At 73.3% G+C, this 56,595-nt stretch carries 49 protein-coding genes and 1 pseudogene (1 of these 50 only partly in view); 30 read left to right on the top strand and 20 right to left on the bottom strand.

Annotated elements, in window-relative coordinates; all coding sequences use genetic code 11:
* The 5 genes from ACFYSC_RS19680 to ACFYSC_RS19660 all read right to left on the bottom strand — a co-directional run.
* Positions 1–1,120, bottom strand: the 5' portion of a protein-coding gene (locus ACFYSC_RS19680) for an acyltransferase family protein (RefSeq protein WP_389963286.1). It extends 146 nt beyond the left edge of the window; 1,120 of the gene's 1,266 nt are visible here — the first part of the coding sequence; it begins with the start codon at positions 1,118–1,120; the stop codon falls past the left edge of the window.
* Between the two features lie 104 nt (positions 1,121–1,224).
* On the bottom strand, positions 1,225–2,301 hold the full coding sequence (locus ACFYSC_RS19675; RefSeq protein ID WP_389963283.1) for a thioesterase II family protein: 1,077 nt from the start codon (positions 2,299–2,301) through the stop codon (positions 1,225–1,227).
* 107 nt (positions 2,302–2,408) lie between these two features.
* A complete protein-coding gene (locus ACFYSC_RS19670) occupies positions 2,409–3,548 on the bottom strand; it encodes an acyl-CoA dehydrogenase family protein (RefSeq protein ID WP_389963279.1) in 1,140 nt (379 codons plus the stop codon).
* Positions 3,538–5,547, bottom strand: a complete 2,010-nt coding sequence (locus ACFYSC_RS19665) for a B12-binding domain-containing radical SAM protein (RefSeq protein WP_389963275.1) — start codon at positions 5,545–5,547, stop codon at positions 3,538–3,540. Before ACFYSC_RS19665 ends, ACFYSC_RS19670 begins: the two co-directional genes overlap by 11 nt.
* A complete protein-coding gene (locus ACFYSC_RS19660) occupies positions 5,544–7,334 on the bottom strand; it encodes an amino acid adenylation domain-containing protein (protein WP_389963273.1) in 1,791 nt (596 codons plus the stop codon). Before ACFYSC_RS19660 ends, ACFYSC_RS19665 begins: the two co-directional genes overlap by 4 nt.
* Before the next feature lie 311 nt (positions 7,335–7,645).
* On the opposite strand from ACFYSC_RS19660, the gene ACFYSC_RS19655 reads away from it, so the two are divergent.
* Positions 7,646–8,596 carry an arylamine N-acetyltransferase gene (locus ACFYSC_RS19655; protein ID WP_389963270.1) on the top strand — a complete coding sequence of 317 codons (951 nt, stop codon included), beginning with the start codon at positions 7,646–7,648 and terminating at the stop codon, positions 8,594–8,596.
* 13 nt (positions 8,597–8,609) lie between these two features.
* Here the strand turns inward: ACFYSC_RS19655 and ACFYSC_RS19650 are convergent, their stop codons facing one another.
* A complete protein-coding gene (locus ACFYSC_RS19650; protein ID WP_389963267.1) occupies positions 8,610–10,202 on the bottom strand; it encodes a benzoate-CoA ligase family protein in 1,593 nt (530 codons plus the stop codon).
* 376 nt (positions 10,203–10,578) lie between these two features.
* On the opposite strand from ACFYSC_RS19650, the gene ACFYSC_RS19645 reads away from it, so the two are divergent.
* The 7 genes and pseudogenes from ACFYSC_RS19645 (at position 10,579) to ACFYSC_RS19615 (ending at position 18,341) form a co-directional block, all read left to right on the top strand.
* Positions 10,579–11,373, top strand: a complete 795-nt coding sequence (locus ACFYSC_RS19645; protein ID WP_389963264.1) for a tryptophan 2,3-dioxygenase — start codon at positions 10,579–10,581, stop codon at positions 11,371–11,373.
* 420 nt (positions 11,374–11,793) lie between these two features.
* Positions 11,794–12,699, top strand: a pseudogene (paaA, locus tag ACFYSC_RS19640) (1,2-phenylacetyl-CoA epoxidase subunit PaaA); the annotation flags it as partial.
* A gap of 219 nt (positions 12,700–12,918) precedes the next feature.
* Positions 12,919–13,230 carry a 1,2-phenylacetyl-CoA epoxidase subunit PaaB gene (paaB, locus tag ACFYSC_RS19635; RefSeq protein WP_389963583.1) on the top strand — a complete coding sequence of 104 codons (312 nt, stop codon included), beginning with the start codon at positions 12,919–12,921 and terminating at the stop codon, positions 13,228–13,230.
* A complete protein-coding gene (gene paaC / locus ACFYSC_RS19630) occupies positions 13,227–14,048 on the top strand; it encodes a 1,2-phenylacetyl-CoA epoxidase subunit PaaC (protein ID WP_389963261.1) in 822 nt (273 codons plus the stop codon). The genes paaB and paaC overlap by 4 nt, the downstream gene beginning before the upstream one ends.
* Positions 14,045–14,743, top strand: a complete 699-nt coding sequence (gene paaD, locus ACFYSC_RS19625) for a 1,2-phenylacetyl-CoA epoxidase subunit PaaD (RefSeq protein ID WP_389963258.1) — start codon at positions 14,045–14,047, stop codon at positions 14,741–14,743. Before paaC ends, paaD begins: the two co-directional genes overlap by 4 nt.
* Entirely contained in the window at positions 14,743–15,987 is a 1,245-nt protein-coding gene (locus tag ACFYSC_RS19620) for a 2Fe-2S iron-sulfur cluster-binding protein (protein WP_389963255.1), read from the top strand. The genes paaD and ACFYSC_RS19620 overlap by 1 nt, the downstream gene beginning before the upstream one ends.
* A 74-nt stretch (positions 15,988–16,061) precedes the next feature.
* On the top strand, positions 16,062–18,341 hold the full coding sequence (locus ACFYSC_RS19615; RefSeq protein ID WP_389963252.1) for a molybdopterin-dependent oxidoreductase: 2,280 nt from the start codon (positions 16,062–16,064) through the stop codon (positions 18,339–18,341).
* A 193-nt stretch (positions 18,342–18,534) separates the two neighbouring features.
* Here ACFYSC_RS19615 and ACFYSC_RS19610 read toward each other — a convergent pair whose 3' ends face one another.
* The 3 genes from ACFYSC_RS19610 to ACFYSC_RS19600 are packed head-to-tail and all read right to left on the bottom strand — an operon-like array spanning position 18,535 to position 21,591.
* Positions 18,535–19,422: an ABC transporter permease gene (locus tag ACFYSC_RS19610; protein WP_389963249.1), complete on the bottom strand. Its 888-nt coding sequence runs from the start codon at positions 19,420–19,422 to the stop codon at positions 18,535–18,537.
* Positions 19,409–20,422 (bottom strand): ABC transporter ATP-binding protein, encoded by a 1,014-nt coding sequence (locus ACFYSC_RS19605; protein ID WP_389963580.1) that lies wholly within the window; start codon positions 20,420–20,422, stop codon positions 19,409–19,411. Before ACFYSC_RS19605 ends, ACFYSC_RS19610 begins: the two co-directional genes overlap by 14 nt.
* A gap of 5 nt (positions 20,423–20,427) precedes the next feature.
* A complete protein-coding gene (locus ACFYSC_RS19600; protein ID WP_389963246.1) occupies positions 20,428–21,591 on the bottom strand; it encodes an outer membrane lipoprotein carrier protein LolA in 1,164 nt (387 codons plus the stop codon).
* A gap of 187 nt (positions 21,592–21,778) precedes the next feature.
* Between ACFYSC_RS19600 and ACFYSC_RS19595 the strand changes: the two genes are divergently transcribed.
* Both ACFYSC_RS19595 and ACFYSC_RS19590 read left to right on the top strand, forming a co-directional pair.
* Positions 21,779–22,453, top strand: coding sequence for a response regulator transcription factor (locus ACFYSC_RS19595; protein WP_389963243.1), 675 nt, complete (start codon positions 21,779–21,781; stop codon positions 22,451–22,453).
* 97 nt (positions 22,454–22,550) lie between these two features.
* Positions 22,551–24,086, top strand: coding sequence for a sensor histidine kinase (locus ACFYSC_RS19590; protein WP_389963240.1), 1,536 nt, complete (start codon positions 22,551–22,553; stop codon positions 24,084–24,086).
* A 72-nt stretch (positions 24,087–24,158) separates the two neighbouring features.
* Here ACFYSC_RS19590 and ACFYSC_RS19585 read toward each other — a convergent pair whose 3' ends face one another.
* On the bottom strand, positions 24,159–24,644 hold the full coding sequence (locus ACFYSC_RS19585; protein ID WP_389963237.1) for a nuclear transport factor 2 family protein: 486 nt from the start codon (positions 24,642–24,644) through the stop codon (positions 24,159–24,161).
* 103 nt (positions 24,645–24,747) lie between these two features.
* Here ACFYSC_RS19585 and ACFYSC_RS19580 point away from each other — a divergent pair, with 103 nt between their 5' ends.
* Both ACFYSC_RS19580 and ACFYSC_RS19575 read left to right on the top strand, forming a co-directional pair.
* Complete coding sequence (locus tag ACFYSC_RS19580) at positions 24,748–25,317, top strand: TetR/AcrR family transcriptional regulator (protein ID WP_389963234.1); 570 nt, start codon at positions 24,748–24,750, stop codon at positions 25,315–25,317.
* A gap of 225 nt (positions 25,318–25,542) precedes the next feature.
* On the top strand, positions 25,543–26,982 hold the full coding sequence (locus ACFYSC_RS19575) for a pyridoxal phosphate-dependent decarboxylase family protein (protein WP_389963230.1): 1,440 nt from the start codon (positions 25,543–25,545) through the stop codon (positions 26,980–26,982).
* A gap of 114 nt (positions 26,983–27,096) precedes the next feature.
* On the opposite strand, the gene folP is transcribed toward ACFYSC_RS19575, so the two are convergent.
* Together folP and ACFYSC_RS19565 are read right to left on the bottom strand one after the other, a co-directional pair.
* A complete protein-coding gene (gene folP / locus ACFYSC_RS19570) occupies positions 27,097–27,942 on the bottom strand; it encodes a dihydropteroate synthase (RefSeq protein WP_362944995.1) in 846 nt (281 codons plus the stop codon).
* Positions 27,943–28,067: 125 nt separating this feature from the next.
* Positions 28,068–28,937 carry a LysR family transcriptional regulator gene (locus ACFYSC_RS19565; RefSeq protein WP_389963227.1) on the bottom strand — a complete coding sequence of 290 codons (870 nt, stop codon included), beginning with the start codon at positions 28,935–28,937 and terminating at the stop codon, positions 28,068–28,070.
* 824 nt (positions 28,938–29,761) lie between these two features.
* On the opposite strand from ACFYSC_RS19565, the gene ACFYSC_RS19560 reads away from it, so the two are divergent.
* Together ACFYSC_RS19560 and ACFYSC_RS19555 are read left to right on the top strand one after the other, a co-directional pair.
* On the top strand, positions 29,762–30,859 hold the full coding sequence (locus ACFYSC_RS19560) for a neutral zinc metallopeptidase (protein ID WP_389963224.1): 1,098 nt from the start codon (positions 29,762–29,764) through the stop codon (positions 30,857–30,859).
* Positions 30,860–31,699: 840 nt separating this feature from the next.
* Entirely contained in the window at positions 31,700–33,220 is a 1,521-nt protein-coding gene (locus ACFYSC_RS19555; protein WP_389963221.1) for an LCP family protein, read from the top strand.
* Positions 33,221–33,411: 191 nt separating this feature from the next.
* Here ACFYSC_RS19555 and ACFYSC_RS19550 read toward each other — a convergent pair whose 3' ends face one another.
* Positions 33,412–35,457, bottom strand: a complete 2,046-nt coding sequence (locus ACFYSC_RS19550; protein WP_389963218.1) for a spermidine synthase — start codon at positions 35,455–35,457, stop codon at positions 33,412–33,414.
* 171 nt (positions 35,458–35,628) lie between these two features.
* On the opposite strand from ACFYSC_RS19550, the gene ACFYSC_RS19545 reads away from it, so the two are divergent.
* Positions 35,629–36,987: a S8 family serine peptidase gene (locus ACFYSC_RS19545; RefSeq protein ID WP_389963215.1), complete on the top strand. Its 1,359-nt coding sequence runs from the start codon at positions 35,629–35,631 to the stop codon at positions 36,985–36,987.
* 68 nt (positions 36,988–37,055) lie between these two features.
* Here the strand turns inward: ACFYSC_RS19545 and ACFYSC_RS19540 are convergent, their stop codons facing one another.
* From ACFYSC_RS19540 to ACFYSC_RS19530, 3 genes are read right to left on the bottom strand one after another with little or no spacing between them, the layout of a single operon-like run.
* A complete protein-coding gene (locus ACFYSC_RS19540) occupies positions 37,056–38,078 on the bottom strand; it encodes a teichoic acid biosynthesis protein C (RefSeq protein ID WP_389963212.1) in 1,023 nt (340 codons plus the stop codon).
* 26 nt (positions 38,079–38,104) lie between these two features.
* On the bottom strand, positions 38,105–38,821 hold the full coding sequence (locus ACFYSC_RS19535; RefSeq protein WP_389963209.1) for a DUF47 domain-containing protein: 717 nt from the start codon (positions 38,819–38,821) through the stop codon (positions 38,105–38,107).
* 11 nt (positions 38,822–38,832) lie between these two features.
* A complete protein-coding gene (locus ACFYSC_RS19530) occupies positions 38,833–39,777 on the bottom strand; it encodes an inorganic phosphate transporter (protein WP_389963577.1) in 945 nt (314 codons plus the stop codon).
* Positions 39,778–40,190: 413 nt separating this feature from the next.
* On the opposite strand from ACFYSC_RS19530, the gene ACFYSC_RS19525 reads away from it, so the two are divergent.
* From ACFYSC_RS19525 to ACFYSC_RS19490, 8 genes are all read left to right on the top strand, one after another.
* On the top strand, positions 40,191–40,976 hold the full coding sequence (locus ACFYSC_RS19525; protein WP_362945011.1) for a DeoR/GlpR family DNA-binding transcription regulator: 786 nt from the start codon (positions 40,191–40,193) through the stop codon (positions 40,974–40,976).
* A gap of 128 nt (positions 40,977–41,104) precedes the next feature.
* Positions 41,105–41,275, top strand: a complete 171-nt coding sequence (locus tag ACFYSC_RS19520) for a hypothetical protein (RefSeq protein ID WP_389963206.1) — start codon at positions 41,105–41,107, stop codon at positions 41,273–41,275.
* The gene (locus ACFYSC_RS19515; protein WP_362945015.1) at positions 41,272–42,057 is read left to right on the top strand and encodes an inositol monophosphatase family protein; all 786 of its coding nucleotides are present in this window, start codon (positions 41,272–41,274) and stop codon (positions 42,055–42,057) included. The genes ACFYSC_RS19520 and ACFYSC_RS19515 overlap by 4 nt, the downstream gene beginning before the upstream one ends.
* A 258-nt stretch (positions 42,058–42,315) precedes the next feature.
* Entirely contained in the window at positions 42,316–43,014 is a 699-nt protein-coding gene (locus ACFYSC_RS19510; RefSeq protein ID WP_389963203.1) for a glycerophosphodiester phosphodiesterase, read from the top strand.
* Positions 43,014–43,979: a carbohydrate ABC transporter permease gene (locus tag ACFYSC_RS19505; RefSeq protein WP_389963200.1), complete on the top strand. Its 966-nt coding sequence runs from the start codon at positions 43,014–43,016 to the stop codon at positions 43,977–43,979. Before ACFYSC_RS19510 ends, ACFYSC_RS19505 begins: the two co-directional genes overlap by 1 nt.
* Positions 43,976–44,794 carry a carbohydrate ABC transporter permease gene (locus ACFYSC_RS19500; protein WP_362945021.1) on the top strand — a complete coding sequence of 273 codons (819 nt, stop codon included), beginning with the start codon at positions 43,976–43,978 and terminating at the stop codon, positions 44,792–44,794. Before ACFYSC_RS19505 ends, ACFYSC_RS19500 begins: the two co-directional genes overlap by 4 nt.
* A 76-nt stretch (positions 44,795–44,870) precedes the next feature.
* Positions 44,871–46,205 (top strand): ABC transporter substrate-binding protein, encoded by a 1,335-nt coding sequence (locus ACFYSC_RS19495; protein ID WP_389963197.1) that lies wholly within the window; start codon positions 44,871–44,873, stop codon positions 46,203–46,205.
* Between the two features lie 72 nt (positions 46,206–46,277).
* Positions 46,278–46,511, top strand: coding sequence for a hypothetical protein (locus ACFYSC_RS19490; protein WP_362945025.1), 234 nt, complete (start codon positions 46,278–46,280; stop codon positions 46,509–46,511).
* Positions 46,512–46,625: 114 nt separating this feature from the next.
* On the opposite strand, the gene ACFYSC_RS19485 is transcribed toward ACFYSC_RS19490, so the two are convergent.
* Together ACFYSC_RS19485 and ACFYSC_RS19480 are read right to left on the bottom strand one after the other, a co-directional pair.
* Positions 46,626–47,357, bottom strand: coding sequence for an ABC transporter permease (locus tag ACFYSC_RS19485; protein ID WP_389963194.1), 732 nt, complete (start codon positions 47,355–47,357; stop codon positions 46,626–46,628).
* 8 nt (positions 47,358–47,365) lie between these two features.
* A complete protein-coding gene (locus tag ACFYSC_RS19480; protein ID WP_389963191.1) occupies positions 47,366–48,232 on the bottom strand; it encodes an ABC transporter ATP-binding protein in 867 nt (288 codons plus the stop codon).
* Between the two features lie 75 nt (positions 48,233–48,307).
* Between ACFYSC_RS19480 and ACFYSC_RS19475 the strand changes: the two genes are divergently transcribed.
* Both ACFYSC_RS19475 and ACFYSC_RS19470 read left to right on the top strand, forming a co-directional pair.
* Positions 48,308–48,943, top strand: a complete 636-nt coding sequence (locus ACFYSC_RS19475) for a TetR/AcrR family transcriptional regulator (protein ID WP_389963188.1) — start codon at positions 48,308–48,310, stop codon at positions 48,941–48,943.
* A 203-nt stretch (positions 48,944–49,146) separates the two neighbouring features.
* Positions 49,147–50,136: an ion transporter gene (locus ACFYSC_RS19470; RefSeq protein WP_389963185.1), complete on the top strand. Its 990-nt coding sequence runs from the start codon at positions 49,147–49,149 to the stop codon at positions 50,134–50,136.
* Positions 50,137–50,140: 4 nt separating this feature from the next.
* Here ACFYSC_RS19470 and rpsD read toward each other — a convergent pair whose 3' ends face one another.
* Positions 50,141–50,755: a 30S ribosomal protein S4 gene (gene rpsD, locus ACFYSC_RS19465; RefSeq protein WP_389963182.1), complete on the bottom strand. Its 615-nt coding sequence runs from the start codon at positions 50,753–50,755 to the stop codon at positions 50,141–50,143.
* Positions 50,756–50,856: 101 nt separating this feature from the next.
* Between rpsD and ACFYSC_RS19460 the strand changes: the two genes are divergently transcribed.
* Both ACFYSC_RS19460 and ACFYSC_RS19455 read left to right on the top strand, forming a co-directional pair.
* On the top strand, positions 50,857–51,621 hold the full coding sequence (locus ACFYSC_RS19460) for a DUF2470 domain-containing protein (RefSeq protein ID WP_389963179.1): 765 nt from the start codon (positions 50,857–50,859) through the stop codon (positions 51,619–51,621).
* Positions 51,622–51,769: 148 nt separating this feature from the next.
* Positions 51,770–52,429, top strand: a complete 660-nt coding sequence (locus ACFYSC_RS19455; protein WP_389963176.1) for a hypothetical protein — start codon at positions 51,770–51,772, stop codon at positions 52,427–52,429.
* Between the two features lie 307 nt (positions 52,430–52,736).
* Here ACFYSC_RS19455 and ACFYSC_RS19450 read toward each other — a convergent pair whose 3' ends face one another.
* Complete coding sequence (locus tag ACFYSC_RS19450; RefSeq protein WP_389963173.1) at positions 52,737–53,315, bottom strand: ClpP family protease; 579 nt, start codon at positions 53,313–53,315, stop codon at positions 52,737–52,739.
* 223 nt (positions 53,316–53,538) lie between these two features.
* Between ACFYSC_RS19450 and ACFYSC_RS19445 the strand changes: the two genes are divergently transcribed.
* The 3 genes from ACFYSC_RS19445 to ACFYSC_RS19435 all read left to right on the top strand — a co-directional run bounded on the left by ACFYSC_RS19445 (position 53,539) and on the right by ACFYSC_RS19435 (position 56,437).
* Positions 53,539–54,216, top strand: coding sequence for a hypothetical protein (locus ACFYSC_RS19445; RefSeq protein WP_389963170.1), 678 nt, complete (start codon positions 53,539–53,541; stop codon positions 54,214–54,216).
* A gap of 425 nt (positions 54,217–54,641) precedes the next feature.
* Positions 54,642–55,220 (top strand): copper chaperone PCu(A)C, encoded by a 579-nt coding sequence (locus tag ACFYSC_RS19440; RefSeq protein WP_389963167.1) that lies wholly within the window; start codon positions 54,642–54,644, stop codon positions 55,218–55,220.
* Positions 55,220–56,437 (top strand): Dyp-type peroxidase, encoded by a 1,218-nt coding sequence (locus tag ACFYSC_RS19435; RefSeq protein ID WP_389963164.1) that lies wholly within the window; start codon positions 55,220–55,222, stop codon positions 56,435–56,437. The genes ACFYSC_RS19440 and ACFYSC_RS19435 overlap by 1 nt, the downstream gene beginning before the upstream one ends.
* Positions 56,438–56,595: the final 158 nt, after the last annotated feature.

Genomic DNA, 56,595 nt, shown 5'->3' with positions numbered 1-56,595 from the left:
AGTTGTCGGACGACATGGTGCCGCCGGTGTAGAAGAGGATCATCGGGATGTGCCAGAGGAACATCCCGTAGGAGACCTTGCCGATGTACTGCAGCGGCCGGAAGGTCAGCACCGACTCGATGAACCGGGACCGCACCCCCGGCACGGTCAGCGGCGCCAGGAGCAGGAAGACGATCAGCAGGTCGATCGGCTGGTCGAACATGACGACCGCCATGGTCGGGTAGTTCGCCGTGCCCTGGCCGCCGACGGGTGAGAAGCAGAACAGGACGATGACGACCAGCGCCGCGAGCCAGCACCAGCCCGGATACCTCGCCACCAGGCGGTAGGGGGCGAGCATCGTCGTGGGCGACGCCTCGGCGGCGGCCGACATCGCCGCCAGGGCCATGCCGACGGCCAGGTAGCCGAACCATCCGGGCGGCCAGTTGCCCTGGACGGGGTACGGTCCCAGCGCCGCCGAGTGGCTGTAGGCGCTGAACGCGTAGCCGATCACGATGATCGCGGCGATCGGCACCAGGATGCGGCGTGCCTTGGCGGCCGGGTCGGCCACCCGGCTCGCGAGACGGCCGGCGAACCACGCGAAGAACGGCAGCAGCACGTAGAAGGCGCTCTCGGTGGCCATGCTCCAGGTCGACTCGAGACCGGCCGGGATGGCGCCCGCGTTGTAGACGTGCTGCATGGACAGCACCCGCAGGGCGTACCAGATGTCGGTGACCTGCTCGCGGCCGAGCGTGAGCATCACCACGACCGACACCAGCCAGAACGCCGGGAAGATGCGCAGCGCCCGCCGCCAGGCGTAGGCCTTCAGGTCGGGCCGTGCCGTGCCGGCCATGGTCGCCAGGGCGAAGGGACGGTAGATGAGGAATCCGGACAGGGCGAAGAGGATCGGCAGGGACTCCCTGGTGAACCTCTCCAGCACGACGGCGAAGGCGCCGTTGCCCGGGTAGTCCCCGAACCCGATCTGCCCGGCGGTGAACGCCGAATGGATGGTGATCACTGCCAGTACGGCGATGGCCCGGATCCCCTGCAGCTCGGGGAAGTACTGGCGCTTGGTGTCGCGGGTCTGCGGGGGCTGGGTGTCCGGCCCACCCCTACCTGTCCCGCTGACGATGTCTGTTGCCATGGCCGCTCCTTGAGGAGTTAAACGACCCCTTAAGGGTGGGTGCGCGGTGATCAGCGGCGCATCTCCTGGATTGCGGCATCGGGGGCGCGGGCGGGGCGGGCGTTTCAGGGGTTGGACGTGACGAACGGGACGGAAGTGACGGCTCCGGCGTCATCGGCGACGGTCTCGGAGGCCGTACCGCCGGAGGTTCCGCCGGCGGACACGGCGGTCCCACCGGGGGCTCGGGAGATCGTCCCGGCGACGGTCCCGGAGGCCCCGGAGGTCCCGGAAGGGTTCGGCGGGAGCGTCGGGCCGGGGCGGCCGAGGACGCGGGAGAGGTCGGCGGTCAGGGCCGCCGCCAGCTCCGGCAGGTGCTCGCGCGGGAAGAAATGGCCGCCCTCGAACAGCCGCAGCCCCAGGAAGTCGCGGGTGTGCGCCCGCCACTCGGCCAGCTCCCCGGGGGGAGCCACCGCGTCGGCGGTGCCGCCGAAGGCGGTCACCGGGACCGGCAGCGGCGGCTCGTCGCGGTAGGCGTAGGAACGGCACAGCGTGAAGTCGGCCCTGGCGACGGGCAGGGTCAGCGCGAGCGCTTCCGGGTCGTCGGCCATCTCCGGCGGCAGCCCGCCCAGGGACCGCAGCGTCGCGGCGAAGCGGTCGTCGGGGTCGGCCGGGTCGGGGGTCAGGGCCGCCGTGGCGCCGCGCACCGGCCACGCCGCCAGGGCGAGCAGCGACGGCGGCGGCGTGCCGTCGCGCAGCAGCGCCCGGGTCAGGCGGTAGCCCAGCAGCGCCCCCATGCTGTGCCCGAACACGGCGTACGGCACCGCACCGGCGGCCGGGCCACCGGCCCGCTCACCGGCCGGCTCGCCGACCCGTGTTCCGGCCCGCTCACCGGCCCGCGTCTCGGCCAGCGCGTCGGCCAGCCAGCGGGCCGCCTCCTCGCAGTCGGTGAACGGCGCCTGACGGTGGCGGCCCGGACGGCCCGGCAGGCGGACCGCGCGCAGTTCCACCCACGGCGGCAGGTGGCGCGTCCACGGGCGGAACATCGAGACGCCGCCGCCGGCGAACGGCAGGCCGTACAGGTGTACCCGCGCCGCGGGACGGGGCTCGAACGTCAGATACCACGAGGGCTGGGTGACCATTTCGCTCCGGATCTCCTCGCGACCGGCCACCCGGATCAGCGGGCGGCCGATCGTCTCCTTCACCTCCGACCGGCCGCTCGGCACAGCGGGCGGCCGGTCGTCCTCCTCGCCTCACGACCGGCCGTCCGAACCGGCGGGCGGCCGATCCCCTTCGCCTCGCGACCGGCCGCTCAGATCAGCGAGTGGCCGATCATCTCCTTCATGACCTCGGTGGTGCCGCCGTAGATGGTCTGCACGCGGGTGTCGACGAACGCGCGGGCCACCGGGAAGTCACGCACGACGCCGTAACCGCCGTGCAGCTGCAGGCAGCGGTCCACGACCTTCTGGCACAGCTCGGTGTTCCACCACTTGGCCATGGCCGCCTCCTCGGCGGCCAGCCGCCCGGCGGCGTGCTCGGCGACGCAGCGGTCGGTGAACGCGCGGGCCACCGCCAGCGCGGTGGCCAGCTCGGCGAGCACGAAGCGGTTGTACTGGTGGTGGCCGACGGGCCGGCCGAAGACCTCGCGCTCCCGGCAGTAGGCCAGGGTGTCCTCCAGGACCCTCTCGGCCGCGGCGAGCGCCGCCACCGCGATCATCATCCGCTCCTGGCGCAGGGTGCGCATCATGTAGGCGAAGGCCCGGCCCTCCTTGCCCAGGAGGTTGGCGGCCGGGACCTCGACGTCGTCGAAGAACAGCTCGACGGTGTCCATCGCCCGCATGCCGATCTTGTCGAGCTTGCGGCCCCGGGTGAAGCCGGGCCGGTCGGCCTCCACGGCCAGCACGCTGGCGCCGGAGGCCGCCGGTCCGCCGCCGGTGCGGGCGACCACCAGGAACAGGTCGGCGGCCGAGCCGTTGGTGATGAACGTCTTCTGGCCGTTGAGCACGTACCGGTCGCCGTCGCGCACCGCCCGGGTGCGCAGCCGCTGCACATCGCTGCCGGCGTCCGGCTCGGTGATCGCGATCGCCGTCACCAGGTCCCCGGAGCAGAAACCGGGCAGCCAGCGCCGTCTCTGCTCCTCGGTGGCCAGGGTGCGCAGGTACATGCCGGCGATCTCGTTGTGCAGGGACAGCGCCGGGGCGTACACCCCGGCGCGGGCCATCTCCTCGGCCAGGATCACGTGGTGGCGGTAGTCGGGGTCGCCGCCCCCGCCGTAGGAGGCGTCGACGTCCATCCCGAGCAGGCCGCACCGGCCCGCCCTGCGCCACACCTCGCGGTCGGCCCCGCCCTCCTCCTCCCATCGGGGATAGGAGGGCAGGATCTCCTTGGCCACGAAGGTCCGCACCAGGTCGCGGAACGCCTCGTGCTCGTCGGTGAACACGTCACGGCGCATCGATCGCTCCGGCGACCGCGTCCGGCACCACGGGCGCCCAGGACGGCAGGATGTCCCGCAGGCGGTTCATCATCACCTGGCAGTACGCGGCGTTGTGGTCCAGGCTGCGGCGGCGCGGGTAGGGCATCTTGTGCCGGCCCGCGTGGTTGACGCGCAGCCGTACCGTGTCCGCGCCGTACGTCCCGAACCCCGGCAGGTCCGCCGCGAGGTCCGCGGCGAGGTCCCGGGGCTCCTCCGTGACGACCAGGCCCGGCACCGTCTCGAACGACGACAGCATCTCCACCGCCTCGGCCGGCAGCTCCGCCACCAGGTCGTGGCGGCCCCGCGAGACCACCCGCACGTGCTCCAGCGCGACGGTCGGCTCGGCCACCGCCTCCCGGTAGACGTACGGCCGGGCCAGCAGGTCCAGCTCGAAGGCGATCCGCACCCGGCGGTCGGCCAGCCAGCCCCGCTCCCGCAGGAACCCCTCCAGCAGCGCGTCCATCTCGGCCCGGTGGGAGTGCAGCACGTAGTGCAGCACCTTGCCGATGTTGTTGATGTCGTAGTTGCCGAGGGTCTCCACCGAGTCGGAGAAGAAGCGGCAGATCTCGGTGTCGGTGCGGCGCCGGAAGTAGTCGGCGGCCATCGTCAGGAACTCGGTGTGCGAGCACACCCCCGACCGGTCCAGCTCGCGGGCGACGTAGAAGCCGGCGCGGGCGTTGTACAGGCTGATCACCGCGTAGTAGAACCACACGCCGGCCTTGAAGTCGTCGCGGGTCACCCAGTTCGTCGCCACCACCACGTCGGCCTCGGCCACCGGGTCGTCCACGCGGACGGTGACGACGCCCAGGTCCTCGCGCCGCTCGTACATCGGGGTGTTGCGCAGCAGCAGCTGCGGGTAGGCCACCACCGCGTCGGCGCCGGTACGGCACAGCTTGCCGATGCCCTCCCGGAAGGAGTCCAGGGTCTCCCCCGGCAGCGGCCAGATCAGCTCGGTGTAGGAGCTGATCTGCTTCTCGCGCAGCTTGGACTGCAGCTCGACGTAGGTGGACTCCTTGATGTTGGACCGCTCGACCAGTTCGAGGGTCTGCGTGCTGAGGGTCTGCAGCGACACCGGCTGGCTGGTCAGCATGCCGCCCTCGACGAGGATCTCGGTGATCTCCGTGACCCGGTCCGGCCGGTTCTTGGCCGCCTGCATGGTGACCATCAGCGGGTAGCCGTTGCGTTCCTTGCACTCGACCATGTGCCGGGTCAGCTCGACGTCGCGGGGCAGCGCCCCCCAGTTGGCGTCGGCGAGGAAGATGCTCTCGATGCCGTGCTCGCTGATCCACGTCAGGTCCGCCTTGACCCGGTCCAGCTCCCAGCGGTGCACCTTGTCGTTGGTGGCCGCGCCCCAGTAGCAGTACGTACAGCGGAAGGGGCAGCCGCGGTTGGTCTCCACGACGGCGAAGACGTACTCGCCGCCGTCGAAGACCCCGGCGGCGAACGGCGAGGGGATCTCGTCGAGCTCCTTGATGCGGGCGGGCTTGTCGGTGGTGACCAGCGCGCCGTCCGACCAGTAGCTGATCCCCGGCACCCTGCCCAGGTCGGGGACGCTCCCGGGGGCGGTGTCGGCCACCTCGCGCAGGAAGGCGGTGAAGGGCTTCTCCCCCTCGCCGTTGCACACCGCGACGTTCTCCCAGTCGGCGGGGACGTACTCGGCGGCGTGGTTCATCACCTGCGGGCCGCCCAGGATGAAGCAGGCGTCGGGGCGGAGCCGTACCAGCTCGTCCAGCAGCGCCTTCATCCGCCGCATGTTCCACAGGTAGCAGCTCATCGCGTAGACGTCGGCGTCGGCCTCCAGCATCAGCGCGACCAGGTCCTCGACCGGGGTCTGCACCTCGGGCGCGTGGATGGTGAAGTCGCACGTCGCGGCGACGTCCTCGTCCTGCTGGGCGTAGGCCTGCAGATAGCCCGAGGCCAGCGGCAGGGTGTGGGCGTAGACCGACAGCTCGACGAGACTGACCTTCAGCCGCCTCATGATCCCGCCTCCCCCGTCTCGGCGATCCACGCGGCCAGCTCGTGGAGCACGTCGTACTCGAAGAGGTCGTCGGCGCCCAGCCGGATGCCGCGCTCCCTGGCGCGCGTCGCCAGGCGCATCGCCTGCAGGGAGTCGCCCCCCAGGTCGAAGAAGCTGTCGTCGCGCTTCACCGAGGTGATCTGCAGCACGTCGCGCCACAGGTCCGCCATCAGGCGCTCGGTGTCGGTACGGAAGTCCGGCGCGGCCGGCCCGGCCGGGGCCTGGGCGGGCAGCGGGCGGGCGGCCAGCGCCCGGCGGTCGGCCTTGCCGTGCGGGGTCAGCGGCAGCGACTCCAGGGTCACGACGGTCTGCGGCACCATGTAGTCGGGCAGCCACCCGGCCAGGTCGCGGCGGGCCTCCGCCGCGTCGGGCGGGTCGCCGGGACCGGCGGGCACCACGTAGGCGACGAGCCGGTCGCCGGTGTCGTGCTTGACGGCGACGGCCTCGCGCACCCCGGACAGCCGGTGCAGCGCCGCCTCGACCTCGCCGAGCTCGATGCGGAAGCCGCGCAGCTTCACCTGGTCGTCAGCGCGGCCGATGAAGTCCAGCGAGCCGTCGGGCAGCTCGCGCACCAGGTCCCCGGTGGCGTACATGCGGGCGTCGCCGTCGGGGACGAACGGGTCGGACAGGAACCTCTCGGCGGTGAGCTCCGGCCGGTCGAGGTAGCCGCGGGCCACGCCCGTCCCGCCGATGTGCAGCTCGCCCGCGGTGCCGGGCGGCACCGGGCGGCGCCGCGAGTCCAGGACGTAGGCCCGCATACCGGGCAGCGGCCGGCCGATCGGCGGGACCTCCTCACGCCCGGCGCGCGGCGGCACCTCGGCGAAGGTGGCGACGACCGTCGTCTCGGTCGGACCGTACAGGTTGAACAGCCGGAACGGCAGGCCCGGCCGCGGGTGGCGGTGCAGCTTCTCCCCGCCGGTCAGCATCACCCGCAGCGCGCCGCCGTACCCCCGCCAGTCCTGCTCCAGCATCTCGGCGGCCAGCGCGGTGGTGAGGAAGCAGACGGTGATCCGCTCGTCGGCGAGCCAGCGCACGAAGTCGGCCGGGGAGTCGGGCAGCCCCTCGACGACGCACAAAGTGGCGCCGGCGGCCAGGCAGGGCCACACCTCCAGCGCCCAGGCGTCGAAGGACGGCCGGGCGAGCTGGGTCATCCGGTCGCCGGGCCGCACCTCGAAGGTCCGCCGGTGCCAGGTGACCAGGTTCGTCAGGCCCTCGTGCGGCAGCAGGACGCCCTTGGGGACGCCGGTGGAGCCGGAGGTGTAGACGACGTAGCACAGGTCGTCCGGCTCGGGCTCGGGGATCTCGACGGCGTCGCCCCCGCCGGGGTCGCCGCGCAGGGCCTCCTCGACGGTCAGCACCCGCGCCGGGCCGCCGGCGAACCGGGCGGCGCCGGATGCGCGCGTGACGACCAGCGGGACGCCCGAGTCGGTGAGGATCGAGGTCAGCCGGGTGTCGGGCTCGTCGACGTCGGTGCCGACGTACGCGCCGCCGGCGAGCAGCACCCCCAGGGCGGCGACGACCAGGTCGGGTGAGCGCTCCAGGGCCAGGGCCACGAGCGTGCCACGGGTGACGCCGCGGGCGCGCAGCGCCGCGGCCACCCGGCAGGAACGTTCGTACAGTTCAGCGTATGTCAGCACGGTTCCGGCGTGCGTGACGGCGGGCTGGTGCGGCTGCACCTGCGCCCACCACGCGACGCGCGCGGTCACGGCCTCGTGCGCGCCGCGGACCGCAGTGCTCGCCTCGGTCAATTTTGCCTCCAAGTTCCGATTTCCCGCGTGAAAGTTCGGCCGCCTCGCCCGGCACGGCGAAGACGGGCGGCAGAGGCGATCAATTCACTGGAACACGGGCCCTTTTCACGCCGCAGGTGACGGTAACGGTCGTATCGTCACCTGCGGTCTCGCCGTGACGCATCTCTTGAATTGCGAAGGGACGAAGCCCTGGTACGGCGGGTGGACAATGCGGCCCGGAAATCACCGTTCCGCAATTCCGGAGATGCGCGCGGCGCTTTCCCGCGCCAGGGTTGTTCAGCGACGGATCGGCGGACGACAGGGGCGCGGGAATGACTTTCACGCTGCGGGCCGGGGAGACGGACACCGGGACGGGGACGCCCCGTCCGGCGCCGGGCGGGGCGTCCGCCGCGGACGGACACGCGACGGCCGGCCATGCGGCGGCCGGGCGCCCCGCGACCGGATCCGGAGACGAGACGGGCGGGCGCGCGCCGCTGGACGAGCGGACCGTGGCGGCCTACCTCGCGCGCATCGGCGCCCGCCGCCCGGCGCGGCCCACCGCCGGGGCGCTCGCCGAGCTGCACGAGCGGCACGTCATGGCGGTGCCGTTCGAGAACGTCGACTTCCACCTGCGCGTGCCGATGGACATCGGCGCCGGCGCCATCGAGAAGATCGTCACGAGGCGGCGCGGCGGCACCTGCTACGAGCTCAACGGGGCCTTCTCCGAGCTGCTGCGCGCCCTCGGCTACGACGTCACCGTGCTCGCCGGGCGGGTCTCCGAGCACGGCGTGCTCGGTCCGGTGCTCGGGCACATGCTGCTGCGCGTCGTCGCCGGGGACTCGCCGCACCCGTGGCTGGTGGACGTCGGCTACGGCCGGGGCGCCCGGCGGCCGCTGCGCTTCGACTCCCTCGAACCGCAGCGCGACCCGCACGGGGTGTTCCGGCTCACCGAGGGCGCCCCGTACGGCGACCTCGACCTGCTGCGCGACGAGGTCCCTCAGTACCGGATCGAGGCGCGTCCCCGGACGGTCGAGGACTTCACGCACATGTGGTGGTGGTACTGCAACTTCCCCGGCTCGCCGCACCTGACCCACCTGTACTGCACGCTGCCCACCCCCACCGGCCGGGTCACCCTGAGCGGCGACACGCTGTCGGTGCGGGAGGAGGGCCGGCGGGAGAAGCGGGTCCTCTCGGGCGACGAGGAGGTCCGCGCGGCGTACCGCACCTGGTTCGGCCTGGACCTGGACGAACTCCCCCCGCCCCCGCCGTCCCCGGAGGCGTGACGGTCCCGCCCGCTCAGTCCTCGCGCAGGGCCAGGCGGTTCAGCTTGCCGGAGGCGGTCTCGGGCAGCTCGTCGACGAACCGCACGTCCCGCGGGTACTTGTGCGGCGCGAGCCGGGCGCGGACGAAGTCCTGCAGCTCCCGCGCGGTGACCTCGCCCGCGGCCACCACGAACGCGCGCGGCAGGGTCAGCCCGTCCACCTGGTAGCCGACGACCGCGCACTCGGCGACCGCGGGGTGACCCAGCAGGCAGTTCTCCACCTCGGCGGGGGCGACCCACTTGCCGCCGACCCGCAGCAGGTCGTCCACCCGGCCCTTGTAGTGGAAGTAGCCCTCGGCGTCGCGGGTGAACAGGTCGCCCGAACGCACCGTGTGCGGGGCGACGAACGTCCGGGCCGACTTCTCCGGCGAGCGCCAGTACTCCAGCGCCACGGTCTCGCCGGTCACCTCCAGCAGCCCGGTCTCGCCGTCCGGCAGCGGCTCGCCGTCCCGGTCCACCACCCGCACCCGGTAGCCGGGCACGACCTGGCCGAGGCTGCCCATGCGGACGCCGCCGGGCCGGTTGCACACGTAGCCGTGGAACGACTCCGACGAGCCGATGCCGTCGATGACCTCGACGCCGAAGGTGTCCAGCCACCGGCGGTGCAGCTCCACGGGGAGGGCCTCGCCCGCCGAGATGCACACCCGGATCGAGCTGAGATCCTGCTTCGCGGCCTCCGGATGGGAGACCATCGCGCTCATCATCGTCGGCACGTTGACCAGAATGGTCGGCCGATGCTCGGCGATCAGCTCGAAGATCCGGTCGGCGGTGCTGCGCTCGGGGAAGACGATCCCGGCCGCCCCCACCCCCAGCGGGAACAGCGCGGTCATGTTGTTGGCGTAGCCGAAGAACAGCTTGGGCACCGGCAGCACGACGTCGTCGGGCCGGATGTCCAGCACGCCGCGGGCGAACCACTCGAAGCTGAGCGCCGCGCTGCGGGCGGCCAGCACACACGCCTTGGGCGCGCCGGTGCTGCCGCTGGTGAACCGCCACATCGCGACGTCGTCGCGGGTCGTCGGGGCGGCGGCCAGCTCGGCCGGCTGGGCTGCCAGCAGCGTCTCGAAGCAGTGCTCGCCCGCGCGCAGCTCCTCCGGCGGCACCCCGGTCACCAGCAGGTTCGTCACCCCGGCCTCCCGGAGGCGGTCCAGGGTCACCGCGTCGGCCACGACGACGGCGGGCTCGGCGTAGTCGGCGTAGTAGCGGTAGTCCCCGGGCTTGAGGAAGGTGTAGACCTCGGCGGTGACGGCGCCGATCTTCTGCGCGCCGTACCAGGTGGCGACGAACTCCACGCCGTCGCCGAGCGCGAGCAGGACCCGGTCGCCGCGCCTTACGCCCAGCGCGCGCAGCGCGTGACCCGCCCGGTTGGCCAGCGTCCGCAGCTCGGCGTAGGTGACGGGACCGGCGGCGGTGATCAGGGCGGTCCGCCGCCCGTCGCCGCGGTCCAGGAAGTGCGAGGCGATGTTGAACTCGAGGGGGATGTCCTCGTAGCGCGGCGGGAGGCCGTCCGGCCGCGCGGCCGGGCCGTCCTGGAGCAGCGTCGAACCGGTCTCGGCTCCGGAGCCCCTCATGCGTCCTCCTCGGGTCGCGTGCTGGACCGGGCACGGACCGGTGGGGGCGGCCCGGCCGCCGGCGGCGGACGCCGTCGCCCGCGCCACTGCGACATCGTCCGGCCGGTACCGGGGGCGGCGCATCTTCCAGCGTGCGGTGCCGCCGCCGCACGCCGGTGGTTTTTCTTCGCGATTGCCGGGACTGCGACGCCGCAACGGCGTCCCTTGCCGGGGTGTGGAACGCCTTATAGCTTGACCTGGTGGGACGGCCGGCGGAGTTCCCCCGGCGCGTCCCGCGGGGTGCGCGCCCCTTTCGTTCCTTGCGATGAGTCCTCGATGAGGCTCCTTCGACGAGTCCTCCGACGAGGCGTGATTTCCGACGAGGGGACCCGTGCCCGTGACCGCCGACCAGTCCACCGCGCTGACGTACTCCTCCTACCTCGCCCTGGACGAGGTCCTCGCGGCGCAGCGGCCGCTGACCGACAAGCACGACGAGATCCTGTTCATCATCGTGCACCAGGTCCACGAGCTGTGGTTCAAGGAGCTGCTGCACGAGTTCGCCAGGTTGCAGGAGGAGCTGTCGGCGGGTGACTCGGTCCACGCACTGCAGACGCTGCGCCGGGCCCTGGCCGTCCTCAAAGCCGTGATCGCCCAGATCGATGTGATCGAGACGATGACCCCGACCCAGTTCGCGGCCTTCCGGCCCGACCTGGGGGGCAGCAGCGGGTTCCAGTCCGCGCAGTTCCGGGAGATCGAGGCGGTGCTGGGGCGGCGCGACCCCCGGACGGCGCAGACCTTCGAGGAGGGCTCCCCGGAGCGGGCCCGGATCGAGGCCGCGATGAGCCGTCCCTCCCTGCTCGACTCGTTCCTGCGCTACCTCGTCACGCAGGGCTACCCGGTGCCGCCGGACCTGCTCGGCCGGGACGTGACCCGGCCGGCGGAGCCCTCGGAGCGGCTGCGGGCGGTGCTGCTCACGGCCTGCCGGGACGGGGGGTTCGCGGCGCGGATCTTCGAGCAGCTGCTGTCCCTGGACGAGGACGTGCAGGAGTGGCGCTACCGCCACGTGAAGATGGTCGAGCGGATCATCGGCCGCCGGCCCGGCACCGGCGGCTCGTCGGGCGCGCCGTACCTCTACCGGACCGTCTCCGTCCCCGCCTTCCCCGACCTGTGGGCCGTGCGGGACGGCCTCTGAGCAACGGCGGGGTCTCCCCCGGGTGCGACAGGCGGACCGTACGGGGCGGCAGACCGGTCATACGGCGCAGCGGACCGGTCGTACGGCGCGGCAGACCGCAATTCCAGAGATGCGGGGCGAACCGGGCGGGATGAAGCTGAGATGGCCGAGCAGCCGGACCAGCCGGAAGGGAGCCCGCTTCGGCGGCGGCAGCACCGCGACCTGGTGCCCCGGCGACCCGGGGAGCTTTCGAGAGGGGCAGGGGTGAAGATCGTCGAGAGGCCGTCGCCGTTCGGAGCGGGGGAACCCGGATCGGCGGAGGCCGCGTCCGGGGGCGGGGAGCGGGCGTTCGGGACCGAGGATCTGCTCGCGGAGGTGGACGCGGCCGAGCGGGAGCTCACCGACGCCGCGGCCGCACGAGGTCCCGCCCCGGCCGGCGCGGTGGAGGCGGAGCGGTTCGAGGCGCTGATCGCGGCGGATGGGAAGGTCGAGCCGCGGGACTGGATGCCCGACGGCTACCGGCGGGCCCTGCTGCGGCAGATCGCGCAGCACGCGCACTCCGAGATCATGGGCATGCAGCCGGAGACCAACTGGATCGGCCGCGCCCCCACCCTCATGCGCAAGGCGATCCTGATCGCGAAGGTGCAGGACGAGGCCGGGCACGGGCTCTACCTCTACTCCACGGCCGAGACCCTGGGCGTCACCCGCGAGTGGCTGCTGGACGAGCTGCACGCCGGGCGGCAGAAGTACCTGTCGTTCATCAACTACCCGACGCTCACCTGGGCCGACGTCGGGGCGCTCGCGTGGCTGACGGACGGCGCGGCCGTCGTCAACCAGGTGTCGCTGTGCCGTACCTCCTACGGCCCGTACGCGCGGGCGCTGGTGCGCATCTGCCGGGAGGAGTCGTTCCACCACCGGCAGGGCTTCGACATCCTGTACGCGCTGTCACGCGGCACGCCCGCGCAGCGGGAGATGCTGCGGGACGCGGTCGCCCGCTGGTGGTATCCGGCGCTGGCGATGTTCGGGCTGCCGCGCGACAGGTCCACCCGTTCGGACCTGTCGCTGGCGTGGCGCATCAAGCGCGCCCCCAACGACGAGCTGCTGCAGCGGTTCGTCGACATCTGCGTGCCGCAGGCCGAGATCCTGGGCGTCGAACTGCCGGACCCGGCGCTGCGCTGGAACCCCGAGCGGGGGCACCACGACTTCACCCCGCCCGACTACGACGAGCTCATGCGGGTCGTCGCGGGTGACGGGCCGTGCAACCGCCAGCGCATGGCCCACCGCCGCCGCGCCCACGAGGAGGGCGCCTGGGTGCGCGAGGCCGCGGCGGCCTACGCCGCCAAACACCCCGCGGAGCCGTACGGCGAGCCGCCCGCCTCCCCGGAGTCCGCCGCGTCCCCGAACGTCCCGGAGACCTCGGAGACGACGCGGGACGCCCGGGTCCAGCGATCTTCTGAGATCTCCGATACCGCCGGGACCTCGGAGACCGCCGGGACCGTCGGCGCCCGGGAGCCATCGGACGCGCGGACCCCGCAGTCCCCGGAGACCGCGAGGACGGCGCCGGACATGGAGACCGCCGCCGACCCGGGGCTTCCGGGGGGCGACTGGCCGCTGTGGGAGGTGTTCGTGCGGGCCCGTCGCGGGTTCGCCCACGCGCACGCCGGAAGCCTGCACGCCGCCGACGCCGCGACGGCGCTGCGCAACGCCCGCGACCTGTACACGCGCCGGGGCGAGGGCGTGTCCGTCTGGGTCACGCCGGCGGCCGCCGTCACCGCGTCGAGCCCGGACGAGCGGGACGCCTTCTTCGACCCGGCGGCCGACAAGACGTACCGGCACCCCTCCTTCTTCGACCTTCCCGAAGGGGTGAAGCACCTGTGAACGAGCCGACCGCCGCACCGGCCGGGCCGGATGCCGCACGGCCCGGCGTGGGGAACCTTCTCGCCGAGGACACCCGGAACGCCGGGGAGCCCGGTCTGCCCGGTTACGTGCTCGGGCTCGGGGACGACGCGCTGATCGCCGCCCAGCGGGTGGCGGAGTGGTGCGCGCGGGCCCCGCAGCTGGAGGAGGACGTCGCCCTGGCCAACATCGCGCTGGACCTGCTCGGCCAGGCGCGGGCGCTGCTGTCGTACGCGGGCGAGCTGGAAGGGCTGGGCCGCGACGAGGACGCGCTGGCCTACACGCGCGACGAGCGCGACTTCCGCAACGTCCAGCTCGTCGAGCTGCCCGACCGCGACTTCGCCGTGACCGTCGCCAAGATGCTGTTCTTCGGCGTCTACCAGCACCTCCTGTACACGGCGCTGTCGTCCTCGGCGGACGGGCGGCTGGCCGGCATCGCCGCCAAGGCGGCCAAGGAGACGGCCTACCACGCCGACCACGCCGTGACGTGGACGCTGCGGCTGGGCGACGGCACCGCCGAGTCCCACCGGCGGATGCAGGACGCCGTCGACGAGGTGTGGCCCTTCACCCACGAGCTGTTCGAGCCGTTCGCGCCGGCGCCCGGGACGGTCGATCCGGCCGGGCTGCGCGGCGCGTGGCTGGAGACGGTCGAGCGGGTGCTGCACGAGGCGACGCTGCGCCGTCCCGAGGACGGCTGGGCGCCGGCGGGCGGCCGCCGCGGCGCGCACACCGAGGCGTTCGGCCACCTGCTCGCCGAGCTCCAGTACGTGCACCGCGCGCACCCGGGAGCCCGCTGGTGACCGGCCACGCTCGAGTCGCCGCCCCCGGGTCCCCGGTACGGCCCGCACCCGCCTTCGAGGCCCGTGCTCATGACCGGGCCGCCGATCCGGAGCCCCACGGGAAGGTCTCGGCCGCCGACGCCGAGGCCCGGGTGCGGGCCGCCGTGGCGGCCGTGCCCGACCCCGAGCTGCGGGTGCTGTCCATCGGGGAGCTGGGCGTGCTGCGGGACGTGGCGGCCGGGCCCGGCGGACGGGTGGTCGTCACGATCACGCCCACCTATCTCGGCTGCCCCGCGATGGAGGTCATCCGGTCCGGCGTCGCGGCGGCGGCGCGGGACGCGGGCTTCCCCGACGTCGAGATCGTCGTCTCCCTCTCGCCGCCGTGGACGACCGACTGGCTGAGCGAGACGGCCCGCGCGAAGCTCACCGCCGCAGGCATCGCCCCGCCACCCCCGGCCGCCCCCGGTCCGGCGGGCACGGTCTCCCCGGAGGGCACGGCCTCCCGGGAGGACGCGGCGGGGACGGCCGGTGTCCCGCTCCGGGCTCGCGCGTTGCCGCTGCTCACGATCTCGCCGCGCCCGCCGTACCGTCCCGGCTGTCCGCGCTGCGGCGGGGCGGCGACCGAGGAGATCGCCCGAGCCGGCGCCACGGCGTGCCGGTCGCTGTGGCGCTGCCGCGTCTGCGGCGAGCCGTTCGAGCACATGAAGGGCCACTGATGACGGCCACGACGACTCCGGCGCCCCCGGCGGCTCCGGCGGCCACGGGCCCCGGGCCCCTCACGGCGCCCGGGACGACGGCGACGCCCCCGACCCCCTCGACGACCGTGACGGCCGGGGAGACCACGACGGCCGGCGTCCCGGTCCGTGCCCGGTTGCGCTTCCACCGCCTGGCGGTCACCGCCGTGGAGCCGGTCGCGGCCGACGGCAGCGCGGTGGCGGTGACGTTCGGCGTCCCCGCCGCACTGCGCGGGACGTTCGCCTTCGCCCCCGGGCAGCACGTCACGGTGCGAGCGGTCGTCTCCGGCGTGGAGACCCGCCGCAGCTACTCCCTCTGCTCCACCCCCGCCGAGCTGGAACGGCACGGCACGATACGGATCGGGATCCGCGTCGTGCCGGGCGGGCGGTTCTCCTCCCACGCCGCCGCGCTCGCCGCCGGGGACGCGCTGGACGTGCTGCCGCCCGTGGGCGCCTTCGGCACCGCGTTCGACCCGGCGCGGCGGCGGCGCTACGGGGCCGTCGTGGCTGGCTCCGGCGTCACGCCCGTGCTGTCGCTGGCCGCCGCCGCGCTGGCCACCGAACCGCACAGCACGTTCACGGTGGTGTACGGCAACCGCACCGCGGACTCGATGATGTTCGCCGGGGAGCTGGCCGACCTCAAGGACCGCCATCCGGGGCGGCTGCACCTGGTGCACTCCTTCTCCCGTGAGGAACCGCGCCTCGGCCTGGCCGGGGGACGGCTGGACGCGGGCCGGCTGGCGGACGTCCTCACCCGCCTCGTGGCGCCGGAGGGGGTGCGGGAGTGGTTCCTGTGCGGGCCCGAGGGCATGGTGCGCGACGCGCGGCGGGTGCTGTCGGAGGTGGCCGGGGAGGGCGCCGCCGTGCACACCGAGCTGTTCCACACCGGCGGGCCGTCCCCGGCCACGCCGCCCGCGACGCCCGCCGTGCCGCCGCCCGCCGGGCAGGGCCGCGAGGTGCGGGTCCTGCTGGACGGCCGGGCGACCACCCTGCGCGTCCGGGGCGACCGGCCGATCCTCGACGACGCCCTGCCGTACCGTCCGGAGCTGCCGTACTCCTGCCGGAACGGCGTGTGCGCCACCTGCCGCGCCCGCGTCGTGGACGGCGAGGTGCGGATGAGCGGCAACTGGGCGCTGACCGAGGAGGAACTGGCCGCGGGCTACGTGCTCACGTGCCGGTCGGTGCCCGCGACGGACCGGGTGACCGTCGACTTCGACGTCGTATGAGGACGCCGTACGAGGACGTCCGACGAGCGCGACCCGACCACACGATGACGATCTCCGACGAGCCAGGAGGGCCCATGAGAACCGCGCACAGGACCTGCCCCATCTGCGACGCCGTCTGCGGCCTGCGGCTGACGCTCGACGACGCCGGACGCGTCACCTCGGTCAAGGGCGACCCCGACGACCCGTTCTCCAAGGGGTTCGTCTGCCCCAAGGGGGCGAGCCTCGGCCGCATCGACGAGGACCCCGACCGGCTGCGCGCGCCGATGATCCGCGAGGGCGCCGAGTGGCGCGAGGCGACCTGGGAGGAGGCGTTCCGCGCGGTCCACGAGGGACTGAACGGGGTGATCGACGCCCACGGCCGCGACGCCCTCGCCGTCTACTTCGGCAACCCGACCTTCCACACGATGGCCGGTTTCATGTACCGGATGCCGCTCACCCAGTCGCTCGGCACCCGCAACGTCTTCTCGGCCAGCACCATCGACCAGATCCCCAAGCAGGTCGCCGGCGGCCTGATGTACGGCGACGCGATGGCCATCGCCGTGCCCGACCTGGACCGCACGGACCACCTGCTGGTGATCGGCGCCAACCCGGCGGTGTCCAACGGCTCGCTCTGCGCGGCCCCGGACTTCCCCGGCCGCCTCAAGGCGCTGCGGGCGCGCGGCGGGAAGCTGGTCGTGGTCGACCCGCGCCGCACCCGGACCGCGGCCATGGCCGACGAGCACGTCTTCGTACGGCCCGGCACCGACGCCTTCCTGCTGATGGGCGTCGTCCACACCCTGCTGGCCGAGGACCTCACCGTCCTCGACCGGGTCGGCGTCGAGGTCGGCGGCCTGGAGGAGCTGCGGCGGCTGGCCGGCGACTTCACCCCCGAGGCGGTCTCCCGGGTCTGCGGGGTGCCCGCCGACCAGATCGTCCGGATGGCCCGCGAGCTGGCCGCCGCGCCCTCCGCCGCGGTCTACTCGCGCATCGGGACCTGCACCGCCGAGTTCGGCACCGTCACCCAGTGGCTGGTGGACGTGGTCAACACGCTGACCGGCAACCTCGACCGGCCCGGCGGGGTCATGTTCACCAGGACCGCCGCGCTGGAGTTCTTCCGCACCGGCCAGCCGTACAGCGGGGGCAACTGGCGCAGCCGCGCCCGCGGCGTGCCGGAGGCGATGGGCGAGCTGCCGGTGGCGACGCTGGCCGACGAGATCGAGACGCCGGGCGAGGGCCAGGTCAGGGCGCTGATCACGATCGCGGGCAACCCGGTGCTGTCGGCGCCGAACGGGCCCCGGCTGGACCGGGCGTTCGCCGACCTGGACTTCATGGTCTGCGTGGACCCGTACCTGAACGAGACGACCCGGCACGCGAACGTCATCCTGCCGCCGCCGCGCATGCTGCAGATGCCGCACTACGACTTCCTGCTGCTGACCGTGACGGTGCGCAACTACACCCGCTTCTCCCCGGCGATCCTGCCGCTGGAGCCGGGGCAGCTCTCAGAGGCGGAGATCCTGGCGAAGCTGACGCTGATCGCCGCCGGGGCGGGACCGGACGCCGACCCGGCGGGACTCGACGAGATGATCGTCGGTCAGGTCCTCGGCGGGGCCGTCCAGGCGCCCGGCTCGCCGTTCGAGGGCCGCGAGGTGGCCGAGCTGCGCGCCGGCCTCACCGGCGACAGCGGTCCGGAGCTGATGCTGGACGCGATCCTCCAGCTCGGCCCGTACGGACTGTCGCTGGCGAAGCTGCGGGAGAACCCGCACGGCATCGACCTGGGCCCGCTGGAGCCCCGGCTGTCGGAGCTGGTGTGCACGCCGTCGGGACGGGTGGAGCTGGCTCCGGAGCCGCTGGCCGCGGAGGTGGACCGGCTGCGCGGGCGGCTGGACGCGGCCCCGCCGGAGATGGTGCTGATCGGGCGGCGTCAGCTGCGGTCCAACAACAGCTGGCTGCACAACGTCGGCACGCTGGTCGGCGGCAGCAACCGCTGCACCCTGCACGTCCACCCCAGCGACGCGGCCCGGCTCGGCCTGGGCGGGGAGGCGCTGGTGCGCTCGGCCGCCGGTGAGCTGACCGTGCCGGTGGAGACCACCGAGTCGATCATGCCCGGGGTGGTCAGCCTGCCCCACGGGTGGGGCCACGCCGGGAGCTCCCTGCGGGTCGCGGCCGGGCACGCCGGGGTCAACGCCAACGCGCTGACCGACGAGACGGTGATCGACCCGCTGTCGGGGAACGCGGTGTTCAACGGCGTCCCCGTGACGGTCTCCCCGGCCGCCGAGGCCGCCCCCGCCGCCGACGCGGGAGCGGACAGCGGTTCGTGCGGGGTTCCGCGGCCGGCGGGCCCGGTCACGGTGACGCTCACGACCCGCGGCGCGTGAACGGACGGCGGCCGCGACCCGGCTCAGGCCCGGTCCCGGCCGCCGTCCCGGTCCCGGCCGCCGTTCCCTACGCGGTCCCGTACGCGGTCGAGGTCACGCTCCCTGAGTCGCACCTGGGCCGGGATCACGGCCCCGGCCCGCGTCCGGCCGCGACCGCCGTCCCGGTCCCGGCCGCGACCGGCTTCCGGGAAGGTCAGCACGTGACGTCCTTCCCGGCGAACCGGGCCCAGGCGACCGAGCCGGAGACCGCGATGTAGGCGGCGAAGACCAGCAGGCCCCGGCCCATGTCCCCGAAGGCCACCGGGTCGCGCAGCACCCCGTCGAACCCCGTCCACCAGTGCGTCAGCAGGTAGGGCTGGAGGTCGGCGAGCTGCGGGATGGCGCGGAGGACCTGGGCGGCGATGACCAGCACCACGGTGGCGGCGATGGCGCCGATGGCCACCTCGGTCAGCGTGGAGATCGCCAGCGAGACGGCGGCCAGCGCCGCCATGCCCGCGGTGAGGTACAGCACGACGAGGCCCATCCGCAGCAGGCCGTCGGCGAAGGACACGGTCGCGCCGGACAGCAGGGTGACCGGGCCGACCGGGAACAGCACCAGCCCGATCAGCAGCGCCGACAGCACGACCGTCGAGACGGCGGCCAGGCAGAAGACGACGGCGCCCGCGTACTTGACGGCCAGCAGCCGGAGCCTGCCCGCCGGGGCGACCAGCAGATAGCGCAGCGTGCCCGCGCCCGCCTCCCCGGCGACGGAGTCCCCGGCCACCACGGAGACCGCGACGGGCAGCATGAACTGCACCAGCACCATCAGCGCGGCGAAGGCCAGGAACAGGCCGTTCCCGGTGACCCGGTCCAGGATGGCCAGCTCACCCTCGATCCGTCCGCCGTCGTCCACGCCGGTCATCAACCGCAGCGTCAGGCCGAGCAGCACCGGGACCACGGCGAGGACGGCCAGCACGGCCAGGTTCCGCGGCCTGCGGAAGATCATCCCCAGTTCGGAGCCGAGCAGCCGCAGCCACGCCCGCGTCGCGCCGGCCGCCCGTCCGGCGCCGGTCACCGGGACCGCACCGCTAACCGTCGACATCGAACCCCTCCCCCGTCAGGCCCACGAACACGTCCTCCAGGCTGGGCCGCCGTACGCCCAGCCCCCGTACGGCGACGCCCGCCGCCACCAGGGCCGCGCAGACCCGATCGGGTTCCCCTGCGCCCAGCTCGGCGTCGGCCTCGCCGTCCCCGGGGCGGATCCCGGTCAGCCCGGCGGCGGCCAGCACCTCGACCGCCCGGGCGACGTCGGGGGTCTCCACCCGGATCCGGACCGTCTCCCGCGCCAGGAGATCGGCGATGGTGCCCTGCGCGACCAGCCGTCCGGTCCGCATGACGGCCACGTGGGAGCACATCTGCTCCACCTCCGCCAGCAGGTGGGAGGAGACGAACACGGTCGTCCCCTCGGCGGCGATCTCCCTGACCAGCGCCCGCACCTCGCGCGTGCCCTGCGGGTCCAGGCCGTTGGTCGGCTCGTCCAGGACCAGCAGCTCCCGAGGGCCCAGCAGCGCGGCGGCGATGGCCAGCCGCTGGCGCATGCCCAGCGAGTAGGCCCGGTAGCGTTTGCCGGCCGCGGCGGTCAGGCCCACCCGTTCCAGGGCGTTCCCGATCCGCGCCGCGGCCGTGCGCGGGTCGGCCGACGGGTCGGCGGCGTCGTAACGGCGCAGGTTGGCCTCACCCGTCAGGTACGGGTAGAAGGCGGGCCCTTCGACCACCGCTCCCACCCGCGGCAGCACCGCGGCCATCCCGTCCGGCATCGGCCGGCCGAGCAGCTCCCAGGTTCCGGCCGTCGGCGTGACGAGACCGAGCAGCATGCGGATGGTGGTGGTCTTGCCCGAGCCGTTCGGCCCGAGGAAACCGAAGACCGACCCCCTGGGCACGGCCAGGTCGAGGGCGTCCACGGCCACCTGCCCGCCGCGGAACCGCTTGGTCAGCCCGCGGGTGACGATCGAGCGGTCCTCCGCCGCGGCGGGCTCCGCGCCGCGAGGAGCGCCGGAACGCTCCCCGCGGCGGCCCGCCAGGAGGCCGGTGTCCCCTGGCATGTCGCTCACTTCTGTCCGGCCACCTCGGTCAGCTTCTCCGGGGTGACGGCGCCGACCAGCAGCCGGCCGTCGTCGGTCAGCAGGGCGGAGACCAGCTTGGTCCGGACGACCCGGCCGCTGCCCCACGGGCCGCTGACGGGCCGGGCGGACTTCAGCACGGCGTCGACGACGGCGCCCGCGCCCTGACCGGCGTCCTGCCCGGCGTCCTGCCCGGCGTCCCGCGTGGGGGTCCGGCCGGCCGGCGGTTCCCCGTCCGCCGGCGGGAGCCGCTTCTTGAGGTCCTGCTCGGAGAAGGGCAGCACCGCCACGGCGGTCCAGCCCTCACCGATGACCTTGGCCTCCTGCCGGAGGTCCTCGGCCCGCTCTGCCCGCTCGCCGGCCACGGCGGCGAGGTCGTCGATCCGCTTCTCCTCGACCTTGGCGCCCGGCGGCGGGGTGAAGGCGAAGTTGCCGGGCGCGGGCGGGGTGAAGGCGACGGAGGTGAAGCCCACCTCGAAGGCCGGCTCGGCGGCGCTCCTGGCGTAGACCTGGACGCGCAGCGGGACGAGGGTCTCCCCGTCGAGCGCCAGCCTGACCTCGCGCACCAGGGACGAGGCGTCCTCGGGCGCGAAGGTGAGCTGGTAGGCCGAGCGGTCGGCGACCCGCTCGGTGTTGGTCACGCCGACCACGGTGCCGGGCCTGGACAGCAGGTCGTCGGCGAGCTTCTGCGGGGTGACGGCCGCGGGCACGGCCGTCTCGGAACGCGCGGCCGCGCCGGTGTCGCCGGTGAGCCGGGTGGCCTTGTTGGCGTCGCTCTCCCACAGCCACGCCTGGCCGCCGTTGACGATCAGGTCGGTCTCGCTCATCCGTCCCGGCAGGGCGAACCGCATCCGGTCGGCTCCGCCGTACCAGACCTTCAGCTCGTGGGAGCCGGCGAGCAGGGCGGCGGGTGAGGTGCCGCCGAAACCGGACACGTCCGGCAGGCCCGGCAGGCCGAGGGAGGCCGTCTGCACGAGCGTGCCCGACATGGGCTTCGGGCCGGATCTCCCGGCCTGTACGGCGTCGGCCAGCAACTGACTCGCGGTGCGCTCGGGCAGCACCGGGTCGCCCTGGACCGCGGCGATGACCGGGCCGGCGCCGACGGCCGCGGCGACCACCGCCATCGCGGCGACCGGCACACCCCACCTCACGACCCGACCCCGTGTGGTTCGTTGTGACATATCACTCCTTAACGGTATTGCTTCAGTGCCTGCATCGTCAGCCTGCGCGAACGACCCTGTGCTGAGGCTGAGACAGACTGAGAGGGCTCACAGCGTTCTCAGCCGCCTCTCAGGGCGGTCGGCGGAAAATGGGGCGACCGACAGCGAAGGAGGCGGAATGCGGGTTCTCGTCGTGGAGGACGAACGGCGGATGGCGGCGGCCCTCCAGCGCGGCCTGCAGGCCGAGGGGTTCGCGGTGGACCTCGCGCACGACGGCCACGAGGGCCTGCACCTGGCCAGGCACGGCGACTACGACGTGGTCGTGCTGGACATCATGCTGCCCGGCCTGTCCGGCTACAACGTCTGCAAGGCGCTGCGGGCCGAGGAGAACTGGGTGCCGATCCTGATGCTGTCGGCCAAGGACGGCGAGTACGACATGGCCGACGGCCTCGACCTGGGCGCCGACGACTACCTGACCAAGCCGTTCTCCTACGTCGTGCTGGTGGCCAGGCTGCGGGCGCTGCTGCGGCGCGGCGCGGGCCGCCGCCCCGCGGTGCTGCGGGCGGGCGACCTGTCGCTCGACCCGGCCCGGCGGCGGGTCGCCCGGGACGAGACGCCGGTCGAGCTGACGCCCCGGGAGTTCGCGCTGCTGGAGTACCTCATGCGCCGCCGGGACGAGGTGGTGTCCAAGTCGGAGATCCTGGAGCACGTCTGGGACACCTTCGACACCGACCCCAACGTCGTCGAGGTGTACGTGGGCTACCTCCGCCGCAAGATCGACGTGCCGTTCTCCCGGAACGCGCTGCGGACCGTGCGCGGCGCCGGCTACCGGCTGTCCGGCGATGGCGGCTGACCCGCCCGCACGCGGCCCGGCCCGGCCACCCGGCGGCACGACCGGTCCGGCACGAGCGTCCGGCGCCGTGACCGGCCCGGCGCGACCGTCCGGCACCGTGACCGATCCGGTCCGGCCGCCCGGCGGCACGACCGTCCCCGCCTCCCCGCGCGGGCGGCGCACGGGCTGGTGGCGGCGCAGGAGCCTGCGCTTCCGGCTGACCGCGGTGGCCTCCGCCGTGCTCGCGGTGGCGCTGGCCTCCTCCGCCTACGTGCTGGTGGGCGTGCTCGGCCGGGCCCTGATCACCGGCACCGACGACGCGATCCACCGGCGGGCCAGGGAGGTCGTCTCGCTGGCCGACGCCGGACGGCTGCCGGTCGAGATGACCTCGCCGGACGGCGTCCTGGTGCAGGTGATCGACGCGGCGGGCCGGGTCGCCCACGCCACCCCCGGCACCGACCGGCTCCTGCCGCTGCTGGACGCCGGGGAGCGCGCCGCGGCGGTCGCGCGGGGCCGCGCCGGTTTCGTGGACGGCGGGCCGTACGGGATCCCGCACGTGCTGCGGGTCCTGGTGCTCAGCGCCGACCAGGGGCGGACGGTGATCGCCGCCCGTCCGTTCAGCGAGGTGCAGACCAGCGTCAGCACCGCCGCGCACGTGCTGCTCGTCGGAACCCCGCTGCTTCTGGTGCTGCTCGCCGGGGTGAGCTGGGTGATCATCGGCGGGACGCTGCGGCCCATCACGGCGCTGCGCCGGGGCGCGGAGGAGATCACCGACACCGCCCGCTCCCGGCGGCTGCCGGTGCCGGAGGCCCGCGACGAGGTGCACAGCCTGGCCGTCACCCTCAACGACATGCTGACCCGGCTGGAGAAGGCCGACGCCCGCCAGCGGGCCCTGGTCTCCGACGCCGCGCACGAGCTGCGCAGCCCCCTGGCCAGCATCCGCCTCCAGCTGGAGGTGGCGCTCGGCCATCCCGAGGGGCAGGACTGGCGGGAGACCGCCGAGGGCGTGCTGGAGGACACCATGCGCCTGGCCCGGCTGGCCGAGGACCTCCTCGCGCTGGCCCGGCTGGACGAACGCGGCGGCGCCCTGGCCCGCCGGGAGCCGGTGGAGCTGGACCGGCTGATCCTCCAGACCGTCGAACGGTACGGCGACGCCGTCACGGTCCGGATCGCCCCCGCCCCGGACGGCCGCTCCACGGACCGGATCCGCCGGGACGAGCCCTTCGACGGGCGGCGTGATCCGGACGTCCGTCTCCCCGGCCGGGACCGCCCGGACGGGCGGCCGTCCGATCAGGAGTGCCCGGACGACGCGATCGCGGTGACCGGGGACGCGCTCGACCTGGGACGGGTGCTGGTCAACCTGGTGGACAACGCGCTGCGGCACAACGTCTCGCCGGTCGTGGTCGAGCTGCGCGCAGAAGGGGCCGACGCCGTGCTGACCGTCACCGACGACGGCCCCGGCATCCCCGAGGCCGACCGGGAACGGGTCTTCGACCGCTTCACCCGCCTGGACAGCGCCCGCAGCCGCGACCACGGCGGCGCCGGGCTGGGCCTGGCGATCGTCCGGGAGACCGTGCACGCCCACGGCGGCGCGGTCACCCTGGAGGACGCCGCCCCGGGCCTGCGCGCGGTCGTCCGCCTCCCGCTGTCCTAGCCGCGGACTTTCGTGGCGGAATCCGCTGGGCCTGATCGCCTGTATGAGAAACGCGCTGGTGAGGCGGAAGGCTCACTCGGGACGGGAGTCCGCGGCCAGCGCGGTGACCAGACCGTCGAGCCCGCCGAAGACCCGCGCCAGGCCCAGATGGTCACCGTAGTCGCGGGACTCGACGATGACGCCGTCGCGCACCCGTGACACGAAGACGCATGGCAGCTCGAAAAGACGACCGGCCATCGAGCCGACGTAGCTGAACTCGAAGACGACCACCTCGGGGTCGGCCGTCTCGTGGACATGGCCCACGGGCTCGAACCGGTCGGGCCGCCGTGCCTGGGCCGGCCCCTCGGCGAAGTGCCGGCGCAGTTCGGCGCGGGTGCGCAGCGGCGTGTCGCCCAGCGGCGCGAACGGGTGCCGGACGTCGGTCCGCTCGGCGTACAGGCCGGCCAGATGGTCGAGCTCGGCCTCCCGCTCGCGCTCGGTGAGCCCGCCGGCGATCAGGCGGCTGACTCCCGCGGCGACGGCCTGGACGACCTCTGTCGGTGTGCACGGCTGCGGCATGGGATCCTCCGGAGGTAACCGTAGTCTGGACTTCGGAAACCGTACCGTAGTCCAGACTACGGTTAAAGCCCCGAAATGAGATCAGCGATCACGAGGAGGCCGGATGCGGCAGGACGCGCGGGAGAACCGGGAACGGATCCTGGCCGCGGCGGAGGCGGTGTTCGGGGAACACGGCGCCGCCGGATCGACCGAGGAGGTGGCCCGGCGAGCCGCCGTCAGCATCGCCACGGTCTTCCGCCACTTCCCGACCAAGGAGGAGCTGGTAGAGGCGGCGCTGCTGCGGCATTTCGAGCTGCTCACCGGCCAGGCCCACGCGCTCATCGCCGACGCCGACCCGGCCGTGGCATGGCGCGTCCTCATACGGACGATGATCAAGACTGGTGCCACCAAACTCACCCTCGTCTCCCTGGTGGCCGACCGCGACGAGTTCCCCGCCGGCGCCGTCGCCGCGTCGGACCGGTTGAAGTCCGTGGTCGGCGAGATCCTGCGCCGGGGGCAGGACGCCGGGGCCGTGCGGCCCTCGGTCACGGTCGAGGAGGTCTACCTGCTCATCCGTGGCCTGGCCCAGGCATCGGCGACGACGCGGACCCCGCCCGACACCCTGGACCGCGCCGTCGACGTCGTGCTCGCCGGCCTGGCGGGGCCCGGCCGGCCGGCGCCCGCTCCCGCCTGACCCGCCGTACGCGGGACCGGGAGGAACCCCGCCGCGATCGGGCGGCCCGGGTCCGACCGGCTCCCGGGAACCTCTCCGCCGCACCCCGTGCCGCTCCTGGTCCTCTCCCGGCGCGATCCCCCGGGGCGTTCCGGGGCTCCTCCCCGTGGTGACCCGGACCGTAGAGTCGGGGGTGCGCGCCGTACCCCACCTTTCGCCCCCCGCGCCGACCCGAAGGAGACCCGCGTGAGCCTGCCGGAAAAAGGCCGTGACATCGAGGACGTGCTCGCCGAGATCGGCCGGCTCAGGGAGGACGACCTGCCGGTGCGCGGGGGCCGGGTGACCGCCTACGTCTACGACACCGGCCGGCCGGAGGTGCACGAGGCCGCGGCCCGCGCCTACTTCGAGATGCTGGAGGTCAACACCCTCGACCCGACGGCGTTCCCGAGCGTGGTGGAGATGGAGCGGCAGGTGGTCGGCGCGGTGGCCGGCCTGCTCGGCGGCGGTCACGGCGTCTTCACCAGCGGCGGCACCGAGTCGATCATGCTGGCGGTGAAGGCGGCGCGCGACTCCCGGCCGGTCGCGGGCCGGCCGCGGATGGCGGTGCCGGTCACCGCGCACCCGGCGTTCCACAAGGCCGCGCACTACCTCGGGGTGGCGGTGGACGCCGTGCCGGTGGACCCGGTGACGTTCCGGGCTTCCCCGGCGGCGGTGGAGGCGGCGATCACCCCCGACACGGTGCTGGTGGTCGCCTCGGCGCCGTCCTACCCGCAGGGCGTGGTGGACCCGGTCGCCGAGATCGCCGCGACGGCCGCCGCGCGCGGCGTGCTCTGCCACGTGGACGCCTGCGTCGGCGGGTGGCTGCTGCCGTGGCTGCGCGAGGCCGGGGCGCACGTCCCGCCGTTCGACATGTCGGTGCCGGGGGTCACCTCGCTCTCCTGCGACCTGCACAAGTTCGGTTACGCCCCCAAGGGCGCCTCGGTGGTGCTGTTCGCCGACCCGGCGCTGCGGCGCGCGGCGTACTTCGCGTCGGCGTCCTGGCCCGGTTACACGATCATCAACGCGACCGTGCAGAGCTCGAAGTCCGCCGGCCCGCTGGGCGGGGCCTGGGCCACCCTGCAGGCCCTCGGCCGGGACGGCTACCTGGAGCTGGGCCGGGCGACGCTGGCGGCGGCCCGCAGGCTGCGCGAGGGCGTCGCGGCGATCGACGGCCTGCGGGTGCTCGGCGACCCGGACTCGGCCCTGGTCGCCTTCGGCCCCGAGGACCCGGACGCCCCGGACGGCCCGGACGTGTTCGTGCTGGCCGACGAGGCGAGGAAGCGCGGCTGGTTCCTGCAGCCGCAGCTGTCCTACGCGGGCATCCCGGCCAACCTGCACGTCACGGTCACCGGGGTGACCCTGCGCGGGGTGGACGCGATGCTGGAGGTGATCTCCGAGTGCGCGGCGGCGGCGCGGCGGCGCGGGCCCGTCGAACTGCCGGAGGGCCTGGTGGAGCTGGTGGCCGGGCTCGACCTGGACGCGCTGGACGACGCGGCCTTCGCCGAGCTGGCCGCCGCCGTCGGGGCGGACCTCCGCGGCGGGTCGGGCCGCCCGGAGATGGCGGTGGTCAACGCCGTGCTGGACGCCCTGCCCGCCGACCGGCGCGAGGCGGTGCTCGTCCGGTTCCTGTCGGTCCTCTACTCCTGACGACGGTCCGCCGTACGTCTCCGCTCCCGACGGGCGCGCGGGCCGTACAGCGCGGGCCGTGCGGTGCGGGCCGTACGGCGTGGGCCGTGCGGTGCGGGCCGTACGGCGTGGGTCTCAGGCGCCGGTCCGTTCCCGCAGGGCGGTGACGGCGGACAGGGCTGCGCGGGCGGAGGCCGCGTCGTGGACCCGGAAGACCCGCGCGCCCTGCCAGGCGGAGACGGCGAGGGTGGCGAGGGTGCCGGCGTGGCGCCGCTCGACCGGCAGGCCGCCGAGGGTCTCGCCGACGAAGTCCTTGTTGGAGACGGCGACCAGCACCGGCCAGCCGGTGGCGACCATCTCGTGCAGGCGGCGGCCGACCTCCAGGGAGTGCCAGGTGTTCTTGCCGAAGTCATGGGCCGGGTCGATGAGGATCGACTCCCTGGCGACCCCGGCGGCGACCGCGCGCTCGGCGAGGCCGACGGTGTAGCCGATGACGTCGGCGACCACGTCGTCGTAGGCGACGCGGTGCGGGCGGGTACGGGGGACGGCGCGCCCGGCGTGGGCGCAGACCAGCCCGATGCCGTGTTCGGCGGCGACGCCGGCGAGGTCGGGGTCCACCCCGCCCCAGGTGTCGTTGAGCAGGTCGGCGCCCGCGCGTGCGACGACCGCGCCGACCTCGGCGCGCCAGGTGTCGACGCTGATGATCAGATCGGGGTGGCGCTCGCGGACCGCGGCGACCAGACCGGCCACCCGGCGGATCTCCTCGGCCGGGTCCACCTCGTCCCCGGGACCCGCCTTGACCCCGCCGATGTCCACGATGTCGGCGCCGCCGGCGACGGCGGCGTCCACCGCGTCCAGGGCCGCCGCGAAGCCGTACGTTCTGCCCCTGTCGAAGAACGAGTCGGGGGTGCGGTTGACCACCGCCATGATCGCGAATTCGCCGGGCCGGAACTCACGGCCGCGCAGGCGCAGGGTGTTCATCGGGGCCGAGCCTATCGCCCGGAGCCGGAGAGGCCGGCGCTCCCACCTGCGCCGCCTCTGGGGGATGTCGTACGGAAGACCTCTTCGTCAGGAGACCGGCCCACATCCGGTCACCGGGGTCTTCGTCAGGCGGCCGACCCACCTTCGGCCACCGACAGGAACTCCTGGGCGAGGGCGGGCAGCCGCCGTCGCGCGTGGATGAGGGCGATCACCCGGCGGACCGAGGGGTCGAGGGAGCGGACCCGCAGTCCGGCCCGGAGGGCCTGGTCGGCCATCCCCCGGTACCACAGCAGCGAGGCCGCGCCTGAGCGGACCGTGTTCAGCCAGTTGCCGCGCTCGTCGAGCTGTACGGCGGGCACGGGGGCGACGCCGTACTTGGCGAAGAGCGCGTCGAACTCCCTGCGCCGGGCGCTGCCGGGCACCGGCAGGACCAGCCGCATGCCGTTGAGCCGGTTCATCGGCACCGGGTCGGGCAGCTCGACGCCGGGCGGGGAGATCAGCACGATCTCCTGGCGCTCCAGCGGGTGGCTGACCAGGTCGGCGGGGACGGGCAGGTCGGTCAGGCCGAGGTCGGCCCGCTGGTCCCGGACGGCGTTGACCACGCCGTCGCGCCCGTCGCAGCGGACGATGTGCACCCGTACCCCGGGACGCTCGGCGGTGTAGGCGGGCAGGAGGCGGCCGGCCAGCCCCGGCTCCAGGCTGGGGGTGGAGGCGATGCGCAGTTCGGTGTCGGACGTTTGGCCATGGGCGGACAACTCCTCGATCTCGCGGACGGCGTCGAGTGCCTCCCGGGCGAGCTTGACCACCCGGCGGCCCTGCGCCGTGACGACCACGCCCCGCCCCGAGCGGGCGAACAACGTCATTCCGAGTTCTCGTTCCAGATCCCTGATCGCCCGCGACAGGGCGGGCTGCGCGATGTACAGCGACTTGGCCGCGTCGGTCATGGTGCGATGCTCCGCTGTCGCGACCACGTAGCGGAGCTGCTGCAGATTCATGCCTTGAAGCTAGGACACGCGAACCCGCTCAGTCCGGTACATCACTGAGATCACCTCGGATGATTCCGGAATGTAATTGATTGCGGCTACATCCGTGACGGATGATAAATCAGTATGCTTACGCCCCAAATTCCAGAATGATCCCGATCTACGGGTCACAGGGGACAGATGGTTTACGGGGAGACAGCGTGACAGGCAACGGGCAATTCCCTCCGCCGCCGCCTCAGCCACAGGGACATCCGCACCCGCCACCGCAGGCCTGGGCCTCCACCCCTCCCCCGGGGTCGCCCCAGGCCCCGCCGCCGGGGTACCCGCCCCAGGGCCCTCCACCGCAGGGACCGCCTCCGGGGCCTCCGCCGGGGCAGGCCGGACCCGGGGGTTACGGCCATCCGTACGGGGGTCCGGATGTGCCCGTTTCCCCGCCGCAGCAGGGGCGCCCGCCCCAGCCGTTCCCCCCGCGGCCGACCGCCCCGGGGCACTTCCCGTCGCCGGAGCACCCGGGAGCGGGGCGCTCGGGTCCGGGGCACCCGGGTACGACCCACCCTCCTCAGGGCCGGCCGCCGCAGGGACATCCGGCACATGGACACCCGGCGCAGGGACGTCCTCCGCGGACGCCTCCGGCGCCGGGGTACCCGCCCCGGCCGGTCCAGGGGCCTCCGCCGCAGTCGTTCCTCCCGACGGCTCCGCAGTCGTACCCTCCGGCCGCCCCGCAGTCGTCCCCTCAGCCGTTCCCGCAACCGGTTCCACCGCAGGGACCGCCACAGGGACCACCCCGGGGACAGCCGCAGGGGCCGCCGCCGTACGGCATGCCGCCCGCGCCGCCCATGCCGCCGCCCGCCCCCCTCCAGGGCCCCTCGCCCTACCCCCAGTGGCAGCCGCCGCGCCGCCGTTCCAACGCCGGCGCGGTCATCGGCGGGCTCTTCGGGGCGATCGCGGTCGCGTTCGTCGGGCTCATCGTGGTCGGCGCGGTCATCCGTGGCGGCCACCGCTCCGACCCGATCTCGCCGGTCGCCCTCCCCACCTTCACCCCGTACGAGGCGCGGACGAGCGAGCCGGCCGACCCGACGCCCACGGAGACGGACTCACCCGAGCCCACCACGGGCAGCACGGGCGCCGCCGACACCTCCGGCGACTCCCAGGCCTCCGAGAACACGACGGACACGACGGACGCCCAGCCCCGGAGGGTGCTGAACACCAGTCTCAAGAACAACACCCTCTACCGCGCCGGGGGCCTGCCCCGGGTCTCCTGCCCCGCCGGGTCGGCGAACCTCTATGACAACGCCCAGCTCAAGTCAGTGATCATGAAGACGTCCCGGTGTCTGGACAAGGGCTGGTCGCAGATCCTGCGGCAGCAGGGCATCGAATGGCGGAGGCCGGGTTACGCCCTCACCTCCACCAGGGGGCGCGGCGCGTGCGGGGACTTCCCCTCGGCCGGCAGCATCGTGCCGTACTACTGCCCCCGCAACGAGACGATCTACGCCTCGACCTCCGCCATGGTGCGGGGCTCGGGCCGTTCCCTGGGGTACGGCCAGCTCACGAACTGGCACGGCGGGATCGTCAGCATGATGGCCCACGAGTACGGCCACCACGTCCAGCAGCTCTCGGGCCTGTCGAACACCTGGTGGCAGCAGAGCCTGCGTTCCAGCAGCAGGAGCGGCAGGCTGGCTCTGAGCCGCAGGTTCGAGCTGCAGGCCACCTGCTTCGGCGCGATGTTCATGCGCTCGGTCTCGGCGACCTATCCGGTCACCCCCGCCCGGCGCAACACCCTCTACTACTTCTACTCCCGCGTGGGCGACTGGGCGGGCGCCCCCCGCGACCACGGCTCCCCCGCCAACAACAACCGCTGGTTCCGCCAGGGCTACGAGAAGAACAAGACCTTCCAGTGCAACACCTGGCTGGCTCCGGCGTCCACGACGTCCTGACCGTCGCCATGCCTTCGGCCTCCGTTAACCGCTACTTGATCATGTGTCTGTCATGTACCGGTATGGGAGCTAGAATCCTGGCAAATTTCGTGTAAGCAGGGAATCTTGGCTGTTTTGCCAGACGGGCCGGGATGAACCATAGGAAGCGGTGTGACGATGCACCTTGGGCAGGACTCGGGGGACGGCGCAGCCGAGGGCGGGCAACGACGCACCCGGCAGCGTGACGCGGCCCCCGGAACACCCGCAGAAACCCCCGGAACATCCCCAGGCCCGCACGATCCCTCCGGCGCGCCGGGCGCGCACGGAGCATCGGCCGCGCACGGAGCATCGGCCGCGCACGGAGCATCGGCCGCGCACGGAGCATCGGCCGCGCACGGAGCATCGGCCGCGCACGGAGCACCGGGCTCCGGCCCGCACGGCACGCCGGCCGCGCCTCCGGACGGCCCCGCCGATCCGGAGAAGACCCGGGCCTTCCGGAAGGTCCGGAACGGCACGGCCCCGCAGGGCGGAGCGGTCCCGCCGGGCCCGCTGAACGGCGGCCCGGGAGGCTCCGGAGCACCGGGCGTCCCGGGGCAGCCGCCCGGCCCCCAGGACAAGCTCGTCGCCGGAACGCCCTCGCCGCAGGCCGCCCCCGCCGGACCGGCCGCGGGGCAGCCCGCGGTGACGGCCTCGGCGGGAGGTCCCTCCTCCGCGCCCGGATCGGGATCCTCCCCCTCGTCCGGCTCAGGGCCCTCTCCCGCGTCCGGCTCGGGCCCGGCCGCCCCCGAGGCCCCCGGCGGAGCCTCCGGGAAGCGGACCCCCGGGACGGCCGGCTCCGGGAAGGCGGCCCCCGGGAAACGGATGCGGTTCGCCAGGCCGCTGACGGCCGCCTCGATCGTCGGCTGGACCGCGCTGTCGGCGATCCTCCCGGGCGCGGCGCACCTGCGCTCCGGACGGCGCCGCATCGGGTACATCCTGCTCGGCGTCTTCGCCGCGCTGCTGGTGGCGGCGCTGGTCACCGGGCTCACCCTGTCGAACAACGTCGGTTTCTTCACCCGGGACAGCACGCTGGCGGGTCTGGTGGCCCTGACCGGGGTGGGCGCGCTCGCCTGGTTCCTGCTGGTGCTCTTCTCCTACATCACCCTCGGCCCGAACCGGCTGAAGGGCCGGGACCAGATCGTCTCCGGCGTCGCGGCCGGAGTGCTGTGCGTGTCGGTGATGGCGCCGTTCGGATACGCCGCGAGCAGCGTGCTGGCCGTCAAGGACACGGCCAACGCCATCTTCCAGAGCCAGGAGACGGCGAACCCGACGGCCGCGCCGATCAAGGAGGAGGATCCCTGGGCCGGCCACTCCCGGGTGAACTTCCTGCTCGTCGGCGGTGACGCCGCGGGCAACCGCACCGGCGTACGGACCGACAGCATGACCGTGGCCAGCATCGACGTCGCGAGCGGCAACACGGTGCTGTTCAGCCTCCCGCGCAACCTGCAGCACGTCCGCTTCCGGCCCGGCACCCCGCTGGCCAAGCGGTTCCCCAACGGCTACATGGCCGAGCTGCCCAACGGCGGCCTGCTCAACGAGATCTGGCAGTACGCCGAGGACAACCCCGACCTCGTGCACGGCAAGGACGGGCAGCGCGGCCCCAAGGCCCTGATGGAGACCATCGGCTACACGCTCAACCTGAAGATCGACTACTACGCCCTGATCAACATGTACGGCTTCGCCCACCTCGTGGACGCCATCGGCGGCCTGAAGATCCGGGTGGACCACGACATCCGCTGGGGCGGCCACTTCGGCACGGCCGGCACGATCAAGGCGGGTCACCGGACGCTCTCCGGCGAGGAGGCCCTCTGGTACGGGCGCTCCCGGGTGGACAGCGACGACTTCTCCCGGATGAGCCGGCAGCGGTGCGTCATCGGCGCCTTCGCCCAGCAGGCCACGCCGCAGGTCGTGCTGACCAACTTCATCAAGATCGCACAGGCCGCCAAGAAGCTCGCCACCACGAACATCCCCCGCGAGCTGCTCGACCCGCTGACCGAACTGGCCCTGAAGGTGAAGGGCGCGAAGATCACCAGTCTCCAGTTCGTGCCGCCGGAGTTCTACAGCGGCGCGCCCGACTGGGCGAAGATCCGCACCGCGACCGCGCGGGCGCTGCGCCAGTCGGTCCGGCCCGCCCGCGGCGCCCAGGCCGCGGGCGCCACCGCCTCTCCGGCCGACGGGACGTCCTCGGCCGGAGTGGGCGGGACCACCCCGGAGCCCGGGGTGAGCGGCACCACGCCCACGCCCACGCCGTCCAGGTCGGGGGTGGGTGCCAGGCCGAGCCAGACCCCCACCCGGAACGGCAGCGCCTCGGCGCAGTCCCTGTCGGAGACCTGCGGGCTCTGACGCCCGGCGGAACCCGCCGCCGCCGGTCCTGTCCCGTGGCCCGGCCCCCTCCCGGGGGCCGGGCCACGGCCTTTCCCACCCGGTCCCCACCGGCCGCACGCCACCGCACCGCCGTACGACCGCCGTACGCCCCTCGCACGCATCGCCGTACGACCGCGGCGCGCGGGACGATGGGAAGGACCGGCGGCCGGTCAGGCCGCCGCCGCCCGCCGGGGCAGCAGCGCGAAGGCGCCGAGGTAGAGCAGCCCCGCCACGATCAGCAGGCCCCGGTAGCCGACGACCAGCGCCAGGTATTCCAGGCAGCCGCCGGCCATCGCGCCCAGCAGGTTCGCGCCGAAGGCGGTCGTGCCGTCGTGCGAGCCGGCGAACCGCTTGGCGAAGACCACGTTGGCCGCGAAGATCGGCAGGAACGCCACGATCACGGCGGTCACCGCCCGCAGCGGCAGCGGCAGTCCCAGCAGCCAGGAGTCGGGCACCAGCCAGGCCAGGACCAGCCCGGCGAGGAGAACGCCGTACATGACGGGCAGCGGCGGGACCGGGAAGCGGCGCGTCACCTCCACGGCGGCGAGCACCGCGACCAGCACCCCGGCGAACACCACCGCGTTGACCACCCAGGTCGTGCCGAACAGCAGCGCGAACCCGGTGACGCTCTTGGTCTCCAGCAGCATGAACGCCACGCCCAGCAGGAACAGGTCGGCGTACGGGCGCATCCTGCGGTACGGCCCGGCGACCGCCCGGACGGCGAGCAGGCTCACGAGCAGGATCAGGAGCAGGGTGACGACGTAGATCTGCGGGATCGTGCGGTCCTTGAGGTACAGGAAGGGCCGGTCGTCGTCGCTCGGCGGCGGGGTCCCGGCGGCGGCGCCCGTCCACCGGGCGCCGCAGGCCTGGTCGGCGGCGGTGAGCCCGGCGGTGATCACGGCCTGCTGCCCGGCCTGGCTGACCACGTCCACGCAGGGCTCATGGCCGAAGGCGGCCTGCGCGGTGGCGGCGAGCCGGTCGACCAGCCAGCCCTCGCGGTAGTAGTTGTACATCGAGAAGGTGCCGCCGGGCTTGAGATGGTCCCTGGCGGCCTCCATGGCCTGCCGGGTGAACAGGTAGCTCTCCAGCCGCAGCGAGCTGGCGCCGGAGACCAGGGTCAGCGAGTCGGGCAGGGCGAACAGGATCAGGTCGTACTTTTTCCCGGTGCGCTCCAGGTGGGCGCGGCCGTCGGTGATGACGGTGGTGACCCGGGGGTCGGCGTAGGGCCGGTCGGGGTGGTAGGTCGCGCCGAGCTCGCGGAGTTTGGGGTCGATCTCCACGGCGTCCACGTGTTTCGCGCCCTTGGCCAGCGCGATCGCCACGTCGGTGCCGCTGCCCGCGCCGACGATCAGCACGTCGTCGAGCCGGTGGGCGGCCGACCTCTCGTACGGCAGGGCGTACTGCCGCTCCCACGACAGCCGCTCGCGCGCCGGGATGGCCTGCTGGTGCGGGATGCCGTTGACCTGGATGTCCATCACGGGGACGCCCTGCCACCGGAAGCGGTCGTAGGTCACCTTGTAGTACGGCGACCACAGCGCCCCGGCGGTGAGCGTCTCGACGGCGAGCGCGCCGACGACGACCAGCGACGGCACGAGCACCGCGACCCTGCCGCCGAGCCCGCGCGGCCACAGCAACGCGACGTAGGCGGCCGCGGCGATCACCCCCCACACCACCGGCGGGGCGCCGAGGAACGACAGCGCGGTGAACAGGGCGATGCCGGTGAGGCTGCCGACCAGGTCGTAGCGGTACGCCTCCAGCCGGTCCAGCTCGGGGAAGCAGCGGCCGACCAGCTCGGCCGGGCCCATCAGCACGACCGCGGCCGCGACGAAGATCAGCGGCAGGATCAGCCACGGGGGCGGGCCGGTGGTGTTCAGGCTGGTCCAGTACAGGACGCCCTCGGTGTCGCGGTCCACCGTGACCGGGAACCGCAGGATCACCAGCACCAGTACGGCCAGCGCGATCGCCGAGTAGTACGGCGGGCGGGTCGTGCGCCCCACCCGCAGGAAACCCAGCCCGATTCCAAGGAAGGACCCCAGAAGGACAAAATTCGTGAAATAACTCAAATGCACGATATTCGAGCCGGTCCACCGGATCAGCGCCAGCTCCAGGAAAAGCATGAACGCGCTGGCCGCGACCAGCCTGGGCCGGGTGGCGAGCCAGTGCCGGGGAAAGGCGTCGGAATGCGGTGATGGCGTGGTCTCCGCCGCTGTGGTCATGCCGGACAACCTAGTGACCGCCGTGCTCCCGCGGAAGGAAAACTGCTCCGGCGATTTGCCGGTGTAAACGGGAGAAGATGCCGGTCGGGGTTGTTATGAAAGGCTGGACGCGCCCGGCGGAAATGGAGGAATGTGGGATGGCCCATTCCTTCGGCTCCCCGGTGGTGCGTCATGCGCGTCCTCATCCAGCTCCGCCCCTCCCCCGACGTCGTCGCGGCCGTGGCCGACCCCGGCGCGACCGCGACCACGGCCGACGTCGCCGACGGCCTGCCCGGCGTCGCGCTGGACCACTCCTTCACCCCGGTCGCCGTCCCGCGCCCCGTTCCGGCGACCGGCGGCGACCCGCTGTCGCTGAACCAGGCGCTGACCTTCTCGCTCGCCGCCGAGGACGCCACCGTGATGGTCCGCGGCGAGATCTCCGACGACGAGCTGTCCACCCGCATGACGCTGCTGCCCGCGCTGCACCGCGACGTCGTGGCGGTCTTCGCCGACCCCGTCATCGAGCCCAACCCCACCTGCGGCGGCGACGGCCCGGTGGGCGACTGGCACGACGTGGAGCGGTTGCTGGACGTCGCCGGGCTGGGCGCCGAGGGCATGGACGGCTCCGGCGTCGCCCTCGCCGTACTGGACACCGGCGTCAACACCGCCCACGTCACCCGCCGCCTCGGCCGCGACCTCACCCTGGACGCCGCGCGGAGCTGGAACCCCGACGGGGTGGACGGCACGCCGGGAGGGTTCCCCGTCGACCACGGCTCGATGTGCGCGTTCGACGCGCTGATCGCCGCGCCGCGCGCCACCCTGCTCGACCTGCCCGTGCTGCTGTCGCGAAGGCCGGGCGGCTCGGCCATGGACGGCATGCTGTCGGACGCGGTGGCCGCCTTCGCCCACCTGCGCACCGTCCTTGCGGCGCAGCCCGCCGAGTCGCGGGCCCTGGTGATCACCAACAGCTGGGGGTCGTTCTCACCGCGCTGGGACTTCCCCGTCGGCCACCCCGGCAACTACTCCGACAACCCCGCCCACCCCTTCAACCTCATCGTCTCCAGCCTGGAGCAGGCCGGGGCCGACGTGCTGTTCGCCGCGGGCAACTGCGGGCGCGAGTGCCGCGACAGCCGGTGCGCCTACCCGGACCGGCCGATCACGGGCGCCAACTCCCACCCGGGTGTGCTGTCCATCGGCGGGGTGGACACCGCCGGGGAACGGGTCGGCTACTCCTCCCAGGGCCCCGGCCGGCTCGCCTCCCGCAAGCCCGACATCTGCTCCTACACCCACTTCTCCGGCTCTGGGGCCTTCGGCGACCGCGAACCCGACTCCGGCACCTCGGCCGCCTGCCCGGTCGCCGCCGGGGTGGTCGCGGCCGTGCGCACGGTGTGGCCGGCCTCCCGGCTCGCCCCGGCGCAGCTGCGCACCCTGCTGCGCCGTACCGCGGACGACCGCAGCGACGTCGGGTTCGACTTCGACTACGGCTACGGCGTCATCGACACCGCGGGAGTGGCCGCCTCGCTGCGGCGCAGGGCCGCGCGCGTGGCGTGAGGACCGCGCGCATGGCGTGAGCCGTTCATGGCGTGAGCCGTGCGCACGGCCGGGGACGGCTCCAGGGCTCAGACGAGCGTGCGCTTGCCGTACACGTTGGCCAGGCGCCCGCCCGTCACGCCCGAGGCGAAGCCGAAGCACAGCCGGACGTCCCCCGGGCCGGGGACGTGGATCGCCATGCCCTCCGGCTCGCGGAAGTCGACGTCGGCGCCGTCGGTGACGAACCGCCGCTCGACGACGTTCCCGGTCCGCCAGTCGACGCACGTCAGATGGGTGTTGCCCGGCGCGCCGCCGGAGGTGCCCTCCAGCAGGTACAGGTATGAGCCGTAGGTGGCGAACCCCTGGAAGGAGAAGCCGAGGGCCGGCTGGGCGGCCACGGCGAGCGGTTCGTAGCGGTGGCGCCGGACGTCCGCCAGGTCGTACAGCGCGTAGCGGAACGTGCCGTCGAGGCGGTGCCGCACGACGAGACGGCGGTGGACGGGGTCGGTCCCGCAGGTCGTGCGGTCCGCCCCGGGCACGGGGACGTGCCGCGCGAGCTCGGGCGAGTCCCGGGTGAGCACCGCCCCGTCGGCGAACCGGAACCGGCAGAGCCGGGACCCCCAGCCGCTGACCCCGTCGTCGCTGACCGCGTCGGTCTCGGTCCACAGGAAGGCGCCGCCCCCGACGGGTTCCACGCCGATCTGCACGCCGTGCCCGAAGCCGAGCAGGTACATGTGGCCGGTCTCGCGGCCGGCGCGGTCGAGGCGGGTGAGGCACAGGTCGCCGTTCAGGGCACGGGCGGAGCCGCTGACCGGTTCGGCCTCGCCGGGCAGCCGTCGGCCGCCCTGGACGAGCTGCACGACGTAGAGGTGTCCGTTGACGTCGTCGAAGGCGAACGACTGCATGACGGTCGCGTCGTGCAGGGGCACGGGACCGAGCAGCCTCTCCCCCGGCGCGGCGCAGTCGAAGCGGGGGCTCGGCGGCAGGGCGGCCGGGGCGGAACGCGGCGCGGTGGCGGTGGCGGTGGCGGTGGCCGCCGCGGCGGCGCCGGTTCCGAGGAGGGCGGCGCCCACCGCGGCGCCGGTGGTCAGGAAGGAACGTCGGGTCTGCATGGGGGGTGATTCCTTTCGTCACTTCGTCACTGGAATCGTTTGACGACTCCGTCGGCGAGGGCGTCGGCCGCGGCGGCGAGGTGCGCCCCCGCGGTGTCGAGCCGGTTGAGCAGGAGCAGGGAGATCAGGGCGGTCTGTACGGGCTGTACGTTTTGAGTGGGCTGGAGGGACTGGGCGGTCTGGACGGGCTCGGTGCTCTGAGAGGGCTGGACGGACCGGGCGGGCCGGGCGGGCTCGGGACGGACGAGCAGGGTCGCGACGGCCCGCTGGTAGGCGGGGCGGACGCCGACCTTCTTCGCGCGCAGTGCCGCGTCGGCCGCGGCGCGCGGCCGGTCGGCGAGGAGCCCCACCGCGGCGGTGAGCCGGTCGACGCCGTCGGCGAGGGCCGCCAGCACGGGCTCGTGCAGCGGGTCGGGCGGGGCCTCGTAGAGGTCGGCCTCCCGGACGAAGTCGCGCAGGGCGTCGAGGACGTCGTCGACGCTGCGGGACAGCCGGAACAGGTCCTCGCGGTCGACGGGGGAGGTGACGCTGCGGCGCAGCCGGGTGACGAGCCTGGCCCGCCCGGCGTCGCCCTCGTGCTCGACGAGGGCCATGCGGCGGCGTGCCTCACCCGGGCGCAGCTCGCCTCCGGCGGCGGCGCGGGCGAGCGCCACCCCGCGGGCGGCGGCCTGCAACTGGGCGACCACGAGGTCGGCGAGCGTCCGGTCGGTGCGACCGGACAGGTCGCGCAGGACGCGGCGCATCCGGCCGGGCCTCACCGCAGCGCCCCGAGTACGGCGCCGCCGAGGGCGGCGAGCCCGTAGGCGAGCGGGAGGGTGAACAGCCAGGCGCGGCCCAGTGCCAGGACGCCGCGCCATCGCACGCGCCGCGTGCCTCCGGCGAGGCCCGTGCCGATGAGGGCTCCGGCGAGGGACTGGGTCATGCTCACCGGCGCGCCGAGCGCCGCGGTGCCGAGCACGACGCCCGCGCCGGTGAGCTCCGTGGCGACGAGCGCGTCGGTGCGGGCGGGGGTGAGCGTGCCGCCGAGCCCGGACGCGAGCCGCGGGATCCCGGCGAGCCCGCCGGCGAGGAAGCACACCGCGAGCAGCGGCAGCACCGGCGCGAGACCGGCCGCGTCCGGGGACGCGCCGCCGTGGACGGCGAGGTAGACGGCGAGGATCTTCTGGCCGTCGTTGGCGCCGTAGGCGAGGCAGCCCGCACCGAAGGCCGCGGTGTGCAGCCACCGCAGCCGGGTGCCCGCCGCGCCGACGTGCGGCAGGGAGCGCACCAGGCGGCAGGCGGGACCGGCGATGAGCGCCCCGGCCAGCGGGGCGGCCGCCGCGGCCGCGAGCACGGAGGCGACGACGGTCCAGGAGACGTCACCGCCTCCTCCCGTGCCGGCGCCGGCGATCCCGCCGACGAGGGCGAGGGTGAGGCTGGTCGGCAGGCCGCGCCAGCCGAGCCCGGCGGTGACGGCGACCGCGGTCACGAGCCCGACGAGCAGCCCGGTGTGCCCGTCCCCGCCGGGGTAGGTGACGAGCCCGCCGTCGAGGGTGGCGGCGACGGCCGTACCGACGATCAGGGGTGAGGCGGCGACGGCCGCCGCGAGCAGTGCCAGCGCGGCGAGCGGCGGCAGTCCGCGGACCCGCGAGCCCAGCCCGACCTGGGTTCCGGCGTCGTTGAAGCCGGTGAACACGGCGAAGATCGACGCCACCACCATCTCCACCGTAGGCGCCTTCTTCCCATTCAATGATGTTCTGTGGACCGGTAGTTAACATCACTTTGAGTGTTCTTATCAAGGGAAAAGTGATAATTGATGGAGACTTCCCTGGTCATCGCGGATGCGGTGAGTGTGGAGCCGTAGGAGACGCTTGGCCGCTCCTCTCAAACGGTGTTAAATTCACACCGATCCATGACTCTTCTCCTCAAGCCGGGAGCCGGACTCTTCATGCGCACAGACCATCCAGCAGAGGTGGGGGCGGGTGCCGATGCCGGCACCCGGGCCGGGGACCGGCGGAGGCCGGTGGCCCCGGGGGCCTCAGGGGCCCCGGGGGCGACGCCGCGGATCCCACACGGAGACGATTCGGCCGCGCCGCTGGCGTACGGCGTGCCGGCTTCCGAAGGATGACCTTCATGACGACACCCAAGTCCTCCGAGCGCAACCGGCCCGCCCAGCGGCAGGCCGAGATAGCCGAGCACGTCCTGCAGCACGGCTCGGTCTCGGCCAACGACCTCTCCGAGCTGTTCGGCGTCAGCCTCATGACCATCCACCGGGATCTCGACGAGCTCGAACGGCAGGGCGTCGTCCACAAGTTCCGCGGTGGGGTGAGCGCCCAGCCCTCCAGCGTCTTCGAGAGCAACGTGACCTACCGGCTGCGCACCGCCCGGGAGGAGAAGGCGGCCCTGGCCCGCCGTGCCCGCGAGCTCATAGAGCCGGGCATGGCCGTCATGCTCGACGACTCGACGACCACGCTGGAGCTCGCGCGCCTGCTGGAGGACGCCGCCCCGCTGACCGTCGTCACCAACTTCCTGGAGACCATCAAGCTGGTCACCGGCATGCGCGGCATCCGGCTGATCGCCCTGGGCGGCGAGTACTACCCGACGCACGACTCCTTCCTCGGCGTGCCGTGCATCGAGGCGATCGAGTCGCTGCACGTCGACATGTTCTTCGCGTCGGTCTCCGCGGTGTCGAACAACTACGTCTACCACCAGGAGCAGGAGATCGTCCTGGTGAAGCGGGCGATGATCCGCGCGGCCAGGAAGTCGGTGCTCGCGGTCGACCACAGCAAGCTCGGCCGGGTCGCCCTGCACCGGCTCGTCTCGCTGTCCGACTTCGACCTGGTGCTCACCGACTCGCGGGCCCCCGAGGACGCGCTGCTGGAGATGCGGGAGAACGGCATCCGTTACGAAGTCGTCTGATCCGGCCGTCCGGTCCCGCTCCCACGAGGGTGCCGTCCCCACGAAGGCATGCCCTGACGAAGGCGCGCCCTCACGAAGGCGCCGGACGGCGGAAGACGCCGGAAAACCAATGGAAAGGGAATCCCCCCGTGAAGGTCCTCATCCCCGTCGGCCGCCTCGCCGCCGACGGTCCGCTCCCCGGAGCGGCGCACGCGTGGCCGGGCACCGGTCTCCGTGCCGCCGCGAAGACCCCGGAAAGCGCCCCGGCCACGCTGGCCGCCCTGGCCGCCCTGGCCGCTCCGGCCGTGGAAACCCGGTGAGCGGCTTCGCGTCGCTGCTGCCCATCGCGGAGAAGGCCGTGGCGCTGGCCGCGGACATGATCCGCGGGCGCCGGCCGGGCGTGCTCACCGCCAAGGGCGACCGGGACATGGCCTCGGAGGTCGACTTCGCGGTGGAGCGCGCCGTCCGCGACCTGCTCCGCCAGGAGACCCCCGCGATCGGCTTCCTCGGCGAGGAGGAGGGCTCCACCGGCAGCGACGAGCTGACCTGGGTGCTCGACCCGATCGACGGGACGGTCAACTTCGTGCACGGGCTGCCGCTGGTCGCGGTGTCCCTCGGGCTGGTGTACCGGAGGCGGCCGGTGCTCGGCGTGGTCGACCTGCCGCTGCTGGGCGACCGCTACACCGCCGTCCAGGGTTCCGGCGCGTACGCCGGCGGCAGGCCCATGCGGGTGAGCCGGCCGTCGCGGCTCGCCGACGCGGTCGTGGCCGTGGGCGACTACGCGGTCGGCGAGGACGCGGCGGAACGCAACGTGGAGCGCCTCGCGGCCACCGCCGAGCTGGCGGCGCGCGCCCAGCGGGTGCGGATGCTGGGCACCGCCGCGGTGGACCTCGCCTGGGTGGCGCAGGGCCGGCTGGACGGCCTCGTCATGTTCTCCAACAACCCGTGGGACACGGCCGCCGGCGTCGTGCTCGTGCGTGAGGCGGGCGGCCGGGTCGTCGACCGCGGCGGCGCCGAGCACCTGCTCGACTCGGAGGTGACCGTGGCGGGCTCCGGCCCGGTCCTCGACGAACTCGCCGCGCTCACGCGACCTCGCCCCTAACACCGGGCGACGGCCTTCTTAACGTTCGTCGTAACAAAATCATCTCGTCCAGGTCGGCGCACCCTTCTCCTCGGTGCGCCGACCTGGCCATTTATGCGATTATTTACCGCTTTTGTCCGACTGCGACAGGGGCGAACACGAGGTCCGCGCCTCTTGCCCGCCATGTGACCATCGTGTTAACTACCTCCGTGAACACAACGCTCTTGAGTGTTAAGAGTGGCATGTTCCCGTGACGACTCCCGCCCCCAAGGAGAACCCGTGTTCCTCACGATCGCGCATCGTGGCGACCCCCTCGTCCACCGCGAGAACACCATCCCGTCGTTGCGCTCGGCCGTCGACAAGGGTGCCAACACCCTGGAGTTCGACCTGCGCCTCACCAGGGACGGGCGCATCGTGCTCCTCCACGACGGAGGTCTCGGACGGATGTGGGGACGTGACGCCGACATCGCCGACCTCACCTTCGAGGAGGTGCGCGCGCTGGACGGCGAGTACGAGGTCCCCGCCTTCGAGGAGGTCCTCGACGCGTTCGGCGACACGACGTTCCTCGTCGACCTCAAGACCGACGACGTGATCGCCCCGGCGGTGGCCGCGCTGCGCCGCCACGGCGACGCCTTCGAGCGCTCCATCTTCGTGGCCGCCCGCCGCGGCGGCCGCGAGGCGCTGATCGGGCTGCGCGCCGAAGCGCCCGACGCCGTCATCGGCCTGGACTGGACCGAGGAGCGCCCCCCGCCCGCGGAGCTGCTCGACGCCATGCGCCCGCAGTACTTCGGGCCGCGCTGGAAGGTCGCCGACGCGGCCGGCGTGCCCGCCATGCGCGAGCGCGGCTACCGCGTCTGGGTCGGCCCCCTCGACAACGAGACCGAGGTCATCGCCGCGCTGGAGTACGGCGTCGACGGGATCGTCGCCGACGACATCTCCTCGCTGCTGCGCCTGCGTGCGGACGCCGGGACCTCCTGATGCCGGCCGCGCTGACCAAGGCCGGGACCGAGGACCCCGCCCCGCCCGCGGCGGCGCGCGAGCCCGCCCCCGGAGCCGGGGGGAACCGCCGGCGGCTGCGCCGCGAGTACCTGCTGTTCCTCGCGCTCATCGCGCCGAACTTCCTGTTCATCGCGGTGTTCTCGTACTGGCCGGTGATCTACAACGCCTACCTGAGCCTCACCGACTGGAACATGATCGCGCCGATCAAGAACTTCGTCGGCTTCGACAACTACGTCGACATGTTCACCGGCCTCGGGTTCGGCGACGTGATGCTGACCACCGTGTACTTCACCGTCGGCGTCGTGGGCGGCAGCATGGCGCTCGGCCTGGCCATCGCGCTGCTGCTCAACCAGAAGCTCAGGGGCCGCGACTTCGTCCGGACCATGACGTTCGCCCCGCACGTGCTCTCGGGCGCGGCGGTGGGCCTGGCGTGGACGTTCATCTTCGATCCCAACTACGGCCTGTCGCGGGCGTTCTTCTCCGCCTTCGGCGCCTCGTCGCCCTCGTGGCTCACCGACTCGGACTGGGCGCTGCCGGCGGTCATGATCGTCTACCTGTGGAAGACCACCGGCTTCGCGGCGATCGTCTACCTCGCCGGGCTGCAGAACCTCCCCAAGGAGGTCTACGAGTCGGCCTCCCTCGACGGCGCCGGCGCCTGGACGACCTTCCGGAGGTTCACCCTGCCGCTGCTGTCGCCGGTGACGTTCTTCCTCGTCGTCACCTCGACCATCAGCTCGTTCCAGGCGTTCGACGTCATCGCGCTGATGACCAACGGCGGCCCCGGCAGCGCCACCACCATCCTGTCGTGGTTCGTCTACGACTCGGGGTTCCGCAGCTTCCAGGCCGGGCCCGCCGGGGCGAGCGCGATCATCATGTTCGTCATCCTCCTCGCGATCACGCTCGTGCAGACGCGTTACCTGGAGCGGAAGGTGCACTACAAGTGAGACTCGCCCGCACCGCCCAGTACGGCCTGCTCGTCGTCGTCGGCGTGATCATGGTCGGCCCGCTGTACTGGCTGCTGTCGTCCTCGCTGAAGGACCCGTCGCAGATCTACACCTGGCCGCCCGCGTGGCTGCCCACCGACCTGCGGTTCGCCAACTACGTCGACGCGTGGAACAGCGCCCCGTTCGCCGACTTCTATCTCAACTCCGTCATCACCACGGTCGCCGGCACCCTGCTGGAGGTCGCCAACGCCGTGCTCACCGCGTACGCGTTCACGTTCCTGCGGTTCCCCGGCAAGCGGGTGCTGTTCATCCTGCTGCTCGGCGCGATGATGGTGCCCGGCCACGTGACGCTGCTGCCGAACTACCTGACCGTCTCCGAACTCGGCTGGATCAACACCTACCAGGGGATCATCATCCCCGGCGTCGCCTCGGCGTTCGGCGCGTTCCTGCTCCGCCAGCACATGCTCACCCTGCCCGGCGAACTCGTCGAGGCCGCCCGGATGGACGGCGCCGGGCACCTGCGCACCCTGTGGAGCGTGGTGCTGCCCATGTCCCGGCCGATGCTCGTCACCGTCGGCATCGTGTCGCTGGTCAGCAAGTGGAACGACTTCATCTGGCCGCTCATCGTCACCAACACGGCGTCGATGCGCACCCTGCCCGTCGGTCTCCTCCTGCTCAAGAACCAGGAGGGCTACACGAACTGGGGCGCCGTCATGGCCGCCGCCACGTTCGTCGTCGTCCCCGTCCTCGTCATCTTCTTCCTCGCCCAGCGTCACATCGTCGCCGGCCTCACCCAGGGCGCGGTCAAGGGCTGACCCTCCGCCCACCGGTTCCCCGCCCGGCCCCGGCCTGAATGCCGCACCCCCCGTTCCACCCTGAAAGGACCCCGCCATGACCCCCTCGCTCAACCGGCGGCATTTCCTCGGCGCCACCGGCGCCGGCCTCCTCGCCCTCGCCACCGGCTGCGGATCCGGCTCCGGCTCCGGCATGGCGCAGCCCGAGGGCAAGGTGCCCGCGCAGTACTCCAAGCGGCAGCGCGTCGTGATCTGGTACCCCTGGGCCGCCGTCCCCGGCGAGGCGTTCCAGCGGCTGGTGACCGCGTTCAACGGCGCGCAGAACGACATCTACGTCGAGGCCCAGTACCAGGGCAGCTACGACGAGACCGCCCAGAAGCTCGCCACCGCCATGCAGGCCCGCCAGCTCCCCGACCTGTGCGTGTTCAGCGACGTCACCTGGAACAAGTTCCATCTCAACGACACCCTCGAACCGCTCGGCTCCTACTTCTCCGCCGGGAGCCTCAAGCCTGCCGAGTACGTCGACCAGCTCATCGCCGAGGGCACCGCCAAGAACGAGGTGTGGTGGGTCCCCTTCGCCCGGAGCACACCGATCTTCTACTACAACAAGGACCTGTTCGAGGCCGCCGGGCTGCCCGACCGCGGCCCGAAGACCTGGAGCGAGCTGCACGAGTGGTCGAAGGCCATCACCGCCCAGAAGGTCGGCGGCCAGAATCCCAAGCTCACCGCCTACGCCCAGGTCGACGGTGACTGGCAGTTCCAGGGCACCGTCTGGCAGTGGAGCGGCAACTACTCCAAGGGGCTCGACGTCACCATCGACACCGGCGGCGCGGTCGAGGCCGGCGAGTGGCAGCGCAAGCTCATCCACGACGACAAGCTGGCCTACATGGCGCAGAGCCCGAAGCTCGACTTCTCCAACGGGCTCATCGCGACGCTCGTCGAGTCCACCGGCGCGCTCACCGGCATCACCAAGGACTCCCCGTTCAAGGTCGGCACGGCGTACCTCCCCGAGGAGACCGCGTTCGGCTGCCCCACGGGCGGCGGCGGCCTGTCGATCATGGCCGGAGCCTCCAAGGAGCGCAAGCAGGCGGCGTTCGAGTTCCTGAAGTTCGTCGCCAGGGCGGAGAACGCGGCCCGGTGGACGGTCGAGACCGGCTACCTCCCCGCGACCAAGGCCGCGATGGAGACCCCCGACATGCGCAAGCTGTTCGACGAGAACCCCAACTTCAAGAAGGCCGTCGACCAGCTGCCGAGGACCAAGGCGCAGGACCCGGTGCGGCTCCTGGTCCCCAACGCCAACCGGGCGATCTACGGCGGCCTCCAGAAGATCTACGCCGACAACCAGCCGGCGGAGGCGGTGTTCAAGGCGGTGGGCGCCGAGCTGCGCAAGGGCGTCGAGTCGATCCGCAAGACCGTGGAGAAGCACATGTAGCAGGCGCGGAGGACGGAAGTCCGCCCCCTCCCGCCTCTTGGCGTCGCGCCCGGGACGCGTAGCGTTGGCCTCATGCTTCTCGTCACCGTACGGCTCGCGCCCCAGGCGACGCTCGAACAGGCCATGCGCCGCCTGAAGCTGTCGGAGAAGGACGTCGACACCGGCTACGGCCTGGTGCTCATCGATCCCGGCAAGGACCTGTACGGCCTGCGCGTCAGCGAGGCCGCCGCCCGGCGGATCGACCCGTCCGCCGGCGGCGGCCCGTACGCCGACCCCCGCATCGAACCGTACGGCCCGCCGGACTGATCCCGGCCGGGCGCATCCCGGGCGTCCGTCCGGCCGGAGGCAGGTACGCCTCACGCGCTGCCCGGCCGGACCGGATGCGCCTCAGTCGTCCGCCCGGCCGGAATCGGGTGTTCCTCAGGCGTTCGCGCGGTTGAAGACGCGGGTGCCGACCGCCACGCACACGGCGGACAGGGCGAGTGCCACCGTGACCCCGACGCCCACGGTCGCCGTGGCGTAGTGCCCGGCGAACAGGTCACGGACGGCCTCGACGACGTGCCGGAACGGGGTGGCCCGCGACACGGCGTCCAGCCAGGCGGGCGCCATCGACATCGGCAGGAACGCCCCCGACAGCAGGATCAGCGGGACGACCACGGTGCTGACCACGGGTGCGAACAGGTCGGGGTTCATGGTGAGCGCGACCGCGTTGGACAGCGCGGCCAGGCTGACCCCGAGCAGCGCCATGATCGCCAGTCCGGCCAGCACACCGGGCAGCGGGGCCCGCAGGCCGAAGGCGTAGCCCAGCGCGACCAGCACGACCGACTGGATCAGCAGGACCAGCGAGCTGCCCAGCACCCGGCCCAGCAGCAGGGCGACCCGGTGGGCGGGGGTGACGCGGAGCCGCTCCAGCACGCCGGCGCGCAGGTCGAAGACGATGCCGAACCCGGCCATGCCCGCGCTGAGCAGGCTCACCTGGACCAGCAGACCGGGGACCAGGGTCTCCCAGGTGCCGATCGTGGAGAACAGCGGGCCGAACAGCACCAGGTACAGCAGCGGCTGCATGACCCCGAACAGGATGCCGATCCTCTGCCGCAGCAGGATGCGCACGTTGTGCCGGAAGACCAGCCAGGTCTCGCGGATGACGTCCATCGGGTCCCTCACCTCTCCCCGTCCGTCGCGCGGCGGACGCCGGCCGCCGTCGCCTCCGCCATGTCCTCCCGCATGTCCTCCCGCATGTCCTCCCGGTCCGCCGGGCCGTCCGGGATCCCGCCCGCGTCGCTCGGAGCACCCGGGACGTCGTCCCGCAGTGAGCGGCCGGTGATGGACAGGAAGACGTCGTCGAGGGTGCCGGAACCGCCCTTGAGCTCGGCCGGAGCGCCCTCGGCGACGATCACGCCGTGGTCGATGATGAACAGCCGGTCGGCCAGCGTGTCGGCCTCCTCCAGGTAGTGGGTGGTCAGGAAGACCGTCAGGCCCTCCTCCTCGCGCAGCCGCCGGACGTGGTCCCAGAGGTGGGCGCGGCTCTGCGGGTCGAGGCCGGTGGTGGGCTCGTCGAGGAAGAGCAGCGCCGGGGCGTGGACCAGGCCGAACACCAGGTCGAACCGGCGGCGCTGACCTCCGGAGAGCGCCGCTCCCGGCCTGGTCTCCAGGCCGGTCAGCTCGAACCGGTCGAGCAGTTCCCGGATCCGCCCGCGCGCCTCGGCGGGGCGCATGCCGTACAGCGCGGCGTGCAGTCCGAGTTCCTCCCCCACCGCGACGGCCGGGGAGACCCCGCCGCCCTGGGACACGTAGCCGATGCGCCGCCGTACCGACCGCGGGTCGGCGAGCAGGTCGTGACCGGCGACGACGGCGGTGCCGCCGGAGGGGCGCAGCAGGGTGGTCAGCATGCGCATGGTGGTGGTCTTGCCCGCCCCGTTGGGGCCGAGGAAGCCCACGATCTCCCCGGCCTCCACGGCCAGGTCAACTCCCCGGACGGCTTCGACGCCGCCCGGGAAGGTCTTGCGCAGGCCCGATGTCCTGATCACTCGATCGCCTCCATCTTGAAGTCGCACCAAAAATAGAGTGACTTAAAAATTTCTGCAACCTCTAAAATGACCGGCATGAGCGAGGGACTGCGCGCGCGCAAGAAGCGGGAGACCCGCCTGCGCATCTCCGACATCGCGACAGGACTGTTCATGGCCCGGGGGTTCGACGGCGTGACGGTGGCCGACGTCGCCCGGGCCGCCGACGTCTCGGTCAACACGGTCTTCAACTACTTCGCCACCAAGGAGGACCTGCTCCTCGACCGGGCGCCCGAGGTCGAGGACCTGCTCGCCCGGGTGGTGCGGGAGCGGGAACCCGGGGAGACCCCGGTGGCCGCCGTGCGCCGTGACTTCCTGGAGGCGCTGGAGACCGGCCACTACCGCTACGGGTTCCACGAGGCCGGCGACGACTTCATCCGGATGATCGAGACCACCCCCAGCCTGGTCGCCCGGGTGCGGGAGATGGGCGAGACCCGGGAGCGCAGGCTCGCCGAGGCGATCGCCGAGGAGGCCGGCGCCGACCCGGACGACCTGACCCCCGCCCTGGTGGCCGCGCAGATCAACGCGGTGCTGCGCACCGTGGTGGGTTACGCCGTACGGCGCCTGGTCGCCGGGGAACGGGCCGACGACATCCTCCCGGACCTGCGCGAGCGGGCAGGGCGGGCGTTCGACCTGCTGGAGACGGGGATCGGCGGGCGCTACACCCGGCACTGACCCGGCCGGCGGCTTCCCGGCCGCGACCGGCCCGATGACGGTCCCCGGTCGGCGCGTGGGCGGGCGACGCGCGGACGGACGGCACGTGAACGGGGGCACGCGGACGGGCGGGCGCCCCCGGGCGGTGACCACGCCGGGGAGCTGATCATCCGGCGATATGATCATCCGGCATCTCATCCCCTCACGACCCCACGGAGCCGTCAGTGCCGGTGCGCGAACGCGTCCGCACCTTCCTGGAGACCTCCCGCCTCCAGCGGATCATCATCGCGGTCATCGTGGTCAACGCGGCCACCCTGGGGCTGGAGACCTCGGCCGCCGTCACCGAGCGGTACGGCACGGTGCTGACGGTGGTGGACCACGCCGCGCTGTACGTCTTCGTGGCAGAGCTGGCGGCCAAGGTCTACGCCCACCGCCTGCGCTTCTTCCGCGACCCGTGGAACCTGTTCGACACCGCGATCGTGGCGCTGTCCCTGCTGCCCGTGGCCAACGGGCTGTCGGTGCTGCGGGCGCTGCGCATCCTGCGGGCGCTGCGGCTGATCTCGGTGGTGCCGAGCCTGCGCAGGGTGGTGACGGCCCTGCTGACCGCGGTGCCGGGCATGACGTCGATCGTGCTGCTGCTCGGCCTGGTGCTCTACGTCGCGGCGGTGATGGGCACGAAGCTCTACCACGCCACCTCGCCCGGGTACTTCGGCGACCTTCCCACCTCGCTGTTCACGCTGTTCCAGATGATGACCGGGGACGGCTGGTCCGACATCACCCGCGAGGTGATGTCGGAGCACCCGTCGGCGTGGCTCTTCTTCGTGCTTTTCATGCTGGTCTGCACGTTCGTGGTGCTGAACCTCTTCATCGCGGTGGTCGTCAACGCGATGGAGGAGGACGCCTCGGGGGAGGCGGCACGGGCGACCCGCGGCCTGGAGACCGTCGTGCTGGCGGAGCTGTCGGCGCTGCGGGCGGAGGTGCGCGAACTCCGCGAGCGGACCCCGGTGGGAGCGGGCGCGGGGGCGGGACCGGAGGGGCGTTCCGCCGCGGGAGCGGTCACCGCGGAGGCCGTCGGCGCGGAACCGGCCGCCGCCGGGCCCGGTTCCGCGGGGACGGCCCCGCGGAGCCCGTCACCGAGGAGCCGCTCGTCCCGGGGCCGGTCGTCGCGAGGAGCGCGGGGCCGGTCGTCACGGGGAGCGCGGGGCCGGAGATAGCCGGTCAGCGGGAGTAGTACTCCACCACGAGCTGCTCGTCCACCGGGACGGCGATCTGCTCGCGCCGTGGCCGGTCGAGCAGGGTGAACGTCAGGTCCGCGTGGTCGGCCGACAGGTAGGGGGCGATCCGCTCGTCGGCGTAGGTCCCCTCGGCCGCGGCGACGAACGGCTGCATCGCGCGCGACCTGGGCCGCACCGCGATGACCTGGCCGGGCTTGACCAGGTAGCTGGGGATGTCCACCTTGCGGCCGTCCACGGTGATGTGCCCGTGCGTGACGTACTGGCGGGCGGCGTAGATCGAGGGCGCGAGACCGGCACGCAGGACCAGCGACGCCAGACGGCTCTCCAGGATGGTCACCAGCTCGGCGCCGGAACGGCCGCCGCCGCGGTGCGCCAGGTCCCAGTAGCGGCGCATCTGCCGTTCGGAGACGTCGTAGTACCAGCGCAGCTTCTGCTTCTCCATCAGCTGCAGGCTGTAGTTGCTCGCCTGATGCCGCCGGGTCTTGCGGCCGTGCTCGCCCGGCGGGTAGGGGCGCTCCTCGAAGTAGCGGACCGCCTTGCGGGTCAGGGGGACGCCCGCCCGGCGGGACAGGCGCACCTTGGGCCCGGTGTAGCGCATGACAACTCCCTCTTGTTGCGGTAAGACTTGGTTAGGCAAACCTTAGTTAGGCAAGCCTAAGCTACCTGACATCGTCAGCCGACCTCAAGGAGGGCCGGGTCATGCAGCACCCCGTCACCGCCCCGCCGATCCCGGAGCGGATCCGCACCCTGGCCGCCGCGGCGGTCCCGACCCACGTCTCCTTCGCCGGCACGGCCCGGCCCGCCGTACCCGCCAGGGGAGGTGTGGACGGCGCGGGCCGCCCGGTGCTGCTGGTCCGGCCCGGCGACCCCCTGTACGGCGCGCGCGACGAGCCCGCGGTCACCGTCGACCTGGCGGCGAGCCGCTCCCTGGGCGGGCTGGAGACGACGCGGGGCCTGCTCAAGGTGCAGGGCTGGGTACAGGCCGTACCCGCCGCCGAGGCGCGGGAGGCCGCGGTGGCGATCGCCGGGCACTGCCCGGACGAGGCGCTGTTCGACGCCCTGGAGGAACTCGCCGCCTCCGGCGGCGGAGGACGATCGGAGGGCGCCGGCGTGCCGCGCCTGCTCCGCGTGGACGTCGGGCAGGTGATCTACCTGACCGGCGGTGAGTCAGGGGTGGTCGACGCCGAGGACTATCTGCGCGCCGCGCCCGACCCGCTGGCCGAACAGGCCGAGCGCATGCTCGCCCACGTCAACGACACCCACCGCCGGCAACTCACGGACGCCCTGCGTTCACTGCTCGGCGCCCCGGTGCGCGAGGTGTGGCTGTGGGAGCTCGACCGGTACGGGGCGACCGTCCGCCACGGCGCCGACCGGCCCGCGCTGGCCCGCCTCCCCTGGCCCGCCCCCGCCGCCTGCGCCCGCTCCCTGGAACACGCCGTGCACGACCTCCTCTGCCACCGCTGACCTCCGCCGCGACGTCATCGGGTGTTCCGTCCCTGGTGGGCGGAACACCCGATCCGCCCACTTCCGAAAGACCCGGCCGGTATGATCGCGTCCGCCATGGCGCGGTGCGGTGCGACCGCCGTGCCACCCCCACGACGTAAGGACCCGCATGGACGTGAACCCCCCGGCGCGCCTCGCGATCCGAACCGCCGCCGGCCTCGCGGTTCTCGCCATTCTCACCCTGGGCGGATGCGGCGGATCGGAGCCGTCCGCGGCCTCGGGTCCCGGGACGGCCCGGAGCTCGGACACCTCGGGCCTGGAGGACCTGCCCGAGGTGCTGAAGTCCCCGAGCCCGGAGGAGACCGCCCAGGCCGAGCCCGTCTTCGCGGTGCCGGAGTCCTGCGCGAAGCTCGGCTTCTCGAAGATCGCCGTCCGCCACCTCAAGGGCGTGCGGGCCACGAACCACAAGGACTACGACGGCACCACCGGCGGCAGGCTGAGCTGCGCCTACACGGTCATGGACCCCACCGGCACGACGATGACGCTCACCACCCTGGTGTCGGAGTCGGACGACGTCGCGTCGTTCGGCGCCCAGCCCCGGACGCCGGCGGCCGGCAGGTACTACGACACCCCGACGGCGAAGGCGTTCGGCGGGGTCGCCGACTTCAAGGACGGCGGCACACCGGAGCTGTCCTACCGCCTTCCCGGCGTCCTGGTCACCGTCACCGGCAGCGGCGACGCCAAGCCGTTCACCCAGAAGGACCTGGAGAAGCTCGCCGACGACGTCGTCATGACCGCCTCCGGGGGCCACAAGCCCACGGGTTCCTGAGAGCCCTCTCCGGCCGGGCGGAGGGGAACGCGCCCGCCGTCCGGGCGCGGCACCCGGAAACGCCGGGTCCCGCGGCCCCCGGAAACCGGTGCGCCCCTCGGGACACCCGTGCGGCCCCCGGAAACCGGTGCGCCCCTCGGAACACCCGTGCGTCCCCCGGGAAACCGGTACGGTCCCCGGGGAACCCGCGCGACGCCCGGGAGCCCGGTACGGCCTCCGGGGAACCCGCGCGACCCCCGGGGAGAACGGCGCCTCTCAGCCGTCACCCGGGAATCGGGCAGAGGGGATCATTCCGGAGAACGGGCGGTCAACCGCCGGCCGCCACCTCGCTGGTGTTCCGGATCACATGGTCGACGAACCCGTACTCCTTCGCCTCGGCGGCGGTGAACCAGCGGTCACGGTCGGAGTCGGCCTCGATCCGCTCCAGAGGCTGGCCGGTGTGGTGTGCGATCCGCTCGCGCAGCATCTGCTTGGTGTAGAGCATCTGCTCGGCCTGGATGGCGATGTCGGCGGCGGTGCCGCCGAGGCCGCCCGACGGCTGGTGCATCATGACACGGGCGTGCGGCAGCGCGTACCGCTTGCCGGACGCGCCGGCGCACAGCAGGAACTGCCCCATCGACGCCGCCAGCCCCATGCCGACGGTGGCGACGTCGTTGGGGACGTACTGCATGATGTCGTAGATCGCCATCCCCGCCGAGACGGAACCGCCCGGCGAGTTGATGTAGAGCCAGATGTCACGCTCACCGTCGTTGGCGGACAGCAGCAGCAGCTCGCCGCAGATACGGTTGGCCACCTCGTCGTTCACCTCGGTGCCGAGCACGACGATCCGCTGGCGCAGCAGCCGCTGGTACAGCGGGTCCTCGAACACGGGCTGTGGGCTGGTCAACTCTTCTCACCTGCCTCGCATATCGGAAATCCATCGACGTACGTCTGATGAATCGCTGCCGACGATAACGCCGTCCGGCGCGGAATCCGTTCCCGTTCGCTGTGGGCGCTTTCCGCTCACAGCGCAGCGTCGCCGGAAACACGCGACGGCACCGGACACGACACGGGGAAAGCGAGTCCCCGGCCGGAAGGGTGACGCCTTCCTGTGTGATGATGGCCGCATCATGCCCGCCAGCGAGCCCGTTCCCGCGACCGCGCTCTTCCGCCTCACCCGCTCCGCGGCCTTCGCCGCCGTGGCGCTGGGGCTGGGCGCGGGCGCGCACGCGTTCGCCGGAAGCACGGTCACCGCCTGGGGCGCGGTCGGCGGGCTTGCACTGGCGTTCGCGGCGGCGCTGCCGGCGACCGGCCGCGAGCGCGGCCTGGGGACGATCCTGCCGCTGCTGACCGGCGTGCAGGCCGCGCTCCACCTGCTGTTCGCGGCGACGGCCTCCGCCGCCTGCCACGTCGCGCCGGGGCCGTTCACGGACACGGCCGGACCGGGCCCGTACGCCGGACCGGCCGCGCCGCCCGGGTCGCTTCCTGATCCGGTCGCCGCCGTGGGCCAGGCGGCGGGCATGGCCGGACACTCGGGGCTGCTTCCGGGCCTGGCGATGCTGGTCACGCACGGCTGGGCCATCGGGCTGACCGCGCTGTGGCTGGCCCGCGGCGAGGCGCTGCTCTGGGCGGTGCTCCGGCGGCTCGGTGCCCGGTTCGCGCCGGTCCTCACCGCCGAGCCCTCCCCGGTTCCGTGGAAGCCTCCGGGGACGCCCCGCCGCGACGACTCCGCCGTCCCGCGCCGCTCCCCGCTGCGGCACGCGGTCAGCAGGCGCGGTCCTCCGGCGCCCGCGGCGTTCTCTCTCTGACATCTCCGGCGGTCACGCCTTCCAGGACCGTCTCCGGCGGCCACGTGTTCCGGTGACCCGCCACCGGCCTTCCTCGGACGCCCGCGGGCGGCCCCGGGCACGGCCCGCGTGGCTTCCCCGTACGGCCCGCGTGGCTTGTACGGCCCGCGTGGCTTCCCCGTACGGCGGCCCGCGTGGCTTGTACGGTCCGCGCAGCCTGTAGGGCCCGTGCGACTTCCGTACGGCCCGCCTGGCTTGTACGCCGACGCGGCTTCCGTACGGCCGCCGCGCGACCCGGCCCACCGCCCCGTCCGCGTACGGCCCCGACGTCCCGCCGTGATCGTTCCGTTTCGGCTTCCGGGCATCCCGGGTGCCTTCCAGCGCTTCCCGCGGCGTGCGGAGCACCGCTCCGCCGCGGCGCCGTACCCTCTTCGAAAGGCATTCCCATGATCATCCGTCGTGTCGTCCCGGCCGGGCTCCTGGCCGTCCTCACCGCCGCGGTGGGCGCCTGCGGCGCGCAGCCGGACGCGCCGACCTCGGGCCGGGCGGCCACGCAGGCCGCCCCGGCCACCGCCCCGGCCACCGCGCCGTCCGGGCCGGGCACCCCCGGCGCGTCCTCTCCCCTGACGGTCACCGACCCCTGGGTGAAGACCGCGGACAAGGGCATGACCGCCGCCTTCGGCACCCTGGTCAACCACACCGCCGCCGACGTGACCGTCGTCTCCGCGTCCTCCCCGCTGTCGTCGATGATCGAGCTGCACGAGGTGGCCGACGTCGGTGGCAAACCGGTCATGCGTCCCAAGGAGGGTGGGTTCACCGTCCCCGCCAACGGCACGCACCAGCTCCAGCCCGGCGGCGACCACATCATGCTGATGGGCGTCACCGAGGAGGTGAAGCCCGGCGCGCGGATCCCCTTCACGCTGACCCTCAAGGGCGGCGGGACCGTGGAGTTCACCGCGATCGGCAAGGACTTCGCCGGGGGCAACGAGAACTACGACCCCGGCACGGACAAGGGGCACAACTGATGGAACAGCCCCGGCTGACCCGGCGCGGGCTGCTCGCCGGGGGCGCCGCCACGGCGGCCGGCGCCCTCGCGGCGTGCGCCTCCGCGCAGACCGGCGCCAAGGCGGCCCCGGCGGGACCGTCCGGCGGGGCTGCGCCGCCCGCCGGGTGGGCGGCCGAGCCCTTCCACGGGCCGCACCAGGCCGGCATCGCCACGACGCCGCAGGCCCATGCCGCCTTCGTCGGCCTGGACCTGCTGCCGGACGCCGACCGTGAAGCCGTCGTACGGCTGATGCAACTGCTCACCGACGACGCGCGCCGCCTGAGCGAGGGCCGGGCGGCCCTGGCCGACACCGATCCGGAGCTGGCCACTCTGCCCTCCCGGCTGACCGTCACCTTCGGCTTCGGGCCCGACCTGTTCCGGGCCGCGGAGGTGGCGGACCGCTGCCCCGCCTCGGTGGCGCCCCTGCCGAGGTTCGGGATCGACAGGCTGGACAAGCGGTGGACGGGCACGGACCTGCTGCTGCAGATCTGCGCCGACGACGCCGTCACCCTCGCCCACGCCCTGCGCATGCTGGTCAAGGACGCCCGGTCCTTCGCCCGGGTGCGCTGGGTCCAGCGAGGGTTCCGGCGCGGCCCGCAGACCCAGGCGCCGGGCATGACCCAGCGCAACCTCATGGGTCAGCTCGACGGCACCGTCAACCCCCGCCCCGGCACGCCCGACTTCGACCGGGCCGTGTGGGTGCACGGCGGCCCGGCGTGGCTGCGGGGCGGCACCACGCTGGTCCTGCGGCGCATCCGGATGGACCTGGAGACGTGGGACGCCGCCGACCGGACCGCCAAGGAGTTCTCGGTGGGCCGCCGGTTGGACACCGGCGCCCCGCTGACCGGCCGGAACGAGCGTGACGCGCCGGACTTCGGCATGGTCACGGCGGCGGGGTTCCCGGTCATCGCCGAGCAGGCGCACATCCGGCGGGCGCACGTCGCCGATCCGGGCATGCGGATCTTCCGCCGGGTCTACAACTACGACGAGGGCGTCACCTACGAGGGGCGTCCCGACACGGGGTTGCTGTTCGCCTCCTACCAGGCCGACATCGCCCGGCAGTTCCTCCCCGTCCAGAGAAGGCTGGCCGAGGCGGACCTGCTGAACCAGTGGACGACGCCGATCGGCTCGGCGGTGTACGCCGTTCCGCCGGGCTGCGGACCGGACGGGTGGATCGGCGAGACCCTGCTGTCCTGACCGGCCTGAGCGGTCTGACCGGCCGGAGCGGTGTGAACGCCGGAGCGGTTCGAATGCCTGGCCGGTTCGAATGCCTGGCCGGTTCGAATGCCTGGCCGGTTCGAATGCCTGGCCGGTTCGAATGCCTGGCCGGTTCGAATGCCTGGCCGGTTCGAATG

This window comes from Streptosporangium sp. NPDC004379 (assembly GCF_042873875.1).
GTDB lineage: Bacteria > Actinomycetota > Actinomycetes > Streptosporangiales > Streptosporangiaceae > Streptosporangium.
This window is presented reverse-complemented; position numbering and strand designations above follow the sequence as displayed.

Excerpts from the sequence above, each read along its gene's own strand:
- ACFYSC_RS19670 (WP_389963279.1), bottom strand. The coding sequence starts at position 3,548 with ATGCGCCGTGACGTGTTCACCGACGAGCACGAGGCGTTCCGCGACCTG.
- ACFYSC_RS19665 (WP_389963275.1), bottom strand. The coding sequence starts at position 5,547 with ATGAGGCGGCTGAAGGTCAGTCTCGTCGAGCTGTCGGTCTACGCCCAC.
- ACFYSC_RS19655 (WP_389963270.1), top strand. The coding sequence starts at position 7,646 with ATGACTTTCACGCTGCGGGCCGGGGAGACGGACACCGGGACGGGGACG.
- ACFYSC_RS19650 (WP_389963267.1), bottom strand. The coding sequence starts at position 10,202 with ATGAGGGGCTCCGGAGCCGAGACCGGTTCGACGCTGCTCCAGGACGGC.
- paaB (WP_389963583.1), top strand. The coding sequence starts at position 12,919 with ATGGAGACCGCCGCCGACCCGGGGCTTCCGGGGGGCGACTGGCCGCTG.
- ACFYSC_RS19620 (WP_389963255.1), top strand. The coding sequence starts at position 14,743 with ATGACGGCCACGACGACTCCGGCGCCCCCGGCGGCTCCGGCGGCCACG.
- ACFYSC_RS19615 (WP_389963252.1), top strand. The coding sequence starts at position 16,062 with ATGAGAACCGCGCACAGGACCTGCCCCATCTGCGACGCCGTCTGCGGC.
- ACFYSC_RS19610 (WP_389963249.1), bottom strand. The coding sequence starts at position 19,422 with ATGTCGACGGTTAGCGGTGCGGTCCCGGTGACCGGCGCCGGACGGGCG.
- ACFYSC_RS19605 (WP_389963580.1), bottom strand. The coding sequence starts at position 20,422 with ATGCCAGGGGACACCGGCCTCCTGGCGGGCCGCCGCGGGGAGCGTTCC.
- ACFYSC_RS19595 (WP_389963243.1), top strand. The coding sequence starts at position 21,779 with ATGCGGGTTCTCGTCGTGGAGGACGAACGGCGGATGGCGGCGGCCCTC.
- ACFYSC_RS19585 (WP_389963237.1), bottom strand. The coding sequence starts at position 24,644 with ATGCCGCAGCCGTGCACACCGACAGAGGTCGTCCAGGCCGTCGCCGCG.
- ACFYSC_RS19580 (WP_389963234.1), top strand. The coding sequence starts at position 24,748 with ATGCGGCAGGACGCGCGGGAGAACCGGGAACGGATCCTGGCCGCGGCG.
- folP (WP_362944995.1), bottom strand. The coding sequence starts at position 27,942 with ATGAACACCCTGCGCCTGCGCGGCCGTGAGTTCCGGCCCGGCGAATTC.
- ACFYSC_RS19565 (WP_389963227.1), bottom strand. The coding sequence starts at position 28,937 with ATGAATCTGCAGCAGCTCCGCTACGTGGTCGCGACAGCGGAGCATCGC.
- ACFYSC_RS19560 (WP_389963224.1), top strand. The coding sequence starts at position 29,762 with ATGCCGCCGCCCGCCCCCCTCCAGGGCCCCTCGCCCTACCCCCAGTGG.
- ACFYSC_RS19555 (WP_389963221.1), top strand. The coding sequence starts at position 31,700 with ATGCGGTTCGCCAGGCCGCTGACGGCCGCCTCGATCGTCGGCTGGACC.
- ACFYSC_RS19550 (WP_389963218.1), bottom strand. The coding sequence starts at position 35,457 with ATGACCACAGCGGCGGAGACCACGCCATCACCGCATTCCGACGCCTTT.
- ACFYSC_RS19545 (WP_389963215.1), top strand. The coding sequence starts at position 35,629 with ATGCGCGTCCTCATCCAGCTCCGCCCCTCCCCCGACGTCGTCGCGGCC.
- ACFYSC_RS19540 (WP_389963212.1), bottom strand. The coding sequence starts at position 38,078 with ATGCAGACCCGACGTTCCTTCCTGACCACCGGCGCCGCGGTGGGCGCC.
- ACFYSC_RS19535 (WP_389963209.1), bottom strand. The coding sequence starts at position 38,821 with ATGCGCCGCGTCCTGCGCGACCTGTCCGGTCGCACCGACCGGACGCTC.
- ACFYSC_RS19530 (WP_389963577.1), bottom strand. The coding sequence starts at position 39,777 with ATGGTGGTGGCGTCGATCTTCGCCGTGTTCACCGGCTTCAACGACGCC.
- ACFYSC_RS19525 (WP_362945011.1), top strand. The coding sequence starts at position 40,191 with ATGACGACACCCAAGTCCTCCGAGCGCAACCGGCCCGCCCAGCGGCAG.
- ACFYSC_RS19505 (WP_389963200.1), top strand. The coding sequence starts at position 43,014 with ATGCCGGCCGCGCTGACCAAGGCCGGGACCGAGGACCCCGCCCCGCCC.
- ACFYSC_RS19495 (WP_389963197.1), top strand. The coding sequence starts at position 44,871 with ATGACCCCCTCGCTCAACCGGCGGCATTTCCTCGGCGCCACCGGCGCC.
- ACFYSC_RS19490 (WP_362945025.1), top strand. The coding sequence starts at position 46,278 with ATGCTTCTCGTCACCGTACGGCTCGCGCCCCAGGCGACGCTCGAACAG.
- ACFYSC_RS19485 (WP_389963194.1), bottom strand. The coding sequence starts at position 47,357 with ATGGACGTCATCCGCGAGACCTGGCTGGTCTTCCGGCACAACGTGCGC.
- ACFYSC_RS19475 (WP_389963188.1), top strand. The coding sequence starts at position 48,308 with ATGAGCGAGGGACTGCGCGCGCGCAAGAAGCGGGAGACCCGCCTGCGC.
- rpsD (WP_389963182.1), bottom strand. The coding sequence starts at position 50,755 with ATGCGCTACACCGGGCCCAAGGTGCGCCTGTCCCGCCGGGCGGGCGTC.
- ACFYSC_RS19460 (WP_389963179.1), top strand. The coding sequence starts at position 50,857 with ATGCAGCACCCCGTCACCGCCCCGCCGATCCCGGAGCGGATCCGCACC.
- ACFYSC_RS19455 (WP_389963176.1), top strand. The coding sequence starts at position 51,770 with ATGGACGTGAACCCCCCGGCGCGCCTCGCGATCCGAACCGCCGCCGGC.
- ACFYSC_RS19445 (WP_389963170.1), top strand. The coding sequence starts at position 53,539 with ATGCCCGCCAGCGAGCCCGTTCCCGCGACCGCGCTCTTCCGCCTCACC.
- ACFYSC_RS19440 (WP_389963167.1), top strand. The coding sequence starts at position 54,642 with ATGATCATCCGTCGTGTCGTCCCGGCCGGGCTCCTGGCCGTCCTCACC.
- ACFYSC_RS19435 (WP_389963164.1), top strand. The coding sequence starts at position 55,220 with ATGGAACAGCCCCGGCTGACCCGGCGCGGGCTGCTCGCCGGGGGCGCC.